We start from the raw sequence: 57,671 nt of genomic DNA, 5'->3' as shown, positions 1-57,671 counted from the left end.
GCCGCGCAGGATGATGTGGCAATCCTCATTGCCTGTCGTCGAGGCAATTGCCGCCTGTCCATCCTTGGTCACGGCCGGGAAGTGATGCGGCTGCGAGGCGGCGAGGATGGCGTCGAGCGCGACGCGAACGCCGCCATCGGTGCCGTTCTTGAAGCCGATCGGGCAGGAGAGGCCGGAGGCGAGCTGGCGATGGATCTGGCTTTCGGTGGTGCGCGCGCCGATCGCGCCCCAGCTGACGAGGTCGGCGATGTACTGCGGCGTGATCGTGTCGAGGAATTCGACGCCGGCCGGAAGACCCATGGCATTGATATCGAGCAGCAGGCGTCTCGCAATCCTCAACCCTTCCTCGATGCGGTAGCTGCCGTCGAGATGCGGATCGTTGATGAGGCCCTTCCAGCCGACGGTCGTGCGGGGCTTTTCGAAGTAGACGCGCATGACGATCTCGAGATCACCGGCGAAGCGGCGGCGCTGTTCCGCCAGCCGTTCGGCATATTCCCTGGCGGCAACGGGGTCATGGATGGAGCAGGGGCCGATGACGACGATCAGGCGATCGTCCTCGCCCTGGAGAATCTTATGGATCGCATCACGGTTGCTGGTCACGGTGTCGGTGACAGCAACATTGCGGTGAATTTCCGCGATGATATCGGCAGGTTTGGTCAGCGGGGTGATTTCGACGATACGCAGATCGTCAATGGTATCAGACACGGTATGGCTCCTGTTTGGTCATACCGGCGGAACAAAAAAGCCGCCAGGTAGACTAGCGGCTGTTCGGGTTGTCGTCGCGTCGAATTCAGTTACGCATGGACCCGCATCCGCTGTGAGCAGCGGTACCAATAAAATCGCGAGGCGTTGATTGATGTGATCGACATGGCGCGTATGTAGCGTCACGCCGAGGCGTTGTCACGTAGAATTTTCTGTCTGAAAATCGGGCGCTCTTGTGGAAGATACACCCGGGGACCCACAAAGCACGTCGCATTCGATCTCTCTTATGCGACGTGCTCCAAGTCGTTGTTTATGCATATCGCCTATGCTTTTGGGCGCCATGCATTTGCACTGCTTTACGAACTAAGCGCGGTTCCTGATATCAGAGGGCGTCGACGTTGACACCGACGGTGATGGCGCCGATCGGCGTGCCCTTGTCGTCTGAAATCGTGACGCTTGCCTGCGACTGCAGCGTCTGGGTCGATTCATCCTTTTCGATCTCATCGACGAAGACGGCGTCCTTGCCGGCGCCGAAGGACTTCTGGAACTTGCCCTCGTCGCCCTGCCAGTAGTCGGATGTGGTGTCGCTTTGACCGACATTCAGCCCCTTTGCATCCATGACGAAGATTTCCGTGATCTTGCCGCCGGAAGCCTCCTTCTTTCCCTGAAGGAATTTCGACAGGGCATTGTTGAGCACGCCGTCGATCATCGAGTGGTCGGAGCCATCGACTTCGGCACGCCACTTCTTGTCGAGGGCGTCAACATCAGCCGCGCTGAGATTGGCGTTGGCAGTGTTCTGCGCCTTGACAGCTTCGATGATGGCTGGGTCGTTGAGCCAGGGCTTGACGTCGCTCGTCACGTAGTCGGAGATCGGGGCAAGCTTGGCATCTTGCGCCATGGATACGCCCATGGGCATGGCAAATGCGGTGCAGGCCAAAAGAAATGCGGGCACGATTTTCTTCATAAGCGTTTCCTTCCTGATTATAGGTTGCTGAGAACTAAGGCTTATCGGATGCAGACGACGTCAGAACTCCTCCCAGGCACCAGGAGCAGCGGCAACGGCGGCGTTTCCTGCATGACGCTGCGCGAAGGCTCTGGGCTCGGGACGAGCTTGGCGGGCGGCTTGAACGGGTTTGGGCTGGCTGGCGGTAGACGCGCCGACGACGAACCTGCCGGCCGAGTCCTGCAGAAGGCGTCCCTGCGACAGCAGTTCGTGGCAGGCGGCGTTCGTTTCCTCGACCATTGCCGCGTTCTGCTGTGTCGTCTGATCCATCTGGTTGATCGCGCTGTTGATTTCCTGCAGGCCCGTCGCCTGTTCGCGATAGGATTGGACGATGGAAGCGATGCTATCGCTGATGCGGTTGATCTGCTCCTCGATCTTCAGGAGGGCGTCACCGGTTTCGTTCACCAGCCCGACGCCCGCGGCAACTTCCTGGCCGGATACGTTGATCAGGTTCTTGATTTCCTTTGCGGCATTTGCCGACCGCTGGGCGAGTTCACGCACTTCCTGCGCAACGACCGCAAAACCCTTGCCGGCCTCGCCGGCGCGCGCCGCCTCGACACCGGCGTTCAGCGCCAGCAGGTTGGTCTGGAAGGCGATTTCGTCGATGACGCCGATAATGCGGCCGATCTGGCTCGACGAGGTTTGAATCCGGTCCATCGCGCCGATCGCATCGCGCACCACCGTCGCCGAGACATGGGCGCTCCGCTTTGTCTCCTCGACCAACTGCCCGGCATTTTCAGCCCGTTGCGACGATGTTCTGACCGTGGTGGTCACCTCATCCAGTGCCGCAGCGGTCTGCTCCAATGCTGCTGCCTGTTGCTCGGTGCGCCTGGCGAGTTGATCCGCGGAGGTCGCCAGCTCGCTGGAGCCGGTTTCAACCGCCACGGAGGCGGTCTTGATCTCTGTTAGAGCGGCCGCGACCGCATCGACCATGTTGTTGAAATCCTGACGCAATTTATCGAATTCTGGACCGACATCGGCCAGGTGTATCGAGAAGTCGCCGGCGGCGAGCCCTTCCAATGCATTTGCGAGAGCGTTCATGACCAGCCGTTGTGTGTTGCTGGCCTCTTCGGTCAACAATGCGTTGCGCGCCCGTTCTGCGTCGAGCGAAGCACTCTGCTCGGCAGCGGCCTGCTCTCTTTCGACCTTCGCAATCGCCTCGTGACGGAAAACTTCCAATGCACGCGCCAGAAAGCCGATCTCGTCGCCATTTTCCCTGTAGGTAACGGGAGAGACCAGATCGCCTTTCTGCAACGCGCTGATTCGTTCGCTGATCACCCTGATGGGTCGGCCGACCAGGCTGCGCATGGCGAGAAGGAAGGCAACGACGGCCATGGCGGTGATCGCGGACTGCGTGAGCAGCGAAATGAGAACTTTCTGCCTGACTTCGGAAGCGATTTTTTCGACGGACCAGTTCGTGACGATGTAACCGGTGGCCTTGCCCGACTTATCCAGCGGGAGCGGCGCGATGATCGTCACGACGCCGGCAGATATTCTACCGTCATCGATGGTCGTCTTTTCCGGTTTCGCGCTGAGGCTCTTCGCCAGATCGGCTGGTGCGGGCAACCCACTAACGCCATCGCGCGCCCAGGTATCGACGGCGGCAGGTTCAGCGTTGAATGCGGCAAACTGCACGAGATCGAGCGAGGGGTCGTCGCGATAGAGCGAATAAGCCTCTCGAACGGCGTTCGCCTTCCCCCATTTCACGCCGCCCGCTGCCAGAGATGCAAATTGCTCGGCATCCTTGGACCAGTTCGCCTTGGCGCCATCGATCAACGCCCGGGTTTCGTACATCCAGGTATAGGTGGCGAAAGCGGAAATGCCGCAGAGGTTCACGGCAACGATAATCGCCGCCAGCTTGGCGGTCAGAGGCATCGTCTTCAAAAATTGGAACATTCCGCGGCGGCCTAGAATTGCGGCTCAGTCGGACATGTTCCGACTGGCGTATCAATACGGGCATCGACGCTGACGATCACATCACGAGCCCTCATGCCCATGTCCGAATTGCGACCCAAAACGCGCAAACGCAGTGTGTATTTGATGTGTGAATAAATCATAAAGTAGAATGGGGTGCTGGGGTACACGCGGGTCATTTCACCCTGGCGTCTGCCGGCGCCGAGTCTTGCGAACCGGCGGGTGAGGAATGCTTCCATCGCGCCAGGCAGATCTGTCTCGATCAGCTATTTTCCGCCACGGCCTCTTCGGGCTCGGCGTGCCGGCGCTTGCGGCCACGCGCCGTCAGTTCCGCCCCGGCATCGCGCGGCAGGCGCAGGAAGGTGATACAGGCCAGCGCCGAAATCGCCGAGACGCTGAAGAAGGCGACGTGGAAATCCGAGACCAGCAGCCTGCCGTCGTGAAAGCTGCTCGAAATTTCGAGGATGCCGCCGGCGATCGCCACACCCATCGCCATGGAGATACGCTGGGCAACGGCATTGATCGCGGTTGCCTGGCTGCTGTCGGCGTCGTCGACATCGCCGAAGGCCATGGCGTTGACGCCCGAGAAAGCCATGGAGCGGAACAGGCCGCCGATCAGCAGGCAGGCCATGATCAGGAACAGCGGCGTCTCGGCGGTGAAAAGGCCGTTGATGCCGAGGAAGATCGCCGCCAGCAAAGTGGTGATTGATATGACGGTGCGGAAGCCGAACGCCTTGAAGGTGCGCGAGGCGGCGAATTTCGAGCCCATGGAGCCGAGCGCGCTGACGAAGGTGACCGAGCCCGATTGCAGCGGCGTCAGGCCGAAGCCGAGCTGCAGCATCAATGGCATCAGGAAGGGCAGGGCGCCGAGCCCCATGCGGAAATTCGAGGCGCCGAGGATCGCCGCCCGGAACATCGGGTAACGGAACATCTTCGGGTCGAGAAGCGGATTGGGTGCGCGGCGGGCATGCAGGAGATAGAGGAGGCCGGCAAGGATGCCGATTGCAACCGTGGCATAACCGTAGATGACGGGCACGGCCGGCAGGCTGATCACCGACAGGCCGAAGACGAAGCCGGAGAAGCCTATGCCGCAAAGGCAGAAGCCGGGGAAGTCCATCGGCCGCGGACTGCGCGGCTCGACCGCCGGCAGGAAACGGGTGACGAGGATGATGCCGAGCACGCCGATCGGGACGTTGATCCAGAAGATCCAGTGCCAGGTGAGGTAGGTGGTGAGGAAACCGCCGATCGGCGGACCCATGATCGGGCCGATCAGGGCGGGGATGGTGAGCCAGGCCATGGCATCGACGAGTTCGTGGCGCGGTGTTCCCCGGACCAGCAGCAAGCGGCTGACCGGCGTCATCATCGAGCCGCCGGCGCCCTGAATCAGGCGCGAGACGACGAAGGCTGTGATCGAGTTGGAAAAGGCGCAGGCGATCGAGCCGATCATGAAAACGAAGATCGCCATGCGGAAAATGTTGCGCGCGCCGAAACGATCGGACATCCAGCCGCTGATCGGGATGAAGATCGCCAGCGCCACGAGATAACTCGTGACGGCAAGCTTCAGCGCGATCGGCGAGGTACCGATATCGGCGGCGATTGCCGGCAGGCTGGTGGCGATCACGGTGGAATCCATCTGTTCCATGAACAGGGCGACCGCAAGGATCATGGGCGTGAGGCGGGGCACGGGCAACCGAAATGCAAAGAGAAAAAGTGCGGCGCCATGGGCGTCGGTCAGGATCGGTTTGTTTCTAAGGCAGCAATGCGCCTCTGTCCATGAAATCGATGTCGCATGCAGCGTATCGGCGGCGTCATGCGGGCCGCCTTGCCGCAGCCGCGCTTTCCTGAAATAGATGCGCCGTCAGGTGCCCGCCGGTAAGGCGGGAGAATCGGGAATCCGGTGCAAAGCCGGAACGTGCCCAACGCTGTAAGGCCGACGTTTGCCGCTTCATCACGCCACTGGCTTCTTGCCGGGAAGGCTGCGGCAGACGGATGACGCTCAGTCAGAAGACCGGCCTGGCAAGATAGACCGATCCGCGCGGACGGCGGGGCGGTTGCGTTGTTGGGGATTTGACGATGCGACCCTTTGATGAGGATGCCCTTTCGGTGGCGTCCGGTTTTTCTTTGGCCGAACGCGAGGCCGTCTATCATGCGATCATGACGCGGCGGGACGTCCGCAGCCAGTTCCTGCCCGATCCCTTGCCGGACGAACTTGTGCAGCGGCTGCTGACGGCCGCCCACCACGCGCCCTCAGTCGGCTTCATGCAGCCGTGGAATTTCATTCTGGTGAAAAGCGCAACCGTGCAGGCGCGCGTCCGGGATGCTTTTGCGAGGGCCAATGAGGAGGCGGCGCTGATGTTCGAAGGCGAACGGCGGCAGGCCTACCGCTCGCTCAAGCTCGAAGGCATTGTCGAGGCGCCGCTCGGCATATGCGTGACCTGCGATCCCACGCGCAGTGGCAGCGTAGTGTTGGGGCGCACGCACAATCCGAGGATGGATAGCTATTCCACAGTCTGCGCCATCCAGAACCTCTGGCTTGCGGCGCGGGCGGAAGGGGTCGGCATCGGCTGGGTCAGCATCTTTCATGAAGGCGACCTGAAGAGCATTCTCGGCATACCCGAGCATATCGAGGTGGTCGCCTGGCTCTGTGCCGGTTTCGTCGATCGGCTCTATGACGAGCCGGAACTCTCCGTCAAAGGCTGGCGGCAGCGGCTGCCGCTCGATGAACTCGTCTTTCATGATGGATGGGGACAGAGCGAGCCCTAAATCAAGCGCGTCGCATCGAAGATGCATGTCGTAGTCCCAAAACCGCTGCGCAGTTTTGGGTGGCATGATTTGATATCACTGCTGTTGTGGCTGCGGGCCAGGCGTTGCCGGATTGGCGAGGTCGATCGAGCCCTGATCGCCGGCCAGAAACTGCGGGCCGACCTGACGGACGCGGTTCTGCGTGGGATCGTAGGGGCGCTCGGGAACGGATGGTTGCGGCGCGGCGGCATCCTTCGCCGGGGGATTGGTGCGGATGGTGGTGATGGAGCCCTGCTGCGGCGGTTCGCTCACCGCCTGCTTGGAGCGCATCTCCTCATAATAGGCGGTGAGATTGCAGGCGCAGGAGGATTTTTCCCCGGGCGTGCGGTTCTTGTAGGCAAAGGCATTTTTCATGGCGCTGTAGGGCGTGCCCGTTGCGACCGAGATCATGTTCGAGGCTTCGGTGCTCGTCACGTCACGATAGAATAGTTCGGTCTCGATGCCCGGGCACATCTTGGCGCAGGTCTGGGCGTCGCGGCCGAAATCGACCGACGTGGCGTTCGAGCTGATCGGGAAGAAGCCGCCGTCGCAGCTGCGCACGCACATGGTGCTGACCGGAGATAGCATCTCGGCCCGCGGCACGCCGTAACGCGGATCGACCTCGTCACCGCCGCCGAGCGGAATGAAGGTATCGGTGCGCATCGCCTGTTCCTCGACGCTCGGAGCCGGTTCGTTGGCGCTGCGATCGCTCGGGGCATAGAAGTTTTCGCTGTTGCAGCCATTGCGGTCGAGAGCGGCAATCAGTTCGCGCCGCGCGCCGTCATCGGCGCCGTTCTGGCCGGCCAGCTCGTCGCGGCGGTCCTGGAGATAGCGGATGTTGTCGATCATGCGGGCTTCGGACTGCGAGAGCTCGGCGCAATAATCGGCATTCTCGCCGCCGATGACGACCATGCTGCCCGAGGTGCAGCCGTTGCCGCGCAGCTCGTTGCGGACCTTGCGCAGCTCGAGGTTCTGCTCGGCCATGGCGCTGGCATATTGGCGCACTTCCGGGCCGTTGTTATTGCCGATCGACCGCGGCAGGTCGGCCAAGCGACCGCGCAGATCCTCACAGATAGTAGTTGTCTGCGCCGCGGCGGGCGCTGCGAAGGCAAGGAGGAGGGCAAGAGACAGGTTTCGGCGTTTCACGGCGTCGTCCCGGAATGAGCAAAGAATCGATCGGTCGATTGCGGCCTCGATAGCCGCGCGTTGTCTCTTAGCGTGTTTCTCTTAATAAGCTTGGAGATATTCCTAGCGCATTTTCGCGATTTTATCCAGCAAATGCGGGTGGTCCCTCTGTCGGGGAATCTGCTGTGCCGCCAAAAGCGGGACCTCCTTCTTTCAATTTTCCGGCGCTTGATTCTTCTTCTCGTTCGCCAGCATATCGGCAAGCTGTTGCGCGACATCAGGATCCGGCACGACTGGCCAATGCCGCGCTTGCGGCGCCGGTTGGGTTTACAGGCGACCGCGTGCACGGTATCGGCCAGCCACTTCGGCGGGCGCGGCCAAGGCGAGAAGGACGGCGAAAATGACAGACATTTCCAACGAGCTCCGCTCCCCTGCAGCGACAGTCGGGATACCCGAAGCCCAACACGGCCTCCACGTCTTCGTGGACGGTTGCTATGAACCCGGTTCCGGGCACGGGGGCTGGGCATTCGTCGCTTATCGTGATGCCGCGGAAATTGCCTCTGGCTTCGGTGGCGTCGAAGACTCCGCCAATAATTCGATGGAATTGACCGCCGTCCTCAAGGCGGCAATCTGGATCAACAGCGATACAAGCGGCGAGCCCGCGACCATCTGGTCCGATTCCGTCTATGCCGTCAAAGGCTGCAACAGCCGGCGGCATATATGGAGGAACAACGGCTGGAGGAAAGGCAACCCCAATGGGAATGCCCGAAACCGAACGATCGGCAATGTGGAACTCTGGAAAGCAGTCGATCTTCGACTATCCCAGAACGCTCTGGTGACCATTGCCTGGTGCAAGGGCCATGCCGGCATTGCCGGTAACGAACGCGCGGATGCGCTTGCGGATAGAGGACGCCTGTCGTTGCGGGGTGCCTGATATGGCATCAGGACATATGTCGGAGCGGCTTCGATGGCCGCTCGTACTAAAGATTTTATCCTAGGCCCCGCAGCGTGATATCTGCTTGATATCAACCGGCTGCAGATGCTCGGGACAAGCCCGAGCATGACGAAAGAGGAGTTGGCCGACTTGTCAGCAGTCTAAGCCGGCTCAGGCCGGTTGCGATGCCTCGACGACGGCGAGTGCCGCCATATTGACGACGCCGCGGGAGGTGACCGAGGGGGCGAGAATGTGGGCGGGCAAGGCGGTGCCGAGCAAGATCGGGCCAACATGCAGGCCGTCCGTCATCGACTTTACCACGCCAAGCGTGATGTTGGCGGCATCGAGGTTCGGGAAGACCAGGAGGTTCGCCTCGTCGTGCAGGGTCGTGTCCGGCATGACGCGCTTGCGCAGTGCCTCGGTGATGGCGCTTTCGCCGTGCATCTCACCGTCGACCTCAAGGTCGGGCGCGGCTTCGCGTACGAGCTGCAAGGCGTTGCGCATCTTCGTGGCGCTTTCGGATTCACGCGAGCCGAAATTGGAATGCGAGACCAGAGCGGCGCGCGGCGTGAGGCCGAAACGGCGGATTTCCTCGGCCGCCAGCACCGTCGCCTCGGCGACCTCCTCGGCGGTCGGATTGAAGGTGACATAGGTGTCGGTGAAGAAGGTAGCGCCGCGCTGCGAGATCATCAGGCTGAGGGCCGAGAAATCGCGGACATCCTTGCGCTTGCCGATGATCAGGCGGACGTCGCGCAGATGCTTCTCGTAACGGCCTTCGAGGCCGCAGATCAGCGCATCGGCCTCGCCGCGCCTCAGCGCCAGCGCGCCGATGACGGTGGTGTTGGTGCGCACGATCGTGCGGGCGGCTTCCGGGATGACGCCGCGGCGGCCGACGAGGGAGAAATAGAGATCGACATATTCGCGGAAGCGCGGATCGTCTTCCGGGTTGATGACCTCGAAATCCTGCAGCGGCCGAATGCGCAGGCCGTAGCGCTTCAGGCGTGTCTCGATGACTTGCGGGCGGCCGATCAGGATCGGTTCGGCAAGGCCTTCCTCGAGCAGCACCTGGGCGGCGCGCAGCACGCGCTCGTCCTCGCCTTCGGAAAAGATGACGCGCTTGCGCTCGGCGGCCTTGGCCGCGGTGAAGATCGGCTTCATGACGAAGCCTGAGCGGAAGACGAAGCGGTTCAACTGGTCGAGATAGGCGTCGAAATCCTGGATCGGGCGGCGCGCGACGCCGCTCTGTTCGGCGGCCTTGGCAACGGCGGGCGCGATGCGCAGGATCAGACGCGGATCGAAGGGCGAGGGGATCAGGTAATCGGGGCCGAAGACCGGGGTCTCGCCGGAATAGGCACGCGCGGCAACATCGGACGGCTCTTCGCGGGCAAGGGCTGCGATGGCGCGCACGGCCGCCATCTTCATTTCCTCATTGATCGTCTCGGCGCCGCAATCGAGCGCGCCGCGGAAGATATAAGGGAAGCAGAGGACGTTGTTGACCTGGTTGGCGAAATCCGAGCGGCCGGTACAGATCATTGCGTCGGGGCGGGCGGCACGGGCGAGATCGGGCATGATCTCCGGCGTCGGATTGGCGAGCGCCATGATCAGCGGTTTGTCGGCCATCTGCGCCAGCAGTTCCGGCTTCAGCACGCCGGCGGCGGACAGGCCCAGGAAGACGTCGGCGCCGCCGATATTTTCGGCCAGCGTGCGCGTCTCGCTCTTTTGGGCATAGATGGATTTCCATTCGTCCATCAGCTCGAGCCGGCCCTCATAGACGAGGCCTTCGAGATCGTGGACCCAGATGTTTTCACGCTTCGCCCCGAGAATGACCAGCAGGTTGAGGCAGGCAAGCGCGGCGGCGCCCGCGCCTGAGGCGACGATCTTGACGTTCTCGATGGCCTTGCCGGCGAGTTCCAGCCCGTTCAGGATCGCGGCGGCAACGATGATCGCCGTGCCGTGCTGGTCGTCGTGGAAGACGGGGATCTTCATCTTCTCGCGCAGGCGCCGCTCGACCTCGAAACATTCCGGCGCCTTGATGTCTTCGAGGTTGATGCCGCCGAAAGTCGGCTCCAGCGAGGCGATGGTCGAAACCATCTGGTCGACGCCTGGGGCATCGATCTCGATGTCGAAGACGTCGATGCCGGCGAATTTCTTGAAGAGCACGGCCTTGCCCTCCATGACCGGCTTGGAGGCGAGCGGGCCGATATTGCCGAGGCCGAGAACGGCGGTGCCATTGGAGATGACGGCGACGAGATTGGCGCGCGAGGTATATTCGGCCGCCATTTCGGGATTGTCGCGAATGGCAAGGCAAGGCGCGGCAACGCCGGGCGAATAGGCGAGCGCCAGGTCGCGCTGGTTGCCGAGCGGCTTGGTCGCCTGGATCTCCAGCTTGCCGGGGCGGGGATAGCGGTGGAAGAAAAGCGCCTGCTCGTCGAGATCGCCGCTCGTCAGGTTCTTTTCCGTCTTCGATTTTTCCGGGTGATCCATCGCCGCCTCCGTGCACGTCTTTTGAGCTCCCTCCATACATCAATCGGATACGGGCGACAGTATGGAAATGGCGGAGTTGGCGAGTTTTTGTCCGGGCAATAAAACATCCCGCCCTTGCGGACGGGATGTCGGTCCTGCCGGTCGATGGGAGACCTCAGGCGGCGATGTTCGTCCATGCCGGGGCAATGGCGGTTCCGCGGCCGAGGCCGTAGCCGAGACGGATATTGAGCATGCCCAGCGGCTCCAGGAGTTTGGCGGCGTCGAGGCCTCCGGTCTTTTCGACGGCAAATCCTGCGTCGACGACCAGCCTGGAAACCTTTTCCACCGCGTCTTCGTCATTTCCGGCGACAAATACCGGCACCCTGGCCGTGGCATCGCGGGACGCGTTGAAGAGTTCGGCGAAGATGGTGTTGAAGGCCTTGACCACCTTGGCGCCGGCCGCGGCATTCTGGATTTTGTCGGCGGCGGAGGTCTCGTGGCCGAAGAGCAGACCGGAGAAATCAGGCTTCAGGGGATTGCTGATGTCGACGACGATCTTGCCCGAGAGCGACGGCGAGGCGGCAATCTCGAGGGCGCTGGCATAGGGAACGGCGAGGATGACGATCTCCGCGGCGGCGATCGCCTCTGCAATGGTGGCACTTTCAACACCGAGGCTTTCGGCAAGGCTGCGCGCGGCCTGATCGTTGCGTCCCGCGACGATCAGATCAGTCTTCCCGGCAAGGCGTGCGGCCAGGCCCTTGCCCATGTTTCCGATGCCGATAATTGCAGTCTTCATCGTTCTGTCTCCTGTTTGCGATGCGATGGTCACAGGGATACATCCAAAACATTCCGTCGTTAATTGCGTTGATTCCGATAACCGAGTTGCATAAAAGTATCGAATGCCTGATCTCCTGAACTTGCAGACCCTCATTGCCGCCGCGACATCGGGAAGCTTTGCCGGAGCGGCGAAGCGGCTCGGCATTTCGCCCGCTATGGTCGGCAGACGTATTCAGGCGCTGGAGCAGGAGTATGGGGTCAAGCTGATCGAACGCACGACGCGCACGCAGCGGCTGACCGAGGTCGGATCCCGCTTCCTCGTCAAGGCAAACAGAATCATCGACGAGCTGGAGGAACTCAACGAGATCGCTTGCCCCGACGCCGAGGCCATGTCGGGACGCCTGCGTCTAAGCGCTCCGACGACATTGGGAATCAAGCGGCTTGCGCCCGTGATGGCCGAACTCGCGGAGCGGCATCCGGCACTTTCGGTCGAGCTCAATCTCAGCGACCGCAATGTCGACTTGGTGGCCGAGGGGTATGATCTGGCGATCCGGATCGGCGAATTGAAGCCCTCGTCGCTCATCGCGCGGCGCGTCGGCAGTTATCATTTTGTCTGCTGCGCGTCTCCGGCATATCTCGATAGGTTTTCCGTGCCGGAGAATCCCGAGGATCTTCGCCTTGGCCGTTGCATCCTCAACCTCAATCTCGTTCCCCGCGACGAATGGCCGTTCGAGACAGAGGCCGGGGAGAGTTTCACGGTGGGTGTTCGCGGCAACATCGAGATCGACAATGGAGAGGCGTTGCGGACGGCAGCACTTGTCGGGGCAGGCATCATCTACGTCCCGGTGGATCTCGTGGCGGAAGACATAGCGGATGGCAGGCTCGTGGAAGTTCTCGCCGGCTGGCGGAAACTGGTGCTGCCGATCCACGCCATTTATCCATCACGCCGGTTCGTGCCCGGCAGGATTGGCGCGATCATTGATGCCATTGCTCGGGGGCTGCGGGATTAGGGATTGTTCCGCCGCGTGCGGGATTGCCGCCGCAGTCATCGATTTCCCATGAAAATTCAATAGGAAGTCGCTTCATTTCTTTGCTGCCGCCGAGGGCTAATCCTTTTCGAAACTTGTTTGAGGACCGCAGCAAGCGCAAAATGCCGGCCGCGACGGTGCGGGGCGCCGGTCGCATGGAGGAAATCATGGACAATTTGAACCTGACGACCCTGCAAAGGGGGCAGACGATGGTCAATGACGTGGCCATCGATGCTTTTGCCGCCGGATTTCGCGGCAGTCTCCTGACCAGTAAAGACATGGATTACAACGAGGCGCGGACGATCTGGAATGCGATGATCGACCGCCGGCCCGGGCTTATCGCGCGCTGCGCCGGTGCTGCCGATGTTATGCGGGCGGTGCGGTTTGCACGCGACAATAATTTGCTCGTTTCGGTGCGTGGCGGCGGCCACGGCATTGCCGGCAATGCGGTCTGCGAGGGCGGCATCGTCATCGACCTGTCGGCGATGAAATCGGTGCGGGTCGATCCGCAAACGCGGCGCGCCAGGATCGAGCCGGGCGCAACACTTGCCGATGTCGACCAGGAAACGCTGGCCTTCGGGCTGGCGCTGCCGACCGGCATCAATTCCACCACCGGCATCGCCGGGCTGACGCTCGGCGGCGGCTTCGGCTGGCTGACCCGCAAATTCGGGCTGACCATCGACAATCTGCTATCGGTTGATGTGGTGACGGCCGACGGCGAGTTGGTCAAGGCGAGCGAGACGGAAAAGCCTGATCTCTTCTGGGCGTTGCGCGGCGGAGGCGGCAATTTCGGCGTCGTCACTTCCTTCGAATTCATGCTCAACCCTCTCAACACGGAGGTTCTTGCTGGGCTGGTCGTGCATCCCTTTGCTGATGCGGAAACGGTGCTCAAGGAGTACCGGCAGGCGCTGGAAGCGGCACCCGATGAACTGACCTGCTGGGTGGTGATGCGCCAGGCGCCGCCGTTGCCGTTCCTTCCCACTGAATCGCACGGCAAGGAGATTGTCGTGCTGGCCATGTGTTATTGCGGGGATATCGCGGCGGGAGAAAAGGCGACGGCCAGATTGCGCGCGATCGGAAAGCCTATCGCCGACGTCGTCGGCCCGGTGCCGTTCACCGGCTGGCAGCAGGCATTCGATCCGCTGTTGACGCCCGGGGCGCGCAATTACTGGAAGAGCCAGGATTTCGCCTCTCTCTCCGATGCGGCGATCGAGGTTCTGCTCAATGCCGTCCGCAAGCTGCCCGGCCCGGAATGCGAGATCTTCATTGGCCATGTCGGTGGTGCGGCTGGCCGCGTGGCCACCGAGGCCACCGCATTTCCGCAACGCAGCTCGCATTTCGTCATGAATGTGCATGCGCGCTGGCGTGAGGCCGGGATGGACGGAAGCTGCATCGGCTGGGCGCGGGAGCTCTTCGAGGCAACCAAGCCGCATTCGGTCGGCACTGCCTACATCAACTTCATGCCGGAGGATGAGGTCGATCGGGTCGAAAGCGCTTATGGCGCCAATTACGGCCGCCTTGCGGAAATCAAGCGGCGGTACGATCCGAACAATCTGTTCCGGATGAACCAGAACGTCAAACCCATGGCGGCGGTGCGCGCTGCCTGATGGGAATGGCGTGAAATCAAGGCGTTGGAGCCTGCGCCGCGCGTTCGCTTAACGCGCGGCGGATCTGCCCGAGGCGAGCCGCAACCGCGCGGTGACGTCGCTTCAATGCATTGAGGCCATCCTCATTAAGGAGTCGGTTTGTTGCCAACGTCCTGGCGATCAAGGGGCTTTAGTTTGGGGAGCAATGGCCGCATGCCGCATTGATGTTCGTTGCGCTCGAGGATTGGACCGAACGCGGCGCTGACAATTCGGTGAGCGTGACCCGCCACAGGTTTTGTAGCGGCGCTCTGCAAGGCGTCGCTATCCGCCGGGCTTCGGCGTGATCGTCACGTCAGCGCCATAGGCATCGCGCAGTTCGCTTTCCTGTCCCGGCTGCCGGTCGGCGGCCTGATGCAGCAGGATCGAATCGTATCCTTGCGAGCGCGTCCCCTCGATCAGGGTGATATCGGCGTTTCCGGGGTTGTCGGAGCGCTCGAACCACTCGACGGGGCGGTGCAGGAAATTCATTTCGACCGCCCGGTTGGTGACGCCATGGCCGACGATCACGACGTTGTGGTCGCTATTTTCGGCATCGTGCATGACGGTTTGCAGGAACAGGCGCACCCGCTGGGCCACATCCGCCCGGCTTTCGCCATCCGGTGGCCGTGCGTAGAACTTGCCGCTGTTGCTGCGCAGCCTCGCCCATTTTTCGAACTCCTCGGGAAACTTCTGCTTCTGTTCGGCGTGGTCGTAGATTTCGGTGAAGAGACCGAAATCCTGCTCGCGCAGAAGATAATCTTCCCTGATATCGCCGATGAAACTTTCCGGCAGGGCTTCGAGCAGCGCATCCTTGCTCTGCCGAGTCCTCAGAAAGGGCGAATACCAGATCTGCAGCTTGCCGAAACCCGCGCTCGGCAATGCTTGCAGATAGGAGGCGATCACGCCGCCTGCTTCGAGAGCCTGCCGATGGCCCCACTGCGTCAGCGGCACATTGTGATCGCCGAATTGGCGGTAGGCCTGCTCGTTGATGTTGCCGAGGGATTCGCCGTGGCGAACGAGAAAGAGACGCATCAGCCATCCCGCATTGTCGGATATGGAATCGGCGCCATCATGAACGCCCTGAATGCGCAGGGCAACCTTATCGGCGGGCCTGGCGGCGACGGGCATGCTGTCCGCGCGGCGACGGGACTACTACCCGCGCGGAATGAACAGGTTTGCAGGGCTTTTCCCCAGCTTGTCATCTTCCTGAAACACGAGTCTGGTTTTGGAAGGCTAGATGAAAGATGGGACATGAGCGGCAGCTCGTGAAAGACATGATGGAACCCAGACATTTCCGCACGCTCTTCATTTCCGATGTCCATCTCGGCTCGAAGGCCGCGAAGGCCGACTTCCTGCTGGATTTCCTCCGCCACCACGAGGCCGATACGATCGTGCTCGTCGGCGACATCGTCGACGGCTGGCGGCTGAAGCGCAGCTGGTATTGGCCACAGGTCTGCAACGACGTCGTCCAGAAGTTGTTGCGCAAGGCGCGTAAGGGCACGCGCGTCGTCTATATTCCCGGCAATCACGACGAATTCCTGCGTGCCTTCCCGGGCATGCATTTCGGCGGCATCGAAGTCGTCGAGCGCATGATGCATGACGGCGCCGACGGCAAGAAATACCTGATCCTGCACGGCGACGAGTTCGACGTCGTGGTGCGCAACGCCCGACTGCTGGCCTATCTCGGCGACTGGGCCTATGACACGGCGATCCGCATCAACATCATCCTGGCGGCGGTGCGCCGCCGGCTCGGCATGCCCTACTGGTCGTTCTCGGCCTGGGCGAAGCTGCAGGTCAAACATGCCGTCAATTTCATTGGCGAATTTGAGCGTGTCGTGGCCGAGGAAGCCCGCAAAAACGGTGCCGACGGGGTGATCTGCGGACATATCCACCATGCCATCATCCAGGACATGGACGGCATCCGCTACATCAATACCGGCGATTGGGTGGAAAGCTGCACGGCGGTCGCCGAGCACGAGGATGGCACGTTCGAACTGATCACCTGGCGGGCGCTTGCCAGTAGCGTGCCGGCGCTTGCCGCCATCGAAATGCATGATGAGGGCGAACTGGCCCCGCAGGCCGCTTGATTCTGGCGGCGGCGCATCCGCGCCCGCGCTTTACAGCGCCGCGCGTCTTTTCAGACGCACAAAGGACGCCGTAAACACTTAAAATAATACAGTAGGTATTTGGCCGTTACCGTTTGGCGACAGGCCCTATTTATTTTCTAAAACGTTTCAGAACGGCTATTTCTCGCAATAGTCGCCTCCAGGGTGGTGTGTTAGGACAACGTCCAGTTTCCTTCAGGTCCACCAATGATTCCCGCTCAAAATTCCCCGACGGGTGAGGGAGCGCCGCCGCGCTTTCGGCTGCTCAGCGCGCTTTCCTACTGCGCGCCGCTGCTCGTCAACGGCATCGTCCTGCCTTTCTTTCCCGTGTGGCTCGCAACCCACAGCTTCAGCGACCACGAGATCGGCATCATCCTTGCCATACCGATGGTGGTTCGCGTGCTGGTAGCGCCTGTCGTCGCCATGATCGCCGATCGATTGAAGGAGCGTGCCGACGTGCTGCTCTGGTCGGGCGGCCTGTCGCTACTGACGGCGATCGCGCTCTTCTGGACGACGACCTTCTGGCCCGTCACGATCGTCTATGCGTTGCAGGGCGCCACCTTCGCGCCCTATGTGCCCGTCGTCGAATCAATCGTCATCTCGGGTGTGCGCCGCTGGGGGCTCGATTACGGATCGATGCGCGTATGGGGCTCGATCGCCTTCATCGTCTCGACGCTGGTCGGCGGCCAGCTGATCAGTCGGTGGGGCGGCGAAATGGTGCTGCCGGTCATGGTCTTCGGCTTTATCATGACCGTGGTCATGGCGATCTTCTGTCCGCGTATCGGACCGACGCGACGGCGCGGCCAGCCGATCAACATTCCGGCAGCCACCGGCAGCGGCCTGCGCGAGCCGCATCTTCTGCTGCTTCTGATCGGCGTCGCCATCCAGCAGTCGAGCCATGCGGTGCTGAACGCTTTTTCCTCGATCTACTGGCATCAGCTTGGCTTCTCCGGTACGCAAGTCGGCCTGCTCTGGAGCGCCGGCGTCGCTTCGGAAGTGACGGTGTTCTTCCTGTCGAAGCGTCTCAACCGTCGCTTCGACGCCTGGACGCTGATCCGCTTCGGCTGCGCCATCAGTGTCTGCCGCTGGATCCTGTTTCCGATGAATACAGGCTTTGCCGGTTTCTTCCTGCTGCAATGTTTCCATGGCTTCACCTACGCCTTCGTGCATACCGGCGTGCAGCGGCGGATCGTGGCGACCGTGCAGGAAACGCAGGAATCATCGGCGCAGGGCGCGTATTTCTTCTATGTCGGCATGGCGATGGCGCTGATGACCCTGGCGTCGGGTTATCTCTATGCCTGGCTCGGCGTCGTCAGCTACTACGTCATGGCCGTGGTCGCGTTCTCCGGCCTCGGCATCGTCATCTTCGCCTATTATCTTCAGCCCCAGAGGGTGCTTTCGGGCGGAAAGACCAGGGAAGCGGCGTAACGCAGGCCGGGTTCGCGGTCGCGGGCAAGGAGCAGCGGGCCGTCGAGATCGACGAAATCGGCATTCTGGGCGAGCAGAACGGCGGGCGCCATGGCAAGCGAGGTGCCGACCATGCAGCCGATCATGATACTGAATCCGAGTCGTTCGGCCTCGGCCTTCATCGACAGCGCCTCCGTCAGGCCGCCGGTCTTGTCGAGCTTGATGTTGATCGCGTCGTAGCGGTCGGCAAGGCTTGCGAGATCGCCGGTGTGGTGGACACTCTCATCGGCGCAGACGAGGAGCGGGCGGCGGATTTCGGCGAGCAGCCCATCGCGGCCGGCCGGCAGTGGTTGCTCGACGAGGGCTATGCCTGCTTCCGCGGCGATATGGAGATGACGCTCCAACACCGCTTCCGGCCAGCCCTCATTGGCATCAAGGATGATTTCGGCATCGGGTGCTGCTGCGCGGACGGCGCGGATGCGGCTTTCATCGTCGCCGGTGCCGACCTTGACCTTGAGCAGGGCGCGGCCGGCATGCTCACGCGCCTGGGCGGCCATCACCTCCGGCTCACCGAGCGAGATGGTGTAGGCGGTGGTGAGCGGCTTCAGAGCGGCAAGGCCGAGGCGGGTGGCGACGCTGTCTCCTGTCTGCTTTGCCTCGAGGTCCCAGAGGGCGCAGTCGACGGCGTTGCGGGCCGCACCCGGCGGCATGGCCGACAGCAGGTCATGGCGCGAAATGCCGGCCTCGATCAGCGGTCGCGCCGCTTCGATCTGGGCGAAAACGCTCTGCATGGTCTCGCCGTAGCGGCGGTAAGGCACGCATTCGCCGAGCCCATGCGCACCCTCTTCGACAAGCGTGCAGGTGATGACCTCGGCTTCGGTCTTTGCCCCGCGCGAGATGGTGAAGGTCCCGGCAATCGGAAAGGAATTCATCTGGATATCGAGGGTGCGCGGCATTATTGCTCTCCTGCGAGCATGGAAATTGCACGGTGCTTCTGTATATTGACGCGCCGGGCGACGAACGATCTGCTTCGCGATTCGGCAATGTCGCTGTAAGCCTTGAAAGACACAAGTATCTTGAACGCCGAGAATCGCAACGCCGCCTCCCTTGATGTGGACGACCAGGCTGATGGCTCGGGACAGCGTGTGCGTCTTCAGGGAAATTGGCGTAGCGCCTACATCCATCTAGTGTTGCGCGATTTCGAAAAGCTGCTGCAGAAGAAGACCGGCGACCTCACGGTAGACCTCTCTAATATATCGGAGATCGACACCGCCGGCATCTGGCTGCTGTGCCGGCTGAAGAAGCAAGAAGAGGCGGGCGGGCGAGCGGTTCGCTTCGAAGGCACCAACCCGCATATCGACGAAATGCTGGAGATGTTTTCCGAGGAGCCGGCCAAGCCCGAGCCGGAGCAGACGGAGAAAGTCTCGCTTGTTGCGCGCATCTTCGCGCCGATCGGCAAAATGACCTATGAGGTCTGGGACAATTTCGCTGCCGCCATGTATATCCTCGGCTCGGCGGTGCGCGGCGCGCAGATGAAGTTCGGCCGCGGCAGCGGCGTTTCGCCGGCCTCGATCGTCAACCAGATCGACCATATGGGCGTTCGCGCCGTTCCGATCATTCTTTTGATGTCGTTTCTGATCGGGGCGATCATCGCCCAGCAGGGCGCCTTTCAGCTGCGCTACTTCGGCGCTGAGGTTTTCGTCGTCGATCTCGTCGGCATCCTGCAATTACGCGAAATCGGCGTGCTTCTAACCTCGATCATGATCGCCGGCCGCTCGGGCAGCGCGATCACCGCCGAAATCGGCTCGATGAAGATGCGCGAGGAGATCGACGCGCTGAAAGTGATGGGCCTGAACCCGATCGGCGTGCTGATCTTCCCGCGGCTGGTGGCGCTGACCATCGCGCTGCCGCTTTTGACGGTGCTGGCAAATTTCGCCTCGCTCGGGGGTGCTGCCGCCGTCGCCTGGGGCTATTCCGGCATCACCTTCGCCAACTTCCTGTCGCGCCTGCACGAGGCGGTGACGTTGTCGACGGTTCTGTCGGGCATGATCAAGGCGCCGTTCATGGCGCTGGTCATCGGCATCGTCGCCGCCGTCGAGGGGCTGAAGGTCGGTGGCAGCGCGGAATCCCTCGGCCAGCACGTGACGGCCGCGGTGGTGAAGGCGATTTTCGTCGTCATCCTGATGGACGGGCTTTTTGCGATGTTCTATGCAGCGATCGATTTCTAGGATGGCGGACCGCGTGGACGAGAAACCGATCGATACGGAAGACAAGGACGAAAGGGACATCGTGCTGTCGGCGCGCGACGTCACCGTCGGCTTCGGCTCCAAGGTCGTGCTCGACAATCTGAACCTCAATATCTACCGCGGCGAGATCCTCGGCTTCGTCGGCGCGTCCGGCACCGGCAAATCGGTGCTGATGCGCACCGTGCTCCGGCTGCTGCCGCGCCGCTCCGGCACGATCAAGATCCTCGGCCAGGATTTCGACGAACTCGACGAGCCGCAGCGCAACGCGCTCGACATGCGGCTTGGCGTGCTGTTCCAGCAGGGGGCACTGTTTTCGTCGCTGACGGTCAAGGAAAATATCCAGGTGCCGATGCGCGAATATCTCGACCTGCCGACCTCGCTGATGGACGAACTGGCGCATCTGAAGATCCGTATGGTCGGGCTTGCAGCCGATGCCGCCGACAAATATCCGTCCGAACTGTCCGGCGGCATGATCAAGCGCGCAGCCCTTGCGCGCGCGCTGTCACTCGATCCGGAACTCGTCTTCCTGGACGAGCCGACCTCCGGCCTCGACCCGATCGGCGCGGCCGAATTCGACGAACTGATCGCCAACCTGCGCGATAGTCTGGGATTGACCGTGTATATGGTCACGCACGACCTCGACAGCCTGTTTTCGGTCTGCGACCGTATTGCCGTGCTCGGAAAGAAGCGAGTAATGGTGGAAGGCACGATCGACGACATGCTGGCCTATGACGATCCGTGGGTGCAGGCCTACTTCAAGGGCAAACGCGCGCGGTCGATCGTGCCGCAGAACGCTGCTGCCGCGCGGCACGACAGCAGCGGAAAGTGACCGGATAAGATGGAAACCAAAGCCAATTACACGATTGTCGGTTTTTTCACGGTGCTGGTGATCGCGGCTGCCTTCGGCTTCGTCTACTGGATGGCCGAATACGGCCGCGGCGGCCCGATGACGGAACTGATCGTTCGTATTCCGGGCTCGGCCAACGGCCTCAGCGTCGGCTCGCCGGTGCGCTTCAACGGCATCCAGATCGGCTCGGTGCAGACGCTGTCGATCGATGCCGACGATCCGCAATATTCGCTGGCCTTCACCCAGGTGCGCACCGATGCGCCGATCTACCCCTCGACCAAGGCCGCCCTTGAAATTCAGGGCTTGACCGGCGCTGCCTATATCGAGCTGTCAGGCGGCCGCAAGGGCGAGGAAAGCATCCTCCAGCATGCGATCGACAACGGCAAACGCGCCGTCATCGTCGCCGACCAGTCGAGCGTCACCAATCTGCTGGCGACGGCCGACAAGATCCTCGATCGCGCTAACGACGCGGTCGGCGAACTTCAGGGTTTTATCGAAGATTCGCGCGGGCCGCTGACCGAGACGTTCAAGAATGCCGAAACGTTCTCGGATGCACTGGCCAAGAATTCCGGCAATATCGACTCCTTCCTGCAGAGCGTCGGCCAGCTTTCGGAGACAGTGAAGGCGGTTTCCGGCCGCGTCGACTCGACGCTTCAAGCCGTCGAATCGCTGGTCAAGGCGGTCGATGCGCAGAAGATCGACAACATCGTCTCCAATGCCGAGAAGATTACCGCCAATGTCGCCGATGCCTCGGGCGACCTCAAGGGCGCGATCCAGAAGTTCGACCAGACGGCCACCACCTTCAATGATTTCGGCAAGCAGGCGCAGGCCACACTCGACCGCGTCGATACGCTCGTTGCCCAGATCGATCCGGCGAAGGTGAAGGGCTCAGTCGACGATATCTCGCAGGCGACCAAGGACGCGCGCGCCGCCGTAGCCTCGATCCGCGATGTCGCCAACACGGTTTCGGCGCGCCAGAAAGATATCGACCAGACGATCCAGGACGTGTCGCAGCTTTCCAACAAGCTGAATTCGGCCTCGACCCGCATCGACGGCATTCTCATCAAGGTCGATGCGCTGCTCGGCACCGACAATACGCAATCGCTGTTCACTGAAGCGCGCGATACGCTGGAATCCTTCAAGAAGGTGGCCGACAACCTGAATTCGCGCATCGGGCCGATCGCCGACAATCTGCAGAAATTTTCGAGTGGCGGCTTGCGCGACGTGCAGACTCTCGTCAACGACATGCGCGGAACCGTGAGCAATCTGAACGATACGATCACCAACTTCGACCGCAATCCGCAACGCCTGATCTTCGGCGGGGACACGGTCAAGCAATATGACGGCCGGACGCGGCGTTAACTGGGAAATCAGGGGTAGCCTAATATGGTCGCATCGCATCTGTTGTCGCGCCGTTCTTGGATCAGGGGAACGGTGATCGCGCTGCCGCTGACGGCGCTGATCCTTTCCGGGTGCGGCACCGCGGCCAAGAACGACACCTATGATCTGCCCGCCGCCGTCGACGGCAGCGGACCCGCGGCCAAATCCCGCCAGGTCCTGATCGCCAGCCCGACGGCGCTAAGGTCGCTCGACAGCGAGCAGATCGTCATCCGTGTTTCGCCTTCGGAAATCCAGTATCTCTCCAAGGCGCAGTGGGGCGACAAGCTGCCGCGCATAGTGCAGTCGAAGCTGGTGGAAGCCTTCGAGAACTCGGGCAAGCTCGGCGGCGTCGGCATGCCGGGGCAGGGGCTGGCGATCGACTACCAGATCGTCACCGATATCCGCTCCTTCGAGATCGATGCTTCGAACGGCAACCAGGCGGTGGTCGAGATCTCCGCCAAGATCCTCAACGACCGCAACGGCTCGGTGCGCGCCCAGAAGGTGTTCCGCGCCATGGCGCCGTCCGGCGGCGACAATGACGGCTTCGTCAAAGGCCTCGACCGCGCCTTCTCCACGGTTGCCTCCGAGATCGTCAGTTGGACGCTGCGCTCAATCTGAACTGGAATTCCGAGGTCGCCCCGTGAATATCGAGGGTTGTCGATTCTGAAAAATATTTGACCCCATGGCTTAGGGGCCGCCATCGTATTCAATTTCTTCATGAATTTATGGAACGCATCATGCATCCCTTTCAGGAGGAATGCTGCATGGTGGCTGCACGGGTCTTCGGGAAATCGTCATTGGAGGCGATCCAACGCGAAAATGATCGCCTGGCTGCGCTGCAGCAGCTCGATCTCCTCGACACTCCGAGGGACGAGGGCTTCGAACGGATCGTACGCCTGATAAAGGAGATCTTTTCCATCGACATCGGCATCGTCTCACTGATCGATGCGCATCGGCAATGGTACACGGCTTGCTCCGGCCTTTCGGCCGACGAGGTGTCGCGCGAAGACACGTTCTGCCGCTACGTCGTGGACTGTGAAAGCCCTGTTGTCGTGCAGGACGCTACCAAGGACTCGCGGTTTTCGCAGCATCCTTCGGTGACGGGCGAGGACAATATTCGTTTTTATGCCGGTGTGCCGTTGAGAACAAAAGCCGGGCACATGATCGGAACGGTATGCGCGATCGACCGCAGGCCACGATCGTTCGGCAACAGAGATCTCGGCATTCTCGAGGAGCTGGCAGGCGCCGCGATGGACCGCATCGAGCTCATGCAGTCGGCCGCCATCGACAGCCTCACCGAGGCGATGACGCGGCGTGCCTTCAAGCAGGAGGCCGATCAGCTCATTTCGCTCGCTCTGCGGCACAAGCACGATCTTTCATGCATCGTTTTCGATATCGACCATTTCAAGAAGGTGAACGATACGCATGGGCACGCGGCCGGAGACGAGGTCCTCAAGGCGGTCGCATCGACCTGTAAGACGACCCTTCGAGCCGGTGATCTGTTTGGTCGTCTTGGCGGCGAGGAATTTGCCGTCATCCTGCCGCATGTCGATCGGGAAGGTGCTGCCGCAGTCGCCGAGAAACTCAGAGCCGCCATCGCCTCTGAGATCATTCGCGGCGATCATGGCGCCCTGACCGTTACAGCCAGCTTCGGAACGTCGGCACTCTCGATCGTCAGCAAGGAGATCGAGACCCTGCTGGCTCAGGCGGATGCGGCGATGTATCAGGCCAAGCATGGCGGACGGAATCGTTGCGTGTCGTGGATTTCCATCCACGCCGATCACGCCATTGGCGCTCGACGGCGGGTGCTGAAGGCGGGTTCGATCCTGTTCAACGATCGACGCTCGACCATCGACTGCACCGTCAAATCCATCGGCTCGGAGAGCGCCGGCATTTCGGTCTCCAATACATCAGGCATCCCTTCGGAATTCGTTCTTGCCATCAAAGGCGAAGGATTCGAAACGAATTGCAGGGTGATCGCGCAAGACCGGCAGCATCTGGAAGTGGCTTTCAGATAAGCCGTTAGAGCGCCGTGCGTCCTTTCGGACGCATAATCGCTTCTGATTTTCCGGCCGATGCGCTAGCAAAAACCTGCCGGCAGGTCTCTGCTCATCGGGGGCTACTTGGTCGGTTGCGAATCCGTCATCGTCGCTCCCGGCTGGCTGCCTGGTGTCGTGGAAGCTGTGGCGGTCGATGACGGCGACAGGGTGCTGTCCAGGAGGCTTGCCATCTTGTCGTCGCGTATGCTCGCGGTCTTTTCGCCCATGACGACGCCGACCACGCGGCGGCCATCCTTCAGGGCCGACGTCACGACATTGTAGCCTGATGCGTCGGTGTAGCCGGTCTTGATGCCGTCGACGCCGTCATAACGATACATGAGGTTGTTGTGGCCGCGGAACTTCATGCCGCGAAACTGGAAGCCGCGCATGGAGAAGAGCTTGAACTCCTCGGGAAAGTCGCGCATCAGCGAAACGCCGAGTGTCGCCATATCTCGCGCCGTCGTGACCTGAGCAGGATCCGGAAGGCCCGAGGGATTCCGGAAGACCGTATCCTTCATGCCGAGCTGGTGTGCCTTGTCGGTCATGACAGTGGCGAAAGCCTGTTCGGAGCCGCCAAGCTGCTCGGCAATCGCCACGGCCGCATCATTGGCAGACAGCACGACAATGCTTTCGACCGCTTCACGCAGCGTCACCTTTCGGCCTGCGCCGATGGCAAGCTTGAAGGGCTCCTTGCTCTCGGCATTTTCCGACATGGTGAGCTTCTGATCCCAGGCGAGGCGCCCGTCATGCAGGGCCTCGAAGGCGAGATAGAGCGTCATCATCTTGGTCAGCGACGCCGGATAGTTCAGCTCGTCCTGATTGGAGGCTTCGAGGACCTGACCGGACTGTGCATCCACGACGAAGCTTGCCTGGCCAGCCTCAGCCAGTGTGAAAGTGCCCATCAGGAAAGCGGAAGAGAGCGCGGTGGCAAGGAGCCTGGAGGTCGTCTTGGTCATCAATGTTGCTGTCTCTATCGTTTGGACGGTCGAGTGAGCCGTTCACTAAATGCTGCGGATCGGAAATGTTTGTGACGGAATGAAGGACAGGGGGCAACAAAAAAGGGCTATCCACAGATGATCCCTTTTGTCTCACCGTCTCGGTTTTGACCTCGCCGCGCCCGTTTGACAATGCGCAGCACGGCACGTAGAGAATTCGCCATGAGCACGAAGAGCGCGCCCATGTCCCGTCATATCAGCACCTGCCCGCAGGTCGCGATCGTGCGCGCTCTTGGCGGACGAGGTCTTCGCGTCCTGCTGTGACGTCAGGGCGCTAGGCGTCCGGCGCACTGCTGGACGTAAAGCCCCTCACCACGTCAATCAAGGTTGCCAGGGAGACAGGCACCGTGCTCAATATTTATCATGTCAATTCGCTCGTCCATTGGGAGGAGCGCGAGATCCATCTGCGCGATCATATGATCGGCTTCTTCTCGCAAGAGGTCCGCAGTTTTCTCAGATCCGTCAATCCGGCCTGGGACGTCAGGAGGGTCGAGGCGCCGGCGCTGATGCCGCGGTCGCTGGTTTCAAGCGCCTATTCGAACGCCGGTATCTGGGTTCAGGAACAGCTCTCCGCCAGCGATGCTATGCTGGTGCTGAGACCGGAGACCACGCCGTCGACCTACATCTACATGCAGCATATTCTCGGAAATCACTCGAAGACACGGCTGCCGCTCTGCGTCTGGCAGGCCGGCAAATCCTATCGTCGTGAGCAGGAGCAGCCGACCAAGCACATGCGGCTGAAGGAATTCTGGCAGCTCGAATTCCAGTGCGCCTTCACGGCCGATAGCGGCAACGACTATCATGCCGCCTGCCTCGAGCCGGTCCGCCGCATGATCGCATCGCTGATCCATCTGCCGACGCGGATCGTACCCTCCGACCGGCTGCCGGCCTATTCCGAGGTGACTGTCGATATCGAGGTCGACAATGGCGACAAGTGGATGGAGGTCTGCTCGATCTCGCGACGTACGGATTTTCCGCAGCGCTACCGGTCGCAGCCGAAGAAGGGAGCGGCTGTCGACCACGACGTTCTCGTGCTTGAGATCGCCATCGGCCTCGATCGGTGCATTTATAACTGGTGCATAGCCGCAGATCGGTGAAATATCGGGAACCGGGATCACCAAGCGGTCCCGGTTCCCGTGTGGCCCGAAAATCTATGAAAAGTCGATCTCGGCGGCGGGGCGGATTTCTACCGTCGCCTTGCCCGCATCGAAACCATCGAGCGTTTCATTGTGATGAGCGATGATCTCGGAGGAGGTGAAGGTCGCCGTGTCGCCGGTCATGTGACCATCGGCAATCAACGTCACATCATATCCGAGCGACACGGCTCGCCTGACTGTCGTGTCGACGCAGAATTGGGACATGCATCCACCGACGACGAGGTGAGTGACCGATCGTTCGCCCAAGCGTTCTCCAAGATCGGTCTCGAAGAAGGAGTCGGCGCTTTTCTTGCGTACAACGACCTCGGCCTGCCTCGGCGCGATCTCGTCGCGGAGCGCCCAACCCGGCGTGCCGACAGCCAATCGATGGCTGCTGTCGCCGTCATGCTGAACGAGTACGATCGGCGCGCCTGCCCGCCGAGCTTTTTCCTGTAGCGCGGCCAGCCGTGCGACGGTCTCGTCGAGCGCGGCATCGACTTGAGGTTGCCGCTCTGGCGAGGCTTTGCCGGAGAGGATGGCATTCTGGACGTCGATGATCACAAGGGCCTTGGTCATGTCGGGAAGGTTTCCGTGGCTGGATGGCGAAAGCCGCCTGACACATGTTCAAGCGGCTTCCCGGATAATTCCAGTTCAGATCAGCTAGTTCAGCCGAGCCTGCCTGCGGCATGAGCGAGCATCGTGTAGACCTTGCCCGTATCCGAGGTGAGGTAGGACTGCGTCACCGTCCGGTTCGGGTCGGTGCGGGCGACGTCGGCGAGCAGCTTTTCGAAATCACCGATGTAGCGGTCGACGGCGGTGCGGAACTCCGGTTCGCGGTCGTATTTGCGCTTGATCTCGTCGAAGGTCTGTTGGCCCTTCAGCGTGTAGAGGCGACGGGTGAAGACGTCACGTTCGCCGCGCTGGTAGCGGCGCCAGAGATCGACCGAGGCGTCATGGTCGATGGCGCGGGCGATATCGACCGAGAGCGAGTTCAGCGATTCGACGACGTGACGCGGATTGCGGCTGTCGTTGCTGCGCGCGGCCGGCGCGGCAGTTTCCGCCGGGCGGGCGGTAACACGGGCGGCCGCGGCCTCGTCGGCGGCTTCCTCGCGCGATGCGCCACGCAGGAGATCGCTGATCCAACCGCCGCTTTCTGGACGAGCCGGCTCTTGGCGACCTGTTTCCGGGCGGCCTGTTTCCTGGCGAGTGGGGGCAGGCTGCGGGGCGGCGCGCTGGGGGGCGGCAGCCGGCGCAGACGGTGCGATCGTTCCGCGCAGACCTGTCGCTTCGATCGGCGGCGGTGCTGCCGGCTGCGGCGGTTGGGCTGCGACCGGCTGGGCGGGACGCGGAGCCGGCTGCGCCTGAGCGAGTGTGCGGGCGACAGGCTCGGAGATCTCGAGCTGCTGGCTGGAGCGGCCGACGAGTTGGGAGATATCCTGCAGCGCCTTGATCTGCTCGGCGACGGCCCGGCGCATGGCCGATGCGCTTTCCTTGGCTTCCTCGGGAAGATCGAAAGCGCCGCGCTTCAGCTCGGCGCGGGTGGCATCAAGCTCGTTACGGATGTCGGCCGCGGAGCGGCGGATATCCTCGGTGGCGCCGGAGAAGCGGCCGACGGCATCATCGATCGCCTCGCGCAGCGCTTCCCGCATGTTCTGGGCGGCGCCGTCGGAGGCGCGGCCGGCTTCGCCGAGCATGCGCTCGACTTCCGACAGCGAGGCGGTGAGGCCGCCGCGAATGCGATTGGAGAGATCGCCGGAACGGCGCTCGACATTGGCAAAGGTGCCGTCGATCGTCGTATTGGCCTCATCGCCGGCGCGGGTGATCGCCTCGCGCATCGTCTCTGCCGCTTCCTGGGCGCGCTTCTCGGTTTCGGTGAGAATGCGGCCGATATCGGCGAAGGAGGACTGCACGCCCTGGCGCAAATTGCCGGTAACCTGGCTGGAGCGCTGCTCTGCCCGCTCGAACACGGTCTCGATCATGCTGCCGAGGCCTTGCATGGTCTTTTCGATCTCGGCGGAGCGCTGGACGAGGCCGACCGAGAGCGTCTGCAGCGCGCTCTCGCGCTCTTCGAGCGTCGAGGCGAGGTTGGACTGGGCGGCGCCGAGAAGCTGCGAGGCCTGGGTCAGGACCTTGGAGTGTTCGTCGAAGCGGCCGATGATGCCGCCGACCTGTGACAGCGTCTGGCCCGAGATGTCGGAGAGGCGGTCGACCTTGCCTTCGAGAAGCCTGGTCGAGGCGGAGACCATTTCAGCGGCCCTGGTGGCGGAGTCGGCAAAGCGCGTGGTGGTATCGCCGAGACGACCGTCGACGCTGGTCAACTGCTCGGCGGCGCGGTTCATCATCATCGCCATCGCCGCACTGCTTTCCGACATGCGCTCGACGAGGCCGTTGACGTTGCCGACAAGGCTGTTCTCGATGGCGCTGACGGCATTGGCGACATTCTCGGTGCGGGCGGCAACGGCGCTGGCGAGCGCTTCGTTTTCGGCGCGCAGACGGTCGGCGCTGAGGTTGGCCGCGGCGGTGATGCGGGCGGCGGCCTGCTCGCCGGCATCGGTGTAGCGGTCGATGATCGGGCGGGCCGTTTCGTCGAGGATGCGTGTCAATTCGACCGAACGGCCTGATAGCATCGAGTTGAGGTCGCGGGTGCGCTCTTCGAGCGTCGAGCGGATCGAGTTGCCGCGCGCTTCGAGCGCCCGGTCGATTTCGGAGAACGTCGTATCGATCTCGCGGGCACGCTCTTCGAGGTTGGTGCGAATGGCGCTGCTGCGTGCTTCGAGCGCCCGGTCGACATCCGCCATGGTGGCGGAAATCTCGGTGCCGGCGCCCGACAGGGTCGAGCGGATGGCATTGCCGCGTGTCTCCAGGGACTGGCCGGCATCCGACAGTACCTTGGAGATGGCATTGACCTGCGTGCCGACGATGGTCTCGGCCTCTGCGACCTTGTTGACGATGGCGTTGCCGGCTTCCGAGAAGGTCTGGGCAACGGCAGCGGCCTGGCTTGCCAGCCGGTTCTGAGCTTCGGCGACGCGGGTGACGATCTGTGACGAGCGCTCATCCATGGTGCGGGTGAATTCGTCGCTTTTCGCATTGAGATCCTCGGCGAATTGCTGGCCGGTCTTGCCAAGCAGTTCGGTGGTTCTCGTCGCTTCGCCTTCCATTCCCTGAGCCGCGTCGGCAACCGCACTGCGCAGCGTCGAGGCGAGACCGGCGGCCTTGCCTTCGATGGTGCGGTTGACGGCATCGAGGCCGACGGTCAACGCACGGTCCATTGTGGAGAGGCGTTCCTCTATGCGTTCGTTGCCGCGGTCGAGGGTTTCGCCGAGGCTCGCGGTGCGACCCTCGATGGCGCCCGTCAGGCTGGTGGTGCGGCTGTCCAGCGTCTCGGCCAGATTGGCGGTGCGGCTGTCGATCGCCTGAGTGAGGTTTGCAGCACTGCCTTCGAGCGTCGCCGAGATGCGCTGCGTGGCATGGTCGCTGAGCGCGCCGATACGGGAGACGCCGTCGGCAAGCACGCCGGACAGCTGGCCGCTGGCTGCTTCGACCTTTTCGGCAACGCCGCCGACGCCATCGCGGATGCGGGTCTCGATCGCTGCAAGACCAGATTCCACACGCGATCCGGTTTCTTCAAAACGGCCCGTCAGGCTTTCGACCGACCGATCGAGATGGGCGGAGAAATTCTGGGTGGAGCTTGAAATCGCATTTGCCGCCTCCTGGAAGCGGCCGGCGATCTGGCCGGCGCCGGCATGCATGCGATCTTCCAATGTCTGGGCGCCGGCATCGATCGCCTGGCGGATCGCCGCTTCACGGTGCTCCAGCGACAATTCGAGCATGCCGACGCTTGTCGCCACCGAGGTGCCGATGCTGGTCGCCTGTTCGGCCAGCGTATCGCTGATCAGCGCATGGGCCTGGTTCAGCGATAGATCGATGGCGTTGGCGCGGTCTTCGAGCGTCGTGCGGATGCGCTCATGGGCAGAGGCGAGCCCGCCCTCGATGCGCGCTGCGGCCTCGTCGGCGAGGCCTCCGAGCCGTGTATGTGCATCGGTCAGACGGCCTTCGATGCGGCCGGTCAAGCCGCCGACGAGATCCTCGAAGCGGGCGCCGCCGGTATCGAGAACGCCTGAGAGGGCGGCGCTATGTTCGGAAAGCGCATTTTCGAGCCGCTGCTGATTGTCAGTATAAGCGGTGCGGATTGCATCGGTCTTGTCGGAGAAGGCGCCGGCGACTCGGGCTTCGGCACCGGAGACGGCCTCCATGATGGCGTTGCTGCGGGCTTCGAGCACACTGTCGAAGCGGCTCTGGTTATCGTCGAGCGAAATGGCGAGCGCCATGGTCTTTTCATCGAGCGTATCGGTGAGCCGATCGTGGGTTGCCGTTACGGCGCCGATGATCGCGGCGGTGCGGTGGCCCAAGGCCTCCTCGAGGCGAGCCTGGCCTTCGGTTAGCGAGGCGGCGAGGGCGGCGGCCTTCTGGTCGAGCACTCCGTTCAGGCCGACATGCGTGCCGGAAACCGCATTGGTGATCGCCTCGGCGCCTGTTGTCAGCGTCTCCTCGAGACGGCTCTGGCTCTCATTCAGCGAGATGGCAAGCGCCATCGCCCGATCGTCGAGTGTCTCGGACAGGCGGTCGTGGGTGGCAGAGACCGCATTGAGTAAGGATTCCGAGCGGCTCTCCAGGGTGTCCTGCAGGCGGCTCTGGCCCTCGTTCAGGGAGGCGGCGATCGCCGTCGCCTTTTCGTCGAGCGTTTCCGAGAGTCGGTCGTGCGTGCCGGACACGGCCTTGAGGAAGGCTTCAGAGCGTGCTTCCAGCGTGTCTTCGATCCGCGACTGGCTCTCATTGAGCGAGATGGCGAGCGTCATCGCCTTCTCGTCCAGCGTCTCGGACAGGCGGTCATGGGTGCCGGAGACCGCATTCAGCAGGGCTGCCGAGCGGGTTTCCAGCGTGTCTTCGATACGCGTCTGGGTTTCGTTGAGGGAGATGGCGAGGGCCATCGCCTTTTCGTCCAGCGTCTCGGAGAGGCGATCATGGGTGCCGGAAACGGCGTTCAGCAGCGCTGCGGAGCGGGTTTCGAGCGTATTCTCGATACGGGCATGGCCTTCGCTCAGCGAGGTGGCAAAAGCTGCCGCCTTGCCGTCCAGAGTCTCCGAGAGACGATCATGGGTGCCGGAGACGGCGTTCAGCAGCGCCGCGGAGCGGGTTTCCAGCGTATCCTCGATGCGGGCCTGGCCCTCGTTCAAGGAAATGGCGAGCGCCATCGCCTTTTCGTCGAGTGTTTCGGCAAGACGGTCGCGCGTGCCGGATACAGTGTTCAGCAGTGCCTCGGCGCGCGTTCCAAGCGCATCCTCGATGCGGGCATGGCGCTCGTCGAGCGAGGTCGTAAGGGCCGCCGCCTTGCTGTCCAGCGTTTCCGACAGGCGATCATGCGTGCCAGACACGGCGTTGAGGAAGGCCTCGGAGCGGGTCTCGAGCGTGTCCTCGATGCGAGCCTGGCTCTCGTTCAAGGAAATGGCGAGCGCCATCGCCTTTTCGTCGAGCGTCTCGGCAAGACGGTCATGGGTGCCGGAGACGGCATTGATGATGGCGTCGGAGCGGGTTGCCAGCGCTTCCTCGAAGCGCCCATGATGCGTGGTCAGCGCCTCGACCAGCGCGCCGCCGCGCTCTGCCATGACGCTGTCGATGCGGCCGTGGGCGGTGCCGAGCGCCTCGCTGATTTCGGCCGTACGCGCAGCAAGCACGCCGCTCAGCTCCTCGGCGCGACCGCCGAAGGCAGCGGTCACCTGCTCTGTGCCAGCGGCAACGGCAGTCGTCAGATCGGTGGTGGTGGTGCGTAGCGTGTCGCGGAGTTCGGCCGAGCGTGTCTGAAGGTTGTCCTGCAGTTCGGAGGTGCCTGATGCAAGCGTCAGCGCGATTTCAGAAGTCGCGCTCTGCAGCGCAGAGGTCAGTTCACCGGTGCGGCTGGTGAGTGCTGTGGTAATTTCGTCTGCGCGGTTGCCAAGCGTGCTTTCCAGCACTTCGTGGCTGGTGGCGAGCGCGGTGGCGAGCGCCAGCGACTGGTCGGTCATCGACGAACCAAGCCGGTCGATGCCGGAATTCAGGATGCCGTCGATCGAATCCGAGCCGCCGGTCAGCGTCTCGTTGATACGAGCGAGGCTCTCGATCAGCTTGGTATCGAGCGAGCCGGTTCGCTTGTCGAAGGCGCTGGTGAATTCGGCGACGCGTTCGTCGAAGGCGGTCGACAGTTGGGCGACGGTCGTCTGCAGCCGCTCTTCGAAGAAGCCGGAGCGCACGTCGAGATCCATGACGGCGTCGTCGGCCGTGGTCTGCAGGCTCTGGCGGAAACTTGCGCCCTTTTCGTCGAGCGCGCTGTTCAGCTTCGACAGCACGTCGTCAAGCGTGCCGCCGATCGTGCGTTCGCCTGACGTCAGGCTCTCGTTGATCTCGCGGGTGCGGGCGATCAGGATCTCGTTGAGCTGGTGCGTGCGCTCGTTCAGCGCCGCATTCAGCTTCTCGGTGCTGCTGTCCATGGTCGAGGCGCGCGTTTCGAACTGGCTGAGCAGCCTTTCGCCGTGGTCGTTGAGATTGACGGAGAGCGCTTCGAGGCGGTTGTCGAATTCTGTGGCGAGCGCAAAACCCGATGCGTTGAGTGTCTGCAACAGGGTATCGGTCTTGGCTGCGAGCAGGCTGCCCATCGACTGCAGAGCGTTGTCCGACTTTTCCAGGATCGTCGCGGCGCGCGTATCGATCAGCGAGGCGAAGGCTTCGCCCGATGTGGCAAGCCGCACCGCGATCTCTTCGGTCGCAAGCGACAGCTCTTCCTTCAGCTGGTCGTGGACGCTGCCGATCGAGGTGCGGATACGGTCGGCATGGTTGACGATCGCCTCACGCTCGGAGCCGAGTTCGTGGACGAGGCCGCGAACGCGCAACTCGTTGTCGGCATAGGAACGTTCAAGCGCATTGACTTCGGAATGGACGAGCGTTTCCAGCTCGGAGGCACGCGCGATGGTGCGCTCGATGCCCTCGTTCATGGCCGAGACCTCACGGCGCACGGCCTGGCCGACGGTCATGATGCGCTCGGAGGCGATGGTTTCCGGCTCTGCCAGGCGCAATGCCACCTCTGCCATGGAGCGGGCGGCGTTGCGCATGTCCTGAGCGCGAGAGATCATGATGGCGAAGGCATAGAACATCATCACGGGAACGATGATGCCGACGAGGCCGGCGATGACGCCGGGCAGGGCGACGAGATCGGCGAGCGAACGGATCTGCCAGATCTGCGGAGCATAAAGCAGCGACATCAGGCCGAGGCCGGCCATGACCCAAAGCACGGAAAACAGCGTGGCGGTGCGCACCGCCGAGCGGCTGGAGGCGCCGTCAAAGGATTTCAGGATCGAAGCGGGCGTATTGCGGCTGGCGTCGTTGGCGGGCGTGAAGGCCGGACCCCTGGAAGCCTGCTCGCCGGCGGCACCGCGGCGGCTGCGGCGCTGCGCTTCTTCCTGCTGATTACGCGCATTCGATGGATCAGACACATTAGCCTCCGGGGCCTGGGGCGCGTCGCCGCGGCGAGACGGTACATTATCCTTGCTAAAGTCGATCTGGAGCGCCTCGTCCAATGCCTTGAACGCCTTGTCCTCAATTGACTCATTGTATTTGTTGTTCGCCATTCGGGTATGCCTCGTTACTGTCAGCCGGCCCAACCGCGCATCCCTGGCTTCCGCCTCACCCGGGAACAACTTTGCCGTTCCAGCCTTCCATCCCAACGAAGGACGGATAAGCATGTCATTTCAGAGTAGATAGCCGCTTTTTCAAACGGAAGGTATCAAAACACTACCATTATCCACTCGCTCGGCAAAGGCGCGTACCATAAACCCGCTCCACCAGTATCGTAGTGACACATCTGGGCTCTTCACACAATTAATGAAGGCTTGAGATTCACGGCTCGTTAACCCGTTGTTAACATCTTTGAATCCGAGGCATCGCTTAAAAACCAATAATTTAGGGATATTTAACGGACGTTAACCATATGGCGAGATTTCCGCCATGAATGTGCCGGAATTTAACGTGATGGCCACCCTCCTGACGCAGAACTGTTGCAACTGCGGACGATAGAGACGGGAGAATTGGCAATGGCAGCCCAGATGGCAGCATTGAACATCGTATTCGAGGCGCCGGATAATGCAAAGGGACCGTGTCCTTCGAAGGTCCGGCCGATCGATCTGGTCCATCTCGCAAAGCAGACGATGGGCGACAAGACGCTGGAAATCGAAGTCCTTCAGATGTTTGCGCGCCAGGCGCGTGCCTGCCTCCAGGATATCGCGAGTGGCGAAACCATCCGTATTGGCGCAGCCGCGCACCGGCTGAAGGGTGCGGCAAGCTCGGTCGGCGCGTTCCGCGTGTCGCAGACGGCGGAAGCCGTCGAGGAAACCGGCGGTGATGCCGGCGCGACAGCAGCGCTCGGTGCTGCCGTTATCGATGCCGAGAATTTCATCCTGAAGCTCTGCCGCGGCTGATCTCCAAGTCTTTGTCTGACGCATGTCGTTGTCCCAAAACCGCTGCACAATTTTGGGCGAGATGCATTGAGGTACCGTTCGAACGAGGCCCGTTGTTCCATTGCGGAACCGCGGGTCTTTTTGCGACGTCCGGTATGACGCTTTGAAGACGGCGGGCGAAGGCCCGATCTGCGAGGTTGTCGCGGATTTCCCAATGTTGACTGACGCGTCGAATTGTCGGAAGAAAATCCGCCCATCCACCTGAAGACCGGAAATAGTTCTGATGCCCAAACTTACCATCGTCGCGTTCGACGGCACGCGCTTCGACCTCGACGTCGACCAAGGCTCCACCGTGATGGAGAATGCCGTGCGCAATTCGGTGCCCGGCATCGAGGCCGAATGCGGCGGCGCCTGCGCCTGCGCGACCTGTCATATCTATGTCGACGAGGAGTGGACGGAGAAGGTCGGCCAGCCGGAAGCGATGGAAGAGGACATGCTCGACTTCGCCTTCGATGTACGCCCGACCTCGCGGCTGTCCTGTCAGATCCGGATGAAGGCTGTCTATGACGGGCTCGTGGTGCACGTGCCGGAACGCCAGGCCTGAAGCGCGCTGCGCTTCAAACGTCGCCGAAAAATCCGATATCAAAAAAGACGCCTCGCGCGCTAGAGCGAGCGAGGCGAGGCGGGCGCATTACCTACGGATGAGGGAGGAACATCCGCGGCTTCGGAACGCGCCAGGAGAACCCAGCGATGAAAGTGCAGATGCCGTACCTGAACTTTCGAATGTGTTCATATTAACGCGTTCCGGTTGAGTCTGCCAGGATGAAAAATGACCATTCAATCGCTGGGGAGGGTGCAAGTTTCGCACAAGTTTCGTTGTGCAGCTAAGGTTTTCCGCTCGCAACCAAACTGAAAAAGCCTTATTTTGCGCCGGCTCGACCATTGATTCGATTGTTCAGCAACCGCAACATGCGCTTCTGAAAATTGACCGCCTCGACCCGGTCGAATCGCGCCTGCTGCCGGTCGTGCTCCTCTATACCGCGAGCTGATTCGTCGGAGACGAGTTCCTGCATGGCTTCGCAGCCGCGCTGCTGCGGCAGCGCCCGGATGGCGCGCTCCATGGCGCGGGCCTGATCGCGGGCGATCTCGGCGTGGCGCTCCTCGTGGCGCTTGATATCGCTCGACAGAGCGTCCCAGATCATCGACAGCTCCTTGCTGGCGCCCCTGCGGCTGCTCCAGCGCGGCAGGATGATCTGGGTGTGGACCGTGACCTTGACGTTGCCGACGCGGCAGCGCCCGTTATCCTGAATATAGGTTGCTTCGCCGCCGAAGCGGATCTTCGTGGCGCCGGGATGACGCGCCGAAGAGCCGCTCGCCGTCGGCCCGCGCCGGCTGAGTTCGCGGTCGAGCTCATCCGCGGTTGTGCCGCGAATGTCGAAATAAGAATAGCTTTTCGATGCGATCACTTCGGCTGCCACGGGGCTGCAGAGGGAAAGAGCAATGGAAAAGGCGATAGGAAGGACCATATAACGCACTGCAAGCGGCATTCTGAACGCAACCCGTGTTGAAATCGACGGGAGCTTGGGGCATAGCCACCACAAGCGCAATATCGGATGGTGCTTTTTTCGTCTCCAATGGGATAAGTCTGGTGACAGGGCTCGAAGGCAGATTGTGGCGTGTCGGCCATGGCCGGGAGATCGAACTCGGCCGTCGTTCGACGATCATGGCGATCATCAACGTGACGCCGGACTCCTTCTCCGACGGCGGACGCTTTGAAACCGTCGATGCGGCGGTCGAGCAGGCGCTGCGGGCGGTGAGCGAGGGTGCCGGAATTGTCGATATCGGCGGTGAATCGACCCGGCCGAACGCAGCAACCGTCAGCCCTTCCGAGGAGCAGGCGCGCGTGCTGCCCGTCATCGAGGCGCTACGCGGCCGCACCCAGGCGCTGATTTCCATCGACACCTATCGCGCCGAAACGGCGCGGCTTGCAATCAGTGCCGGCGCCCATATCGTCAATGACGTCTTCGGGCTGCAGAAGGAGCCCGATATCGCTGATATCGCCGCAGTGACAGGAGCCGGACTCTGTATCATGCATACCGGTCGCGACAGGGTAAAACTTGTCGATGTGATTGCCGACCAGGTGCATTTCCTCGAGCGATCGCTTGCGATCGCCGCTGCGTCAGGCGTCAACAGCGATCGCATCGTGCTCGATCCGGGCTTCGGCTTCGCCAAGGAGACGGCGGAAGAAAACCTGGAGCTGATGGCGCGGTTTTCCGAACTTTCCCGCTTCGGTCTGCCGCTGCTCGCCGGTACGTCGCGCAAACGCTTCCTCGGCGCGGTAACGGGGCGTGAGGCGCAGGACAGGGATGCGGCGACGGCTGCGACCAGCGCGCTGCTCAGACTTCAAGGGGCTGCGGTTTTCCGCGTGCACAATGTCGCAATCAACAGGGATGCGCTCGATATCGCCGATGCTATGCTCAATGCGCGCCAGGAATTCGAGAGGAAGCGGCCGACATGACCACCTACACGATTACGCTGCAGAACTGCGCCTTCTTCGCGCGCCACGGCGTGCATGACGAGGAGGAATTCCTCGGTCAGCGTTTCTTCGTCGATGCCGAGCTCGATGTCGTCGCCGGCGAGGCGCTGGAAAGCGATTCGATCAACGATACCGTCAACTACGGTGTCGCCTTCACCGTGATCGAGCAGATCGTTACGGGCAAACGGCGCTACCTGATCGAGGCACTGGCGCTCGATATCGCCAAGGGGCTCTGCGAGACATTCCCGCAAGTGCGGCGGGCGAAGATCACGGTGCGCAAGCCGAACGCGCCGGTGCCTGGCGTGCTCGATTTCGTGCAGGTGAGCGTTGAACATTTTGCCTGAGGCCGCATGGCAATCCGCCACACTCGGTCTCGGCGGCAATATCGGCGACCCCGTAAAGGCGATGGCGGCCGCGCTGCAGAGGCTGGACGGACGGGACGACTGTCGGGTTACGGCGGTCTCGCGGCTCTATCGCACGCCGCCCTGGGGCAAGACGGACCAATCCTTCTTCTTCAACGCCTGCGCTGCCGTCGAGACCAGGCTGGAGCCTGAGGCTTTGCTCGATGTCTGCCTGTCGATCGAACGGGAAATGAAACGTGAGCGCATCGAGCGCTGGGGGCCGCGCACGCTCGATATCGACGTGCTGACCTATCGCGATGTGATCCAGGACGCGCCGCGGCTGGAACTGCCGCATCCGCGCATGACCGATCGCGGTTTCGTGCTGATGCCGCTTGCCGATATCGCGCCGGGTCTGCTCGTCAGGGGCAGGGCGGTGAGTGAGTGGCTGTCGGATGCCGAGGTGACCGGAATCGAGGTCGCCGACGGTAGTCGCGACTGGTGGCTGAGCGCCCGAAGCAAGGGGACCTGAAACGCAAAACGGCGGGAAACCCGCCGCTTCAGGAAAATCCACTGTAGGGTTTGTCTACTCGATGGAACCGACGGCCATCTCGTCGACCTGGCGGGTCAGCGTCAGGCCGATGACCGGCACCATCTGGCTTTCGACCTTGACCGAAACGGTGACGTTCATCGTCTTGTCGTCGCGCACGCGGGCGATCATCGCGCCATTCAGCTTGGCGCGGTTGATGCCGACAACGACAGTATCCTCGGAGACGGCGCCGGAGACGACGTCAAGGCCCTTGCCGGCGGCGCCGTCGAGGAACTTGCCCTTGTAGGTCGAGCCCGACTGCGAGATGACGGCGGTCATCGGCTGCTTGAAGACGCCGACGCGGCAGGTGCCGTCGAGCTTGATGCCGGCGCTGCTGTCGCCGGTGGGCTCACCGATCAGGTTGCAGGTGAATTTCGTGCCCTTGTACTTGCCGGCGACGATTTCGCCAGGCCCCTTCCATGAGCCGGCGACGGAATCGAAGAACGCCTTGTCACGGGTTGCAGCAGTGGCTGCCGGAGCGACATCGGCGACGGGAGACAATGCCGCGGCGGCCAACCCGCATACGATGAGAAACTTGCGCGAATACATGGATTTTCCTTGGCAAACACCACTCACGAACTGGCTGCAAGTTTTGCCGAAGAATGGTTAATCCTTCCTTTCAATTGTGCCGAAATGCGAGGCGGCGCACGGCTTTCGTGCGACGGCGATTTTAAACTCCCGTCACTAGATCCTTGAATCTGCTGAAATTTCTCTGGCATTACGCAAGGGGAGGCGAAAGCTGCGGAATCGCTGTTTCGTTCAAGGATTGTTGCCGCGCGGCGACATGGACGGGGTGAGATCGCCGATGAAATCACCGATTCCCGGTCGCTTCAGGGCGCGGAAGGCGAGCGGACGGCAGAGATCCATCGCGGCGATTCCAATGCGGGCGGTCATCAGGCCGTTGATGACGCCTTCGCCCAGTCGGGCTGAGAGCTTGGAGGCCAGTCCATGGCCGAGCACCTGCTGCACCAGGCTGTCGCCGACGGCGATCGAGCCGGTGACGGCCAGATGCGCCAGCACGTCGCGCAGCAGGCGGAACATGCCGAGCGTGCCGGGACGGCCGCCGTAAAGCTCGGCCATGGCGCGAATGAGGCGCACGGCTTCATAGAGCACGTAGAGCAGGTCGACCACGGCGCGCGGGCTGACGGCCGTGACGATCGAGACGCGCTTGGAGGCATTGACGATCAGGGCGCGGGCCTTGCGGTCGAGCGGAGCAAGCAGTTCGCGCTCGGCCAGCGCGATCAGATGCGGGGGATCGATGACCTCGCCCTCGGTCGCCTTCAGCGTCGCACGGCCCTTCGATGTCTCGGGATTTGCCGAGAGCAGCGCAGTCAGCTGGGCGACGACAGCGCGCGCCTTGGCCGGCCGAGTCTCGAGGATCGCCGCCTCGGCTTCGGCCTTGATCTTCTGGACGGCGGCAAGACGCATCATGCCGATGGTTTCACGGATGACGAGGGCGAGTATGGCGAGAATGCCGACCGCCAGCACGGCAAGGGCCGCATAACCCAGCCAGTCGGCACGGGTGAATAGATCGCGGATCAGGCTATCGGTCCAGAGTCCGATGGCGAGCGACAGCAGGATGCCGAAGGCGCCGGCGGCGATCTTGCCGAAGGAGGTCCGACGTCTCGCCGGCGTTGCAACGGGGACCGCGCTCAGATCCTTGTCGGGATTGAGGAAGGGATCGTCCTCGTCAGATGTCACGACGATATTTTCGGAGAAGCTTTCTGGCTTGCGCCGCTGCTCTCCCTGCCGGCCGTTGTCGCGCAGCTCAGCAGCCTCGTCCTCATAGCTGAAGGCGGCGGGTGCGCGGCGCGGCGGATCGGACGGTGGCTTGCTCATGCGAGACGGTCTCCGAACAGGAACTGCATGGCGCGGTCGAGGCGGATATGCGGCACCGACAGCTTGATACCGCCGCCGGTTTCCTCAAGGTGCGGCGGGCGGAACCTGACGACATTGACATCGGGCAGTTGCACACCGGTCTCGCCCGAGGCGATGCGGTCGAACAGGCTTTCCGGATCCTCCGGCAGGTCGCCGGGGAAGATGGCGGTCTTTCTCTGGCCGTCAAAGCGCTCGCCGGCAATGGTTTCGCCTTCCATCGGCGTGCCGACAATGACCGGCAGTTCATGGCCGTCACGCTTGACGGTCGCCTCGCGGGTGGCCCGCACGGAGGCAAGCGCCATGACGTCGATGCCGGCACCGGCCATGCCGATGCGGTCGATGGCGCGGTCCACCAGGCGGCGGGTCAGCGCGTCGAGCCGGTCGTGGCTTTCATGGTGGAGATGATCGGCCTTGGTAGCGGCAACCAGTACGCGGTCGATGCGCCGCCCGAGCAGGGAGGAGAGCAGCGAATTGGTGCCGGGGCGGAAGCAGGCAAGCACATCGGTCAGCGCGCGCTCCAAATCCTGCACGGCTTCGGGGCCGCGGTTCATCGCCTGCAGCGCATCGACCAGGACGATCTGGCGGTCGAGACGGGCGAAATGCTCGCGGAAGAAGGGTTTGACGACGACGGATTTATAGGCCTCGTAGCGCCGCTCCATCATCGTCCAGAGCGAGCTGCGGCCGGGACGCCCGTCCGGCGGCAGAGCCAGCGGCGCAAAGGTCAATGCTGGCGAGCCATCGAGATCGCCGGGCAGGAGCAGGCGGCCAGGCGGCAGGGTGGAAAGCGAGCGTTCGTCGGCTTTGCAGGCTTTGAGATAATCGGCAAAAGCGGTGGCGAGGTCGCGGGCGATCATCTCGTCGGCGCCGGCATGGATGTCAGTGGCGCGCGTCAGCGCCAGCCATGGGCTCGACAGCTCGGAGCGGACGCCGGTTTCGGCAAGTGCCAACGTTTCCTCGCTGAACGTGCGGTAATCCTTGCCGAGCAGCGGCAGGTCGAGCAGCCATTCGCCGGGATAATCGACGATATCGATCGAAAGGCGGCCGGGCGAAAACAACCGGTTCCAGCCGCTGGCGCTCTGATAATCCAGCGTGATGCGCAGCTCCGAGATGGCGCGAGTCGAATCCGGCCAGATGCGGTCCTTCACCAGCGCACGGATATGGTCCTCGTACTGGAAGCGCGGCACGGCATCGTCGGGCTGCGGCTCCAGCCGTACCGCCGAGACGCGGCCTGATTGGACCGGTTCGAACAGCGGCAGGCGGCCGCCATGCAGGAGATTGTGGACGAGCGAGGAGATGAACACCGTCTTGCCGGAGCGGGAAAGGCCGGTGACACCGAGCCGCACGGTCGGATTGACGAGGCCGCTCGCCCGGTCGGCGAGATTATCGAACGCGATGCGGGCATCGTCGGCGAGGGATGTCAGGCGTGGCGGCAAGGCGCTAATCCGGTTGGTGACTGCCCCGCAATATAGGGAGGGCGCGCCGCCCGCAAAAGACGCGAGGCTAGAGCATTTCCGTTTTTCTTCGAATCACGGAAATGCTCTATTTCCTTGTTTTCACGCAATTCCCGGCAAAAGCGCTTCGCGCTTTGCCTGGCAAAACCGCGGCACAGTTTTGCTGGAATTGCTCTGAAGTCTTCAGACGACCACGAAATCGGTGAGGCGCCAGGCGGTGGCCGAAGCATCGAAATCGAGCACGGCAAGGCCAGCCGTCGGGAAGCCGCCGGGAAGAGCGCCTGCCATCGCCTCATGGCCGATCAGCGCCTCCAGCGCCTGCTCCATGGTTGGATTGTGGCCGACCAGCATGACAGCAGCCTCGTCCTGCGCATCGATGATCTCGAGATAGTTGTCGACCGTGGCGTTATAGAGCGCGTCGACATAACGAACCTCGAGCGTAAGGCCCATCGCCCGGTACACCGCATCGGCGGTACCGCGGCAGCGCAGCGCGGTCGAACTGATCAGAAGATCGGGACGGTAGCCTTTGTCGGCGGCCTTGTCGGCGATGATTTCGGCATCGCCGAAGCCATTTTCGTTGAGCGGCCGGTCGAAATCGCGCTGTCCGGGTTCGGCCTGGGCGGCCTTGGCGTGGCGCAGGAGATAGATGCGGTTGGGCGGAGGCAGGGGTACGGTCATGGGCAAATCCAGGATCCAGCGGGCCTTTTCAGTAGCGGTTGCAATCGGCCGGCGTCAACCGTCAGCGCTGCTCCAGCTGCCCAAAACGCGGCTGATAACATGGCGTTTTGAAGGCGAAGCAAAAAACGCAGGCCGGAATAATGATGAGAAAATAGTCTGTTAGCCGAAAACTGTGACAGATTTAAAAATCTGTTTACCTGTCGTATTTGGCTTGAATCGCGGCTAGCGCTTGGGATATACACCCCGCCAGATGAGATGTTCTTCAGGAGAATCGCGTTGAGTGAGAAGATCGATCTTAGCAATTACGTTCCCTCGGAAGAGGAAGAGTTCATGAACGTAAACCAGCGTGCCTATTTCAGGGCCAAGCTGGTTGCATGGAGAAATGATATCCTTAGAGAAGCGCGTGAGACGCTCGACCATCTGGCCGAGGAAAGCGCAAACCATCCCGACCTCGCCGACCGGGCGTCGTCGGAAACAGACCGGGCGATCGAACTTCGCGCCCGTGACAGACAGCGAAAGCTGATTTCGAAGATCGACGCGGCACTGCAGCGCATCGAAGACGGCACCTACGGCTATTGCGAGGAAACCGGCGAACCGATCGGCCTCAAGCGCCTCGACGCCCGCCCGATCGCGACGCTGTCGATCGAGGCGCAGGAGCGTCACGAACGCCGCGAAAAAGTCTATCGCGACGAATGAGAGTTTTCATGCAGGCATGAGAGCAGAATAGGCGCCGCGATCTGATCGCGGCGCTTTTTTGTTTATCCATTGTCCCGCGTGTTGGAGAACAAGCCGCAAAGGCCCCGAGATTCGAGTCTTTGTGGCGGCGGGTTTTGACGACTACAGCGGATCTCCCGACGCCAGAGGCTTCCACGATTGCTCTCGGTCAGCTTCCATGGCGAGGTCAATCAACACCAAGGTGCCATTCCTGATCCGCCGCCGCATGACGTCTGCTCGATCAGGATCTGTCCGAACCATGCCTTCATCGTAAAGAGCCTGCAGCCGCGAGCGTGAAACTTTCAGCTCGGACGCCAGCAGGCGGTCAAGGCGTATGCTCGTTGGAAACGGGACCAACAGTTCGATTGTCAATCTCGTCCAATGTGCAGTTTCGCGCTGCATCTCCTTTGCGATTTCAAATTCGACAAATTCGTCCACACGCTGCGATCTGCGTCGGAGAGCATCGAGGTTGAAGGTTTCTGCCCTGATCCAATCCGGATCGTTGGACTGCAGCGCAGCAAGGACGGCAGGATCGATGTCGCGAACATTCCGGCGCTCGAGGATTGGCCGATTCCATGTCCTTTCACAGGTCAGGCATTTGTAGATAAGCCAAGCGTCAAGCTTGCGACCGTTGGCGTTGAGCCGGATCTTGCCGCTGGATTGGAAAGCTCTCAGGCCTCCGCATCCGCCGCATGCAATCCAAGGCTGGGGAGCTGTCTTGGGAATAATGGTCCATCGGACCCGAAGCGTATTGCACATACCGTCTTGGTCTTCCGTTCGGAAGTCCACCAAGATGGTGCTTGAGAAAACCCCTGCGGGCGCGGTGTGGCGATGTTGTGGGCGGCTGAAGAGCTGAGACAGCGGAGCTGCACATGGCACATTGTAACAATGCCAAACCGGTCTCTCGCCACCACCCGATGAACATGTTCATACGCCGTCAGCGTGTAGCTGCCCGGCAGTACGGGTGAAACTGGAGTGAGACCGGTATTTACTTAGGCAAAGTATGACCTCGATGCGCCAACGCTCTTCAACCGGAGCGATAACAAATTATCAGCACAAGATGGAGTCCCCTGGCGCATCGGGAACTGAAAGTCGCCGCATTGCGGCTTTTATGCAACTTGGTGATGAAGGAAGGTCGGACGTGCGTTTCCGCTCACTTGTCGCGCCCGATCACTTGTCGCGGTTGACGCTCATCTCGCCGAAGATGCGGGCGACTTCCTTTTGCAGATCGGTATCGGCGCCGGTGATCGGGGCCATTTCCGGATCGCGGCGCGGCAGGTTTCCGGGTTGCTGCGCTCCGGGCCGAGGCGCCTGGTTTGCCGGCGCCGGCACGATGCGTTCGGCCGTCAGATTGTTCGACATTTCCTGTTCCAGCACCCGCTGGAAATCAAGACGGCTCGCTGCTGCCGACTGCGCAGCCGAATCGTCTTCGGCGCTACCTGGTGCGGCGCGTGCGGCCGCCGGCATCTCCTGGACAGGCGGGGCGGAGACTTCGGGTTCGATGCGCTGCTGCGGCAGCACGCGCTGGCGGGCGGCATCGAGGATCTCGGCGGCACTTGAGGTATCGTGGAACGGTGCGGGCTGCGCGGCAGGGGGAACGACGGGACGCTCCAGCGGGCGCGGCTGGGGCGGTTGGGGCGGGACTGCGCGCAGAGGATTGTCCCGTTCGGCCGACAGCGGAGCAGTCACCGGCTCTGCTGGAAGAGGGCTCGTGACCACCGGGGGTGCCACGGCAGGCTGAGCTGGCGGTTGGGCCGGCGGTTCTGGGCGCGGGCGCGGCTCCGGCGAAACCGGCGCGGAGAAAGAGGGCTCGGCGGCCGGCTCACGGGCTGCGACCGGCGGGCGCGGTGGCGAGACCGGCGGCGTTTCAGGCCGCGCGACGGATATCGGACGCTGCTCGACGGGCTGCGGGTGGATGGCGCTGTCCGGCTGTTCGGCCGCCGCGGGCAGGATGCGGCTTTCGATGACGATATCGCTCGGGCCGCCGATCATGATCAGGTGCTCGACGTCGTCGCGGCGCACCAGCACCAGCCGGCGACGGGCATCGACGGCTGCGGCATCCAGCACCTGCAGGCGGGGCTGGCGGTTGCGGCCGCCGCGCACGAAGGGCGAGGGCGCCCGGCTGCGGATCACCCAGAGCACGATGATGAGCAGGAGAAGCGCCAGGCCGACGCCACCGGCTGCAAGCAGGAAACGGCTGCCATAAGCTCCGACAACATCATCCAACATAATCACTTACTCCATTTCGCATTCGGCACATATTGACGACTTTTCCGTTCCTTAGGCAAGGGCCGCTAGTGCTGTCCAGTCACGGGAGAACGCGATTTCGTGTTCCGCTGCTTGGCACCCGGCGACCTTGCGCGCGGGTGGCAGCGGTGGGCTTCTGGGGCAGATGGCGCTGTTGCCTGTGAATTCAAGCAGTCTTGCCGGCCAGCGGTGTTTTTGCCGACGCGGCAAATTGCTAAGAAGGAAAGAGTGCCTGATTCCTGCTTCGTGTTCGTGCTACGAAGCGGGAGGGCTTATGTGAGGAATATATGACGAAACCGCGTCAGGCCGACGACTATAACGCACCGCTTGTGGATCGTGGGGGGCGTTCTGGCACGGTCTTGCGCATTCTTCTGCTGGCGCTCGTGCTGATCGCGGCGGCGGGCGCCTTCGTCTTCTTCAAAAAGTCGCTCGACAACGAGGTCGTGCTTGGCGGTCTCGGCGTGCTTGCCATGGTCGGCATTTTCTTCCTGGTATCCTCGGTTATCGGCTTCATCGAGGTGATGCCGCAGCGCCAGTCCGACAGCCTGGCGCGCGCCTTCCTCAACAGCCATCCAGACGGTACGCTGATCACCGATGAAAAAGGCCGGATCATCTATGCCAATGCCGCCTATGGCGCGCTGACCGGCGCGCGCAAGGCGACCGAGGTGCAGACGCTGGAAACGCTGCTGTCGCGCCACCGCGAATCCAACGAGGCGCTCTACAGGCTGGTCAACGGCCTGCGCGAGGGCAAGGAAGGCCGGGAGGAATTTCGCCTGCTGCGCGCCGTCGGGCCTGGCAGCAACAGCTCCGGCGCGCATTGGTACCGGCTGAAGGCGCGGCTGCTGCAGCCGGAGGAGAACGGCGGCAAGCCACTGCAGATCTGGCAGATCACCGACATCACCACCGAGCGCGACGACCAGGAGCGCTTCTTCAAGGAATTGCAGAACGCAATCGATTATCTCGACCACGCGCCGGCCGGCTTCTTTTCCGCCGGCAGGAAGGGTGAGATCTTCTACCTGAATGCGACGCTTGCCGAATGGCTTGGCCTCGACCTCACCAAGTTCGTGCCGGGCTCGATGACGATCGGCGACGTCGTGGCGGGCGAGGGACTGGCGCTGATCCAGTCGGTGCAGGCCGAACCGGGTCTGAAGAAGACCGTGACGCTCGATCTCGACCTGCGCAAGAGCAACGGCCAGAGCCTGCCGGTGCAGATCATCCATAGCGTCACCTCGATGCGCGACGGCGCACCCGGCGAAAGCCGGACGATCGTATTGGCGCGTGAAAAGAGCGATGCCGGCGGCCAGTCCGCTTCGGCCGCCGCCATGCGCTTCACGCGCTTCTTCAACAATACGCCGATGGCGATCGCCTCGGTCGACGGCAACGGGCGAATCTTGCGGACCAATGCGCCGTTCCTGAAGATGTTTTCCGGCGTCGTTTCGCGCGACGATCTCGAAAAGGCGCCGCATCTCGAAACCATCGTGCAGGAGAGCGACCGGCCACAACTGGCCGCGGCGCTGGCGGCGGCCAAGGACCGGCAGGGCGACATCGCGCCCCTCGACACCCGCACGCCGACCGACGAGGCGCGCTATTTCCGCTTCTATGTCAATGCCGTTATCGACCAGAGCGACGAGGCGCCCGAGGAAGCGGCGATCGTCTATGCCGTCGAGGTGACCGAGCAGAAGGCACTGGAAGCGCAGATGGCGCAGACGCAGAAGATGAATGCTGTGGGCACGCTCGCCGGCGGCATCGCGCATGATTTCAACAACGTGCTGACGGCGATCCTGCTTTCCGCCGACCATCTGCTGCTGCAGGCGCGGCCGGCCGATGCCAGCTTTGCCGACCTGATAGAGATCAAGCGCAACGCCAACCGCGCCGCCGTGCTGGTGCGCCAGCTGCTCGCCTTCTCGCGCAAGCAGACGATGCGGCCCTCGGTGCTGAACCTCACCGATGTCGTCGGCGACCTGCGCATGCTGGTCGACCGGCTGCTTTCCGGCACCAATGTCAAGCTCGACGTGCAATATGGCCGCGACCTCTGGCCTGTCAAAACAGACCTTTCGCAATTCGAGCAGGTGCTGATCAATCTCTGCGTCAATGCGCGCGACGCAATGCCCGAAGGCGGCAAGCTGACATTGCGCACTCGCAATCTGACCGCCGCCGAGGTCTCGGCCTTCAACTATTCCTATATGCCGGCCGAGGACATGGTGCTTGTCGAAGTCGCCGATAATGGCACCGGTATCGCACCGGAGATCATGGACAAGATCTTCGAGCCGTTCTTCACCACCAAGGATGTCGGCAAGGGCACCGGTCTTGGCCTCGCCATGGTCTATGGCATCGTCAAACAGTCGGGCGGATATATCCAGCCGGAATCCGAAGTCGGCAAGGGCACGACCTTCCGCGTCTTCCTGCCGCGCCACATCCCGGAGCCGGCAGTGGCGGCAGAAGCGGGGTCGATCGACGGCGCCATCGCCGGGGCCGAAGTGGTGCCGCTGCCAGTTTCGCCGCAGCAGCCGGAAGACCTGACGGGATCGGCCGTCATCCTTCTCGTCGAAGACGAGGAGGCGGTACGCCGCGGCGGCAAGCGCATGCTGGAAACGCGCGGCTATACCGTGCATGAGGCGGGCTCGGGCGTCGAGGCGCTGAGCATCTTGGAAGAGCTCGACGGCAAGGTCGATATTGTCGTTTCCGACGTCGTCATGCCCGAAATGGACGGCCCGACGCTGCTGCGCGAACTGCGCAAGACCTATCCAGATATGAAATTCATCTTCGTCTCAGGTTATGCCGAAGATGCCTTTGCCCGCAATCTGCCGCCGGAGGCGAAATTCGGCTTCCTGCCGAAGCCTTTTTCGCTGAAGCAGCTCGCGGTCGTCGTCAAGGAGACGTTGGACGGGTGAGGGAGGTTTGACGGAGAGGTCGTGCCGTGTAGGCCCCCCCTCTGCCCTGCCGGGCATCTCCCCCACAGGTGGGGAGATCACAAGGGGCGAACGCTTCCCATCACATCAACGCTTCACCGAGTTGAAAGGGACATTTGTTCAGAAAGCCGGTGCTTCCAGCCGATCTCCCCACCCGTGGGGGAGATGCCCGGCAGGGCAGAGGGGGCTTGCTCGGCATAACCGGCAGCCCGTGGCTTTCATTCACCCAGCGCCACCGCGATTTCAGCGGCGAGCCGCGCGTTGTTTTCGACGAGCGCGATATTGGTCTTGAGGCTTTGGCCATCCGTCAGGTCGAAAATGGTCGACAGAAGATAGGGTGTGACCGCCTTGCCGGTGACTTCGTCGCGCTCGGCGCTGTCGAGCGCCCGCTCGATATAGATTTCCATCTCCTCGCGCGCGATCTCGTCGGCCTCGGGCACGGGGTTGGCGACGAGCATGCCGCCGTCGACGCCGAGCTGCTCGCGCACCGTCTGGAAATTGGCGATGGCGGCCGGACTGTTCAGCGACAGCGGGCTGCGAATGCCCGAGGAGCGCGACCAGAAGGCGGGGAATTCCTCGCTCTCATAGGTGACGACAGGCACGCCGCGGGTTTCCAGCACTTCCAGCGTCTTCGGAATGTCGAGGATCGCCTTGGCGCCGGCGCAGACGACGATGACGCCGGTGCGAGCGAGTTCCTCGAGATCGGCTGATATATCGAAGCTTTCCTCGGCGCCGCGATGCACGCCGCCGATGCCGCCTGTGGCAAAGACGCGGATGCCGGCGCGCGCCGCCGCAATCATCGTCGCCGCAACCGTGGTGGCGCCGGTGCGGCGCTCGGCGATGGCGAAGGCGAGATCGGCGCGCGACACCTTCATCACTTCGGTCGCCTTGGCGAGTTGCTCCAGCTCCGCGGCTTCAAGGCCGATATGCAGCGTGCCGTGAATGACGGCGATCGTTGCCGGCACCGCACCCTGTTCGCGAATGATCGCCTCGACGCTGCGGGCCATCTCGATATTGCCGGGATAGGGCATGCCGTGGGTGATGATCGTCGATTCCAGTGCCACCACCGGCGCGCCGCGCTGCTTGGCGCTGGCGACTTCCTTCGAATAGGCGATCGGCAGAAGAGGGGAGATGGGCTTGGTCATGGTCTTGTCCTGTGATCGACAGAGCATGATGTCGAAAAGTGCGAGCGGTTCTCGAACGACATCATGCTCAACTATTTAATTAGCCGCTTCAATGCAGAATTCTGACCTTGGGAACAAGGGCAAGCGCTTCATTCAGCAGATCGGGTGTCAGATTTTCGTTGACGGCATGCCGCGACTGCACCGTCAGCGTGGCAGCCGCGGTGCCGTGGCGAACGGCTTCTTCGAGCGGCAGGCCTGATATCAAGGCGGCGAGCGTGCCGGCCGCAAGTGAATCGCCGGCACCGGTGACATCGGCGACGGTCTCGGCGATCGGCGGCTGCAGCGTCACGGCGCGGCGACCCTCGCACAGCGCGACGAGCTCGCGCCGGCCGCGGGTGATGACGGCGTTCCTGATACCGATCTCGTTCAGCAAAGGCGGCCAGCCGGCGGCGTCTTCCGGCCGCTCACCGGCAAGGGCGGCCGCTTCAGCCTCATTCAGGAACAGATAGTCGATATCGCCGATGCACGGTTTCAGCCTGACGACCTTGGCAGGCGAGATGGCGATTGCCGCAACGGGCTTGCCTAGAGAATGCGCCTTTGCGACGATCGCCGCGATCGTCTCTTCCGGCAGGTTGGCGTCGAAGAGGATGAAATCATGGGCGGCGAAGGCCTCCCGCACCCAGCGGATGGAGAGACGTCGCGGCACGAAGAAGCGGTAAAGATCCATGTCTGCAAGGGCGATCACCAGATTGCCGTCCTTTTCGATGATCGCCGTGTAGCTCGGCGTCTTGCGGTCGAGGAAGACGAAGGGCCGGTCGTCGATGCCGGCGAAATCGGCAGCTTCTCCGACCGTCTCGCCCATCGGATCGCCGCCGCGCGGTGAGATCATCGTCACCTGAAAACCGAGTCTTGCCAGGTTGCGCGCCGCATTGAAGCCACCACCGCCCGGCTCCTCGAACCAGGTGCCGGGATTGCTGGCGCCGGGCGCCGTCTCGCCGGAGATGCGGCCGCGCCGGTCGATATGGGCGCCGCCGAGAACAAGAATCTTTTTCTTCATCCGATCCGCTCTCCCGATGCCCGAAGGACGAATCGATACGGTGCGCCTAGCGGCGGTTGAGTCGGCACTTTTGGCTTAAGCCGTTGCTTTTCATCGATAAAACAAATACAGAACACGTGCCGTTTTACCTTTTTCTTTCAACTGTTTGGTCGCCTATTGCGAGAATGGAACAAATAGGGTACAAACTCGACATTGCTTGAGCGGCTTCAATAACCTAAAGGTGGATCGGATGTCTCAGAATTCATTGCGGCTGGTAGAGGACAAATCGGTGGACAAAAGCAAGGCGCTTGAAGCGGCACTCTCACAGATAGAGCGGTCGTTCGGCAAGGGCTCGATCATGAAACTCGGCTCCAACGAGAATGTTGTCGAGATCGAGACGATCTCGACCGGCTCGCTTGGCCTCGATATTGCACTCGGCGTCGGTGGCCTGCCGAGGGGCCGCATCATCGAAATCTACGGGCCGGAAAGCTCCGGTAAGACGACGCTTGCACTGCAGACGATTGCCGAAGCGCAGAAGAAGGGTGGCATCTGCGCCTTCGTCGATGCCGAACATGCGCTCGATCCCGTCTATGCCCGCAAGCTTGGCGTCGACCTGCAGAACCTTCTGATCTCGCAGCCCGATACCGGCGAGCAGGCGCTCGAAATCACCGATACGCTGGTGCGCTCCGGCGCCGTCGACGTTCTGGTCGTCGACTCGGTCGCGGCACTGACGCCGCGCGCCGAAATCGAAGGCGAGATGGGCGACAGCCTTCCCGGCCTGCAGGCGCGACTGATGAGCCAGGCGCTTCGCAAGCTCACCGCTTCGATCTCGAAGTCGAACACCATGGTGATCTTCATCAACCAGATCCGCATGAAGATCGGCGTCATGTTCGGCTCGCCGGAAACGACGACGGGCGGCAATGCGCTGAAATTCTACGCCTCCGTGCGCCTCGACATCCGCCGCATCGGCGCGGTCAAGGAGCGCGAAGAGGTGATCGGCAACCAGACCCGCGTCAAGGTCGTCAAGAACAAGATGGCGCCGCCCTTCAAGCAAGTCGAGTTCGACATCATGTATGGCGAGGGTGTTTCCAAGACCGGCGAACTGGTCGATCTCGGCGTCAAGGCCGGCATCGTCGAAAAGTCGGGCGCCTGGTTCTCCTATAACAGCCAGCGCCTCGGCCAGGGCCGCGAAAACGCCAAGACCTTCCTGCGCGACAATCCGGATCTCGCCCGCGAGATCGAACTGTCGCTGCGCCAGAATGCCGGCCTGATCGCCGACCGCTTCCTGCAGAACGGCGGACCGGACCCCGATGACGGCGATGGCGATGCCACTGCGGAAATGTAATTTTCGCGCCTAAACTCATCGGACAGTTCCAACCGGCCGCATTCCTGATGAGAATGCGGCCGGTTTTGTTTGTCTGCTGGACAGTGGCGGGGGTGAACGTTAAAAGCCGATGAATTTAAATTTACCTGCCTCCGGCAGCATTGAAGGGCATAGCATGAGCGGTGTGAACGATATCCGGTCGACCTTCCTCGACTATTTCAAGAAGAACGGCCACGAGATCGTTCCGTCGAGCCCGCTCGTGCCGCGCAACGACCCGACGCTGATGTTCACCAATGCCGGCATGGTGCAGTTCAAGAACGTCTTTACCGGCCTCGAAAAGCGCCCCTATTCGACGGCGACGTCTTCGCAGAAATGCGTGCGAGCCGGCGGCAAGCACAACGACCTCGACAATGTCGGCTATACTGCACGCCACCTGACCTTCTTCGAGATGCTCGGCAACTTCTCCTTCGGCGACTATTTCAAGGAGAATGCGATCGAGCTTGCATGGAAGCTCGTCACCGAAGGCTTCGACCTTCCGAAAAACCGCCTGCTGGTGACCGTCTATTCCGAGGACGAGGAAGCTGCGACGCTGTGGAAGAAGATCGCCGGCTTTTCCGACGACAAGATCATCCGCATCCCGACCTCCGACAATTTCTGGCAGATGGGCGATACCGGCCCCTGCGGCCCGTGCTCGGAAATCTTCATCGACCAGGGTGAGAATGTTTGGGGCGGCCCTCCGGGCTCACCGGAGGAAGATGGCGACCGGTTCCTGGAATTCTGGAACCTCGTCTTCATGCAGTTCGAGCAGACCGAACCTGGCGTTCGCAACCCGCTGCCCCGCCCGTCGATCGATACCGGCATGGGGCTGGAGCGCATGGCCTGCATTCTGCAGGGCGTTCAGAGCGTGTTCGACACCGATCTCTTCCGCACGCTGATCGGCACCATCGAGGACACGATGGGCGTCAAGGCGGAAGGCAGCGCCAGCCACCGCGTCATCGCCGACCATCTGCGTTCCTCGGCCTTCCTGATCGCCGACGGCGTGCTTCCGTCGAATGAGGGCCGGGGTTATGTGCTGCGCCGCATCATGCGCCGCGCCATGCGCCATGCACAGCTGCTCGGCGCCAAGGAGCCGCTGGTCTACAAGCTGCTGCCGACGCTGGTGCAGCAGATGGGCCGGGCCTATCCGGAACTGGTGCGCGCCGAGGCGCTGATCTCGGAAACGCTGAAGCTGGAGGAAAACCGCTTCCGCAAGACGCTGGAGCGCGGCCTGTCGCTTCTGTCGGACGCGACGACGGATCTTTCCAAGGGCGACATGCTGGATGGTGAGACCGCCTTCAAGCTCTACGACACCTACGGCTTCCCGCTCGATCTGACGCAGGATGCACTGCGTGCCCGCGAGATCGGCGTCGACATTTCCGGCTTCACCGATGCGATGCAGCGCCAGAAGGCCGAAGCCCGCTCGCATTGGGCCGGTTCCGGCGAGAAGGCGACGGAAACCGTCTGGTTCGAGCTTAGGGAAAAACACGGTGCCACCGAATTCCTGGGTTACGACACCGAAACGGCTGAAGGCGTCGTGCAGGCGATCGTCAAAGAGGGCGCGGTTTCGACCGAGGCCAAGGCCGGCGACAAGGTGCAGCTCGTCGTCAGCCAGACGCCGTTCTACGGCGAATCCGGCGGCCAGATGGGCGATACCGGCGTGATCTCGTCCGACCACGGCAAGATCGAGATTTCAGATACGCAGAAGAGGGGCGAAGGCCTGTTCGTGCATCAGGGTACTGTCGTCGACGGCGTGTTCAAGGACGGCGATGCGGTCGTGCTGACGGTCGATCACGCCCGCCGTTCGCGGCTGCGCGCCAACCATTCTGCGACCCACCTGCTGCACGAGGCGCTGCGCGAAGTGCTCGGCACCCATGTTGCCCAGAAGGGTTCGCTGGTCGCGCCCGAGCGCCTGCGCTTCGACGTTTCGCATCCGAAGCCGATGTCGGCCGAGGAACTGAAGATCGTCGAGGATATGGCAAACGAGATCGTGCTGCAGAATTCGCCGGTTACAACGCGGCTGATGAGCGTCGACGATGCGATCGCCGAAGGCGCGATGGCGCTGTTCGGTGAGAAATATGGCGATGAAGTCCGGGTCGTGGCTATGGGAGAGGGTGTGCGTGGTGCCAAGGCCGGCAAGCCCTATTCGATCGAACTCTGCGGCGGCACGCATGTCGGGGCCACCGGCCAGATCGGGCTGATCCGCGTTCTCGGCGAAAGCGCCGTCGGCGCCGGCGTTCGCCGTATCGAGGCCGTCACCGGTGAATCGGCGCGCGAATATCTGGCCGAACAGGATGAACGCGTGAAGACGCTTGCCGCCTCGCTGAAGGTGCAGCCGGGCGAAGTGCTGTCGCGTGTTGAAGCGCTGATGGATGAGCGCCGCAAGCTTGAAAAGGAACTGGCTGACGCCAAGCGCAAGCTCGCCATGGGCGGCGGGCAGGGCGGTTCGGCCGATGCCGTGCGCGAAGTCGCCGGCGTCAAGTTCCTCGGCAAGGCGATTTCGGGCGTCGATCCCAAGGATTTGAAGGGACTTGCCGATGACGGCAAGACCAGCATCGGGTCCGGCGTCGTTGCCCTCGTCGGCGTGTCCGACGACGGCAAGGCAAGTGCTGTCGTGGCGGTGACACCGGATCTCGTGCAGCGCTACAGCGCCGTCGATCTCGTCCGCATCGCATCTGCCGCCCTCGGCGGCAAGGGCGGCGGCGGGCGCCCCGACATGGCGCAGGCCGGCGGCCCCGACGGCTCGAAGGCCGATGAAGCGATCGAGGCGGTTGCCGTGGCACTTGCCGGCTGAACTGCCGCCTGACAACAGTTTGAAAATTCAAACCGGCTGCGAGATCATGGATTTCGCAGCCGGTTTTGTTTTCAACGGCCGTGGTCGCTCGATGTTCAGCTTCGCGGCTGCAATGCAAGGCGGCAGGCGAGTCCGGTGAAGACCGTTGCCAGGATATATTGCGGCAACTTCGGGAAACGGCTCGCCGATTGGAGTCTCGAACGGATCGTGCTTCCGAGGAAAATCACGGCGCCATTCACGACGAGGCCGATGCCGTTCAGGATGCTTGCAAGTATCAGCATCTGCACCGTCAGCGATCCGGCTGACGCATTCACGAATTGCGGAAAGAGCGCCATGACGAAGAGCGCCATCTTCGGATTGAGCAGATTGGTGGCAAGGCCCGCAAAGAAGATACGCCGGCCCGACAACCGCTTCAGCGTCGATGCCGGCTGAAAGGCGGCGCCTTCCGAGCGGACCGTCTTGTAGGCGAGATAGAGAAGATAACAACAGCCGGCCCAGCGCACCGTCTCATAGGCGGCCGGGACGGTCATGAAGAGCTGCGACAGCCCAAAGGCTGCGGCAAGGGCGTGGCAATAGGTGCCGAGCGCGATGCCGGCATAGGTCAGGAAACCGGCAGCGCGTCCCTGGCTGATGCTGCGAGAGGCGATCAGCAGCATGTCGGGACCGGGCGTGGCGGTCAGCACCAGCGCTGCGGCGGCAAAGAGCATTAATGTTGAAAAATCCGGCATCTATCATTCCTTTTGAGTTCGAGCCGGAATTCCGGTCTACGCAGGATTCGCCGAAGGTTCAAGTCCGCAGGATTTGTCAAATCGGGTTATGGTTCTCTCAAGCCGATCGATTTGCACGAGGTTCGACATGAATGGCGAAACGGCATGGGCACTTTATGAAAACCGTCTGAGACGGGTTTCGGCCTATATTCACGACCACTTGGATGAGGAGCTGGATATGGAGCGCCTTGCCGAAATCGCCTGCATGTCGAGCTATCATTGGCACAGGATCTACCGGGCGATTTACGGCGAGACGCTGGCGGCCACCGTCAAGCGGCTCAGGCTGCATCACGCGGCGGGCGAGATCGTCGGCACGGAACTTGCCGTCAGTGAAATTGCGAAGCGATCAGGTTATCCCAATCTCCAATCCTTCAATCGTATCTTCAAGTCGGTCTACGGCATGCCGCCGGCCCGCTATCGGAGAGAGGGAAGCCACACAGCCTATGAGCCCTCACCCAACGGAAAGACCAAAGTCATGTTAGACGTTACCATACGTGAGGTCGCGCCGATCGAGCTGATCGGCGTTGCCCATACCGGTTCCTACATGCAGATCGACAAGGCCTTCGAGACGCTGTTCGGCACGCTTTACGCCCGCGGCCTCGCCAAGCCCGACATGCGGATGATCGGCGTCTATCTCGACGATCCCGATATCGTGCCGGAGGAAAAGCTGCGCTCGATCGCCTGCGTCACCGGCGCTGCCGACGTGCCGGCCGATGCGCCGTTCGAGCGGCGCAAGATCGAGGGCGGCGATTATGCGGTGCTGCGCCACAAGGGGCCCTATGCCAATATGCCGAAGTCTTATCAGTGGCTCTTTGCCGAATGGCTGCCGAAATCCGGCCGGCAGCTGAAGGACAGGGTCATGTTCGAGGAATATCTCAACAATCCGCGCGAGGTTCCGCCGACCGAGCTTCTGACGGACATTCACATGCCGCTTGTCTGACGGCTGATATTCCCGGCGCGCCGGTCTGGCCGCGCCGGGATTGGCGGTCAGGCGGCCTGCATCGTCTTGCCGGCCTCGTCGTCCAGCGCATTGGCGCGCTTGTAGGCTTCACGCTCGCTGATGCGGCCGAAATAGTCGACGAAGGCCTGGCGCTTTTCGATGCTGCCGAAACCAAGGCCCCAGCCGATATGGGAGCCGACATAAACGTCGGCGGCGGTGAAGCGCTCGCCGGTGACGTAGGTGGAGCCGGAGACCGCCATTTCGAGCGTGTTCATGACATCGCCGAAACCGCCGCAGCCGGCCATGCGCAGGCGGTCTTTCGGAATTTCGAAGCCGAGACCCTTCATCGTTACCGCCGATTCGAGAGGACCGGCGGCAAAGAACATCCAGCGGTAATAGCGGGCGCGCTCCTCCGGCCTCGGCGCCAGGGCCTTTTCGGGGAAGGTCTCAGCGAGATAGGCGCAGATCGCCGCGCATTCGGTGACGATGGTATCGCCGTGGCGGATTGCCGGCACCTTGCCCATCGGATTGACCGCGAGATATTCCGGCGCCTTCATGGTTTCGCCGAAGGTAAGGAGTTCGGTGCGATAGGGCTGGCCGATCTCCTCCAGCATCCAGCGCGCGATGCGGCCGCGCGACATGGGGTTCGTATAGAATACCAGTTCTTCAGTCATGAGATCCTCCTCGTGTTCCCGTTATTTTGCGGCCTTGCCGTTCCCCGGAATCAATAGTGCGGCGGGGCCTTTGTGCAACCCCAGGCCTTTAAAGCGCCTTGCGGTACTGGATGAAACCCGAGCGCTCGGCGATCCTGTCGTAGAGCCGCCGCGCCGTTGCATTGGTTTCGTGCGTCATCCAATAGAGCCTGCCTGCGCCGTTGGCGCGGGCGAGGTCGGCGACGGCCTCGATCAATGCGGCACCGGTGCCGAGCCCGCGCTGGCTGTTGTCGACATAGAGATCCTGCAGGTAGCAGGTCCATTGCGGCAGCCAGCAGGAGCGGTGAAAGATGGCATGCACGATGCCGACAAGATGGCCGTCTTCATCGAACGCGCCGAGCGCATGCATCGGTTCGTCAGGATCGTGGAAGCGAGCCCAGGTGAGATCGGTGATTTCGGGCGGGATGACCACTTCGTAGAAGCGCTGATAGGCCTCCCACAAGGGTTCCCAAGCGGCACGGTCCGAGGATTCGAGCGGTCGCAGGATGGCCGTCATCGGTTCATTCTCCCAAAATGAAAACGGCGGGGAAATCCCCGCCGCTTCGATGTTATCTCGGAAAGGCCGGCTTACGCCATGGCCTTCTGCAGGTTCTGGTCGATCTTGTCGAGG

The 57,671-nt window shown here is 62.2% G+C and carries 46 protein-coding genes and 1 riboswitch (1 of these 47 running past the window's edge); of the genes, 22 read left to right on the top strand and 24 right to left on the bottom strand.

Annotation, left to right across the window (positions count from 1 at the left end):
- The 4 genes from C3Y91_RS23475 to C3Y91_RS23460 all read right to left on the bottom strand — a co-directional run.
- On the bottom strand, nt 1-705 hold the 5' portion of the coding sequence (locus C3Y91_RS23475; protein WP_168575842.1) for a 3-deoxy-7-phosphoheptulonate synthase. 357 nt of this gene lie to the left of the window's left edge; the window shows 705 of its 1,062 coding nt (coding positions 1-705); its start codon is at nt 703-705; the stop codon falls past the left edge of the window.
- Between the two features lie 379 nt (nt 706-1,084).
- On the bottom strand, nt 1,085-1,666 hold the full coding sequence (locus C3Y91_RS23470; RefSeq protein ID WP_024321864.1) for a hypothetical protein: 582 nt from the start codon (nt 1,664-1,666) through the stop codon (nt 1,085-1,087).
- Between the two features lie 60 nt (nt 1,667-1,726).
- A complete protein-coding gene (locus C3Y91_RS23465) occupies nt 1,727-3,601 on the bottom strand; it encodes a methyl-accepting chemotaxis protein (protein WP_168575841.1) in 1,875 nt (624 codons plus the stop codon).
- 280 nt (nt 3,602-3,881) lie between these two features.
- Nucleotides 3,882-5,285, bottom strand: coding sequence for a DHA2 family efflux MFS transporter permease subunit (locus C3Y91_RS23460; RefSeq protein WP_075225842.1), 1,404 nt, complete (start codon nt 5,283-5,285; stop codon nt 3,882-3,884).
- A 177-nt stretch (nt 5,286-5,462) separates the two neighbouring features.
- A riboswitch (cobalamin riboswitch) is annotated at nt 5,463-5,650 on the top strand.
- 42 nt (nt 5,651-5,692) lie between these two features.
- Between C3Y91_RS23460 and bluB the strand changes: the two genes are divergently transcribed.
- Nucleotides 5,693-6,382, top strand: a complete 690-nt coding sequence (gene bluB / locus C3Y91_RS23455) for a 5,6-dimethylbenzimidazole synthase (RefSeq protein WP_130797888.1) — start codon at nt 5,693-5,695, stop codon at nt 6,380-6,382.
- 75 nt (nt 6,383-6,457) lie between these two features.
- Here the strand turns inward: bluB and C3Y91_RS23450 are convergent, their stop codons facing one another.
- A complete protein-coding gene (locus tag C3Y91_RS23450; protein ID WP_024321859.1) occupies nt 6,458-7,546 on the bottom strand; it encodes a DUF2865 domain-containing protein in 1,089 nt (362 codons plus the stop codon).
- 379 nt (nt 7,547-7,925) lie between these two features.
- On the opposite strand from C3Y91_RS23450, the gene C3Y91_RS23445 reads away from it, so the two are divergent.
- A complete protein-coding gene (locus C3Y91_RS23445; RefSeq protein ID WP_130672667.1) occupies nt 7,926-8,459 on the top strand; it encodes a ribonuclease H family protein in 534 nt (177 codons plus the stop codon).
- A 171-nt stretch (nt 8,460-8,630) separates the two neighbouring features.
- On the opposite strand, the gene C3Y91_RS23440 is transcribed toward C3Y91_RS23445, so the two are convergent.
- Entirely contained in the window at nt 8,631-10,943 is a 2,313-nt protein-coding gene (locus C3Y91_RS23440; protein ID WP_024321857.1) for an NADP-dependent malic enzyme, read from the bottom strand.
- 154 nt (nt 10,944-11,097) lie between these two features.
- Nucleotides 11,098-11,718: an NADPH-dependent F420 reductase gene (locus C3Y91_RS23435; protein WP_168575840.1), complete on the bottom strand. Its 621-nt coding sequence runs from the start codon at nt 11,716-11,718 to the stop codon at nt 11,098-11,100.
- Nucleotides 11,719-11,821: 103 nt separating this feature from the next.
- Here C3Y91_RS23435 and C3Y91_RS23430 point away from each other — a divergent pair, with 103 nt between their 5' ends.
- Both C3Y91_RS23430 and C3Y91_RS23425 read left to right on the top strand, forming a co-directional pair.
- Nucleotides 11,822-12,709: a LysR family transcriptional regulator gene (locus tag C3Y91_RS23430; RefSeq protein WP_130691103.1), complete on the top strand. Its 888-nt coding sequence runs from the start codon at nt 11,822-11,824 to the stop codon at nt 12,707-12,709.
- Between the two features lie 185 nt (nt 12,710-12,894).
- Entirely contained in the window at nt 12,895-14,334 is a 1,440-nt protein-coding gene (locus C3Y91_RS23425; protein ID WP_168575839.1) for an FAD-binding oxidoreductase, read from the top strand.
- Between the two features lie 300 nt (nt 14,335-14,634).
- Here the strand turns inward: C3Y91_RS23425 and C3Y91_RS23420 are convergent, their stop codons facing one another.
- Nucleotides 14,635-15,384: a histidine phosphatase family protein gene (locus C3Y91_RS23420; RefSeq protein ID WP_168575838.1), complete on the bottom strand. Its 750-nt coding sequence runs from the start codon at nt 15,382-15,384 to the stop codon at nt 14,635-14,637.
- Nucleotides 15,385-15,596: 212 nt separating this feature from the next.
- On the opposite strand from C3Y91_RS23420, the gene C3Y91_RS23410 reads away from it, so the two are divergent.
- On the top strand, nt 15,597-16,439 hold the full coding sequence (locus C3Y91_RS23410; protein ID WP_024321852.1) for a UDP-2,3-diacylglucosamine diphosphatase: 843 nt from the start codon (nt 15,597-15,599) through the stop codon (nt 16,437-16,439).
- 225 nt (nt 16,440-16,664) lie between these two features.
- Nucleotides 16,665-17,885: an MFS transporter gene (locus C3Y91_RS23405; RefSeq protein WP_128412172.1), complete on the top strand. Its 1,221-nt coding sequence runs from the start codon at nt 16,665-16,667 to the stop codon at nt 17,883-17,885.
- Here the strand turns inward: C3Y91_RS23405 and dgcA are convergent.
- On the bottom strand, nt 17,837-18,820 hold the full coding sequence (gene dgcA, locus C3Y91_RS23400) for an N-acetyl-D-Glu racemase DgcA (protein WP_075225826.1): 984 nt from the start codon (nt 18,818-18,820) through the stop codon (nt 17,837-17,839). The two genes, C3Y91_RS23405 and dgcA, sit on opposite strands and share 49 nt — an antisense overlap.
- Before the next feature lie 102 nt (nt 18,821-18,922).
- Here dgcA and C3Y91_RS23395 point away from each other — a divergent pair, with 102 nt between their 5' ends.
- The 5 genes from C3Y91_RS23395 to C3Y91_RS23375 all read left to right on the top strand — a co-directional run bounded on the left by C3Y91_RS23395 (nt 18,923) and on the right by C3Y91_RS23375 (nt 24,355).
- The gene (locus C3Y91_RS23395; RefSeq protein WP_018072309.1) at nt 18,923-20,092 is read left to right on the top strand and encodes an MlaE family lipid ABC transporter permease subunit; all 1,170 of its coding nucleotides are present in this window, start codon (nt 18,923-18,925) and stop codon (nt 20,090-20,092) included.
- A gap of 1 nt (nt 20,093) precedes the next feature.
- Nucleotides 20,094-20,939 carry an ABC transporter ATP-binding protein gene (locus C3Y91_RS23390; RefSeq protein ID WP_003559847.1) on the top strand — a complete coding sequence of 282 codons (846 nt, stop codon included), beginning with the start codon at nt 20,094-20,096 and terminating at the stop codon, nt 20,937-20,939.
- A 9-nt stretch (nt 20,940-20,948) separates the two neighbouring features.
- Nucleotides 20,949-22,319, top strand: a complete 1,371-nt coding sequence (locus C3Y91_RS23385; protein WP_018072308.1) for an MlaD family protein — start codon at nt 20,949-20,951, stop codon at nt 22,317-22,319.
- A gap of 24 nt (nt 22,320-22,343) precedes the next feature.
- A complete protein-coding gene (locus tag C3Y91_RS23380) occupies nt 22,344-22,955 on the top strand; it encodes an ABC-type transport auxiliary lipoprotein family protein (RefSeq protein WP_075225825.1) in 612 nt (203 codons plus the stop codon).
- A gap of 146 nt (nt 22,956-23,101) precedes the next feature.
- On the top strand, nt 23,102-24,355 hold the full coding sequence (locus tag C3Y91_RS23375; protein WP_168575848.1) for a sensor domain-containing diguanylate cyclase: 1,254 nt from the start codon (nt 23,102-23,104) through the stop codon (nt 24,353-24,355).
- Between the two features lie 101 nt (nt 24,356-24,456).
- Here C3Y91_RS23375 and C3Y91_RS23370 read toward each other — a convergent pair whose 3' ends face one another.
- The gene (locus C3Y91_RS23370; protein WP_168575837.1) at nt 24,457-25,332 is read right to left on the bottom strand and encodes a D-alanyl-D-alanine carboxypeptidase family protein; all 876 of its coding nucleotides are present in this window, start codon (nt 25,330-25,332) and stop codon (nt 24,457-24,459) included.
- 386 nt (nt 25,333-25,718) lie between these two features.
- Here C3Y91_RS23370 and C3Y91_RS23365 point away from each other — a divergent pair, with 386 nt between their 5' ends.
- Nucleotides 25,719-26,468 (top strand): aminoacyl--tRNA ligase-related protein, encoded by a 750-nt coding sequence (locus C3Y91_RS23365; protein ID WP_130686493.1) that lies wholly within the window; start codon nt 25,719-25,721, stop codon nt 26,466-26,468.
- 54 nt (nt 26,469-26,522) lie between these two features.
- Here C3Y91_RS23365 and C3Y91_RS23360 read toward each other — a convergent pair whose 3' ends face one another.
- Entirely contained in the window at nt 26,523-27,083 is a 561-nt protein-coding gene (locus C3Y91_RS23360; protein WP_075225823.1) for a cysteine hydrolase family protein, read from the bottom strand.
- Between the two features lie 89 nt (nt 27,084-27,172).
- Nucleotides 27,173-34,162, bottom strand: coding sequence for an apolipoprotein A-IV repeat region-like domain-containing protein (locus C3Y91_RS23355; RefSeq protein WP_075225822.1), 6,990 nt, complete (start codon nt 34,160-34,162; stop codon nt 27,173-27,175).
- Nucleotides 34,163-34,624: 462 nt separating this feature from the next.
- Here C3Y91_RS23355 and C3Y91_RS23350 point away from each other — a divergent pair, with 462 nt between their 5' ends.
- Both C3Y91_RS23350 and C3Y91_RS23345 read left to right on the top strand, forming a co-directional pair.
- Entirely contained in the window at nt 34,625-35,008 is a 384-nt protein-coding gene (locus tag C3Y91_RS23350) for an Hpt domain-containing protein (RefSeq protein WP_017964526.1), read from the top strand.
- 262 nt (nt 35,009-35,270) lie between these two features.
- Nucleotides 35,271-35,591, top strand: coding sequence for a 2Fe-2S iron-sulfur cluster-binding protein (locus C3Y91_RS23345; RefSeq protein ID WP_024321843.1), 321 nt, complete (start codon nt 35,271-35,273; stop codon nt 35,589-35,591).
- Nucleotides 35,592-35,907: 316 nt separating this feature from the next.
- Here C3Y91_RS23345 and C3Y91_RS23340 read toward each other — a convergent pair whose 3' ends face one another.
- Entirely contained in the window at nt 35,908-36,534 is a 627-nt protein-coding gene (locus C3Y91_RS23340; RefSeq protein ID WP_024321842.1) for a DUF922 domain-containing Zn-dependent protease, read from the bottom strand.
- 101 nt (nt 36,535-36,635) lie between these two features.
- Between C3Y91_RS23340 and folP the strand changes: the two genes are divergently transcribed.
- From folP to folK, 3 genes are read left to right on the top strand one after another with little or no spacing between them, the layout of a single operon-like run.
- Nucleotides 36,636-37,505, top strand: coding sequence for a dihydropteroate synthase (gene folP / locus C3Y91_RS23335; RefSeq protein ID WP_018072300.1), 870 nt, complete (start codon nt 36,636-36,638; stop codon nt 37,503-37,505).
- A complete protein-coding gene (folB, locus tag C3Y91_RS23330; protein WP_017964523.1) occupies nt 37,502-37,867 on the top strand; it encodes a dihydroneopterin aldolase in 366 nt (121 codons plus the stop codon). Before folP ends, folB begins: the two co-directional genes overlap by 4 nt.
- Nucleotides 37,860-38,393 carry a 2-amino-4-hydroxy-6-hydroxymethyldihydropteridine diphosphokinase gene (folK, locus tag C3Y91_RS23325; protein ID WP_024321841.1) on the top strand — a complete coding sequence of 178 codons (534 nt, stop codon included), beginning with the start codon at nt 37,860-37,862 and terminating at the stop codon, nt 38,391-38,393. Before folB ends, folK begins: the two co-directional genes overlap by 8 nt.
- A 54-nt stretch (nt 38,394-38,447) precedes the next feature.
- Here folK and C3Y91_RS23320 read toward each other — a convergent pair whose 3' ends face one another.
- The 4 genes from C3Y91_RS23320 to C3Y91_RS23305 all read right to left on the bottom strand — a co-directional run bounded on the left by C3Y91_RS23320 (nt 38,448) and on the right by C3Y91_RS23305 (nt 42,457).
- A complete protein-coding gene (locus tag C3Y91_RS23320) occupies nt 38,448-38,999 on the bottom strand; it encodes a hypothetical protein (RefSeq protein WP_017964521.1) in 552 nt (183 codons plus the stop codon).
- 210 nt (nt 39,000-39,209) lie between these two features.
- On the bottom strand, nt 39,210-40,289 hold the full coding sequence (locus tag C3Y91_RS23315) for a YcjF family protein (RefSeq protein ID WP_130655647.1): 1,080 nt from the start codon (nt 40,287-40,289) through the stop codon (nt 39,210-39,212).
- On the bottom strand, nt 40,286-41,761 hold the full coding sequence (locus tag C3Y91_RS23310) for a YcjX family GTP-binding protein (protein WP_018072297.1): 1,476 nt from the start codon (nt 41,759-41,761) through the stop codon (nt 40,286-40,288). Before C3Y91_RS23310 ends, C3Y91_RS23315 begins: the two co-directional genes overlap by 4 nt.
- A 201-nt stretch (nt 41,762-41,962) precedes the next feature.
- Nucleotides 41,963-42,457, bottom strand: coding sequence for a SixA phosphatase family protein (locus tag C3Y91_RS23305; protein WP_018072296.1), 495 nt, complete (start codon nt 42,455-42,457; stop codon nt 41,963-41,965).
- A 276-nt stretch (nt 42,458-42,733) separates the two neighbouring features.
- On the opposite strand from C3Y91_RS23305, the gene dksA reads away from it, so the two are divergent.
- Complete coding sequence (dksA, locus tag C3Y91_RS23300; RefSeq protein ID WP_017964517.1) at nt 42,734-43,153, top strand: RNA polymerase-binding protein DksA; 420 nt, start codon at nt 42,734-42,736, stop codon at nt 43,151-43,153.
- Between the two features lie 141 nt (nt 43,154-43,294).
- Here dksA and C3Y91_RS23295 read toward each other — a convergent pair whose 3' ends face one another.
- Together C3Y91_RS23295 and C3Y91_RS23290 are read right to left on the bottom strand one after the other, a co-directional pair.
- Complete coding sequence (locus C3Y91_RS23295; protein ID WP_018072295.1) at nt 43,295-43,930, bottom strand: DUF1062 domain-containing protein; 636 nt, start codon at nt 43,928-43,930, stop codon at nt 43,295-43,297.
- A 411-nt stretch (nt 43,931-44,341) separates the two neighbouring features.
- Nucleotides 44,342-45,400 carry a flagellar biosynthetic protein FliO gene (locus tag C3Y91_RS23290; RefSeq protein ID WP_174827109.1) on the bottom strand — a complete coding sequence of 353 codons (1,059 nt, stop codon included), beginning with the start codon at nt 45,398-45,400 and terminating at the stop codon, nt 44,342-44,344.
- A gap of 305 nt (nt 45,401-45,705) precedes the next feature.
- Here C3Y91_RS23290 and cckA point away from each other — a divergent pair, with 305 nt between their 5' ends.
- Complete coding sequence (cckA, locus tag C3Y91_RS23285) at nt 45,706-48,309, top strand: cell cycle histidine kinase CckA (RefSeq protein ID WP_018072293.1); 2,604 nt, start codon at nt 45,706-45,708, stop codon at nt 48,307-48,309.
- A gap of 236 nt (nt 48,310-48,545) precedes the next feature.
- Here cckA and C3Y91_RS23280 read toward each other — a convergent pair whose 3' ends face one another.
- Both C3Y91_RS23280 and C3Y91_RS23275 read right to left on the bottom strand, forming a co-directional pair.
- The gene (locus C3Y91_RS23280; RefSeq protein ID WP_026170914.1) at nt 48,546-49,472 is read right to left on the bottom strand and encodes a pseudouridine-5'-phosphate glycosidase; all 927 of its coding nucleotides are present in this window, start codon (nt 49,470-49,472) and stop codon (nt 48,546-48,548) included.
- Between the two features lie 88 nt (nt 49,473-49,560).
- Nucleotides 49,561-50,508 carry a carbohydrate kinase family protein gene (locus C3Y91_RS23275; protein ID WP_018483693.1) on the bottom strand — a complete coding sequence of 316 codons (948 nt, stop codon included), beginning with the start codon at nt 50,506-50,508 and terminating at the stop codon, nt 49,561-49,563.
- A 229-nt stretch (nt 50,509-50,737) separates the two neighbouring features.
- Between C3Y91_RS23275 and recA the strand changes: the two genes are divergently transcribed.
- Nucleotides 50,738-51,832, top strand: coding sequence for a recombinase RecA (gene recA, locus C3Y91_RS23270; protein WP_003540131.1), 1,095 nt, complete (start codon nt 50,738-50,740; stop codon nt 51,830-51,832).
- 154 nt (nt 51,833-51,986) lie between these two features.
- Nucleotides 51,987-54,641, top strand: coding sequence for an alanine--tRNA ligase (gene alaS / locus C3Y91_RS23265; RefSeq protein WP_130664676.1), 2,655 nt, complete (start codon nt 51,987-51,989; stop codon nt 54,639-54,641).
- Between the two features lie 95 nt (nt 54,642-54,736).
- On the opposite strand, the gene C3Y91_RS23260 is transcribed toward alaS, so the two are convergent.
- On the bottom strand, nt 54,737-55,369 hold the full coding sequence (locus C3Y91_RS23260; RefSeq protein WP_130655642.1) for a LysE family translocator: 633 nt from the start codon (nt 55,367-55,369) through the stop codon (nt 54,737-54,739).
- 127 nt (nt 55,370-55,496) lie between these two features.
- Here C3Y91_RS23260 and C3Y91_RS23255 point away from each other — a divergent pair, with 127 nt between their 5' ends.
- Complete coding sequence (locus C3Y91_RS23255) at nt 55,497-56,348, top strand: AraC family transcriptional regulator (protein ID WP_168575836.1); 852 nt, start codon at nt 55,497-55,499, stop codon at nt 56,346-56,348.
- 47 nt (nt 56,349-56,395) lie between these two features.
- Here C3Y91_RS23255 and C3Y91_RS23250 read toward each other — a convergent pair whose 3' ends face one another.
- A complete protein-coding gene (locus tag C3Y91_RS23250) occupies nt 56,396-57,022 on the bottom strand; it encodes a glutathione S-transferase family protein (RefSeq protein ID WP_130661679.1) in 627 nt (208 codons plus the stop codon).
- 88 nt (nt 57,023-57,110) lie between these two features.
- Nucleotides 57,111-57,557: a GNAT family N-acetyltransferase gene (locus C3Y91_RS23245; protein ID WP_168575835.1), complete on the bottom strand. Its 447-nt coding sequence runs from the start codon at nt 57,555-57,557 to the stop codon at nt 57,111-57,113.
- Nucleotides 57,558-57,671: the final 114 nt, after the last annotated feature.

The organism is Rhizobium ruizarguesonis (assembly GCF_012349115.1).
Classification (GTDB): Bacteria; Pseudomonadota; Alphaproteobacteria; order Rhizobiales; family Rhizobiaceae; genus Rhizobium; species Rhizobium ruizarguesonis.
The sequence above is the reverse complement of the archived record's forward strand: the minus strand, read 5'-3'. Positions and strand labels throughout refer to the sequence as shown.

Coding starts and splice junctions, on each gene's coding strand:
- C3Y91_RS23470 (WP_024321864.1), bottom strand. CDS start 1,666: ATGAAGAAAATCGTGCCCGCATTTCTTTTGGCCTGCACCGCATTTGCC.
- C3Y91_RS23465 (WP_168575841.1), bottom strand. CDS start 3,601: ATGTTCCAATTTTTGAAGACGATGCCTCTGACCGCCAAGCTGGCGGCG.
- C3Y91_RS23460 (WP_075225842.1), bottom strand. CDS start 5,285: ATGATCCTTGCGGTCGCCCTGTTCATGGAACAGATGGATTCCACCGTG.
- bluB (WP_130797888.1), top strand. CDS start 5,693: ATGCGACCCTTTGATGAGGATGCCCTTTCGGTGGCGTCCGGTTTTTCT.
- C3Y91_RS23445 (WP_130672667.1), top strand. CDS start 7,926: ATGACAGACATTTCCAACGAGCTCCGCTCCCCTGCAGCGACAGTCGGG.
- C3Y91_RS23440 (WP_024321857.1), bottom strand. CDS start 10,943: ATGGATCACCCGGAAAAATCGAAGACGGAAAAGAACCTGACGAGCGGC.
- C3Y91_RS23435 (WP_168575840.1), bottom strand. CDS start 11,718: ATGAAGACTGCAATTATCGGCATCGGAAACATGGGCAAGGGCCTGGCC.
- C3Y91_RS23430 (WP_130691103.1), top strand. CDS start 11,822: ATGCCTGATCTCCTGAACTTGCAGACCCTCATTGCCGCCGCGACATCG.
- C3Y91_RS23425 (WP_168575839.1), top strand. CDS start 12,895: ATGGACAATTTGAACCTGACGACCCTGCAAAGGGGGCAGACGATGGTC.
- C3Y91_RS23420 (WP_168575838.1), bottom strand. CDS start 15,384: ATGCGTCTCTTTCTCGTTCGCCACGGCGAATCCCTCGGCAACATCAAC.
- C3Y91_RS23410 (WP_024321852.1), top strand. CDS start 15,597: ATGGGACATGAGCGGCAGCTCGTGAAAGACATGATGGAACCCAGACAT.
- C3Y91_RS23405 (WP_128412172.1), top strand. CDS start 16,665: ATGATTCCCGCTCAAAATTCCCCGACGGGTGAGGGAGCGCCGCCGCGC.
- dgcA (WP_075225826.1), bottom strand. CDS start 18,820: ATGCCGCGCACCCTCGATATCCAGATGAATTCCTTTCCGATTGCCGGG.
- C3Y91_RS23390 (WP_003559847.1), top strand. CDS start 20,094: ATGGCGGACCGCGTGGACGAGAAACCGATCGATACGGAAGACAAGGAC.
- C3Y91_RS23385 (WP_018072308.1), top strand. CDS start 20,949: ATGGAAACCAAAGCCAATTACACGATTGTCGGTTTTTTCACGGTGCTG.
- C3Y91_RS23380 (WP_075225825.1), top strand. CDS start 22,344: ATGGTCGCATCGCATCTGTTGTCGCGCCGTTCTTGGATCAGGGGAACG.
- C3Y91_RS23375 (WP_168575848.1), top strand. CDS start 23,102: ATGGTGGCTGCACGGGTCTTCGGGAAATCGTCATTGGAGGCGATCCAA.
- C3Y91_RS23370 (WP_168575837.1), bottom strand. CDS start 25,332: ATGACCAAGACGACCTCCAGGCTCCTTGCCACCGCGCTCTCTTCCGCT.
- C3Y91_RS23360 (WP_075225823.1), bottom strand. CDS start 27,083: ATGACCAAGGCCCTTGTGATCATCGACGTCCAGAATGCCATCCTCTCC.
- C3Y91_RS23355 (WP_075225822.1), bottom strand. CDS start 34,162: ATGGCGAACAACAAATACAATGAGTCAATTGAGGACAAGGCGTTCAAG.
- C3Y91_RS23350 (WP_017964526.1), top strand. CDS start 34,625: ATGGCAGCCCAGATGGCAGCATTGAACATCGTATTCGAGGCGCCGGAT.
- C3Y91_RS23345 (WP_024321843.1), top strand. CDS start 35,271: ATGCCCAAACTTACCATCGTCGCGTTCGACGGCACGCGCTTCGACCTC.
- C3Y91_RS23340 (WP_024321842.1), bottom strand. CDS start 36,534: ATGCCGCTTGCAGTGCGTTATATGGTCCTTCCTATCGCCTTTTCCATT.
- folB (WP_017964523.1), top strand. CDS start 37,502: ATGACCACCTACACGATTACGCTGCAGAACTGCGCCTTCTTCGCGCGC.
- C3Y91_RS23320 (WP_017964521.1), bottom strand. CDS start 38,999: ATGTATTCGCGCAAGTTTCTCATCGTATGCGGGTTGGCCGCCGCGGCA.
- C3Y91_RS23315 (WP_130655647.1), bottom strand. CDS start 40,289: ATGAGCAAGCCACCGTCCGATCCGCCGCGCCGCGCACCCGCCGCCTTC.
- C3Y91_RS23305 (WP_018072296.1), bottom strand. CDS start 42,457: ATGACCGTACCCCTGCCTCCGCCCAACCGCATCTATCTCCTGCGCCAC.
- C3Y91_RS23295 (WP_018072295.1), bottom strand. CDS start 43,930: ATGTGCAATACGCTTCGGGTCCGATGGACCATTATTCCCAAGACAGCT.
- C3Y91_RS23290 (WP_174827109.1), bottom strand. CDS start 45,400: ATGTTGGATGATGTTGTCGGAGCTTATGGCAGCCGTTTCCTGCTTGCA.
- cckA (WP_018072293.1), top strand. CDS start 45,706: ATGACGAAACCGCGTCAGGCCGACGACTATAACGCACCGCTTGTGGAT.
- C3Y91_RS23280 (WP_026170914.1), bottom strand. CDS start 49,472: ATGACCAAGCCCATCTCCCCTCTTCTGCCGATCGCCTATTCGAAGGAA.
- C3Y91_RS23275 (WP_018483693.1), bottom strand. CDS start 50,508: ATGAAGAAAAAGATTCTTGTTCTCGGCGGCGCCCATATCGACCGGCGC.
- recA (WP_003540131.1), top strand. CDS start 50,738: ATGTCTCAGAATTCATTGCGGCTGGTAGAGGACAAATCGGTGGACAAA.
- alaS (WP_130664676.1), top strand. CDS start 51,987: ATGAGCGGTGTGAACGATATCCGGTCGACCTTCCTCGACTATTTCAAG.
- C3Y91_RS23260 (WP_130655642.1), bottom strand. CDS start 55,369: ATGCCGGATTTTTCAACATTAATGCTCTTTGCCGCCGCAGCGCTGGTG.
- C3Y91_RS23255 (WP_168575836.1), top strand. CDS start 55,497: ATGAATGGCGAAACGGCATGGGCACTTTATGAAAACCGTCTGAGACGG.
- C3Y91_RS23250 (WP_130661679.1), bottom strand. CDS start 57,022: ATGACTGAAGAACTGGTATTCTATACGAACCCCATGTCGCGCGGCCGC.
- C3Y91_RS23245 (WP_168575835.1), bottom strand. CDS start 57,557: ATGACGGCCATCCTGCGACCGCTCGAATCCTCGGACCGTGCCGCTTGG.